The sequence below is a fragment of the Streptomyces sp. NPDC040410 genome, from assembly GCF_055595715.1.
Map to the genome: position 1 here is coordinate 172,449 of NZ_JBVIVK010000008.1, position 57,087 is coordinate 229,535.

50 protein-coding genes, 1 pseudogene and 1 riboswitch (2 of these 52 running past the window's edge) are annotated in these 57,087 nt (G+C 70.7%); of the genes and pseudogenes, 22 read left to right on the top strand and 29 right to left on the bottom strand.

Translation table 11 applies throughout. The features are described 5' to 3' along the window. Positions 1–217, bottom strand: the beginning of a protein-coding gene (locus ACZ562_RS18695; protein WP_471180002.1) for a metallophosphoesterase family protein. The gene continues 581 nt to the left of window position 1, outside the view; only the first 217 of its 798 coding nucleotides appear in the window; its start codon is at positions 215–217; its stop codon lies beyond the left edge, outside the window. A gap of 295 nt (positions 218–512) precedes the next feature. Here ACZ562_RS18695 and ACZ562_RS18700 point away from each other — a divergent pair, with 295 nt between their 5' ends. After that, on the top strand, positions 513–2,309 hold the full coding sequence (locus tag ACZ562_RS18700; protein WP_471180005.1) for an AMP-dependent synthetase/ligase: 1,797 nt from the start codon (positions 513–515) through the stop codon (positions 2,307–2,309). Between the two features lie 40 nt (positions 2,310–2,349). Here ACZ562_RS18700 and ACZ562_RS18705 read toward each other — a convergent pair. Then, positions 2,350–2,565, bottom strand: a pseudogene (locus ACZ562_RS18705) (GMC oxidoreductase); the annotation flags it as partial. A 162-nt stretch (positions 2,566–2,727) separates the two neighbouring features. Further along, positions 2,728–3,870, bottom strand: a complete 1,143-nt coding sequence (locus ACZ562_RS18710) for a glycosyltransferase family 4 protein (RefSeq protein WP_471180007.1) — start codon at positions 3,868–3,870, stop codon at positions 2,728–2,730. Between the two features lie 122 nt (positions 3,871–3,992). Here ACZ562_RS18710 and ACZ562_RS18715 point away from each other — a divergent pair, with 122 nt between their 5' ends. Continuing rightward, complete coding sequence (locus ACZ562_RS18715; protein WP_471180009.1) at positions 3,993–5,228, top strand: glycosyltransferase 87 family protein; 1,236 nt, start codon at positions 3,993–3,995, stop codon at positions 5,226–5,228. 241 nt (positions 5,229–5,469) lie between these two features. Next, complete coding sequence (locus ACZ562_RS18720) at positions 5,470–5,745, top strand: hypothetical protein (RefSeq protein ID WP_471180011.1); 276 nt, start codon at positions 5,470–5,472, stop codon at positions 5,743–5,745. Here the strand turns inward: ACZ562_RS18720 and ACZ562_RS18725 are convergent. The 5 genes from ACZ562_RS18725 to ACZ562_RS18745 form a co-directional block, all read right to left on the bottom strand. Next, complete coding sequence (locus ACZ562_RS18725) at positions 5,702–6,895, bottom strand: hypothetical protein (protein ID WP_471180014.1); 1,194 nt, start codon at positions 6,893–6,895, stop codon at positions 5,702–5,704. The genes ACZ562_RS18720 and ACZ562_RS18725 overlap by 44 nt on opposite strands. A gap of 31 nt (positions 6,896–6,926) precedes the next feature. Beyond that, on the bottom strand, positions 6,927–7,940 hold the full coding sequence (locus tag ACZ562_RS18730) for a C40 family peptidase (protein WP_471180016.1): 1,014 nt from the start codon (positions 7,938–7,940) through the stop codon (positions 6,927–6,929). 272 nt (positions 7,941–8,212) lie between these two features. Next, complete coding sequence (locus tag ACZ562_RS18735; RefSeq protein WP_471180019.1) at positions 8,213–9,247, bottom strand: C40 family peptidase; 1,035 nt, start codon at positions 9,245–9,247, stop codon at positions 8,213–8,215. Positions 9,248–9,551: 304 nt separating this feature from the next. Further along, positions 9,552–10,901, bottom strand: coding sequence for an NYN domain-containing protein (locus ACZ562_RS18740; RefSeq protein ID WP_471180021.1), 1,350 nt, complete (start codon positions 10,899–10,901; stop codon positions 9,552–9,554). Between the two features lie 35 nt (positions 10,902–10,936). Continuing rightward, the gene (locus tag ACZ562_RS18745; protein WP_055541554.1) at positions 10,937–11,176 is read right to left on the bottom strand and encodes a hypothetical protein; all 240 of its coding nucleotides are present in this window, start codon (positions 11,174–11,176) and stop codon (positions 10,937–10,939) included. A 181-nt stretch (positions 11,177–11,357) separates the two neighbouring features. Between ACZ562_RS18745 and ACZ562_RS18750 the strand changes: the two genes are divergently transcribed. After that, entirely contained in the window at positions 11,358–12,110 is a 753-nt protein-coding gene (locus ACZ562_RS18750) for a rhomboid family intramembrane serine protease (protein WP_471180023.1), read from the top strand. Continuing rightward, positions 12,107–12,388 carry an Lrp/AsnC family transcriptional regulator gene (locus ACZ562_RS18755; RefSeq protein ID WP_471180026.1) on the top strand — a complete coding sequence of 94 codons (282 nt, stop codon included), beginning with the start codon at positions 12,107–12,109 and terminating at the stop codon, positions 12,386–12,388. Before ACZ562_RS18750 ends, ACZ562_RS18755 begins: the two co-directional genes overlap by 4 nt. A 34-nt stretch (positions 12,389–12,422) precedes the next feature. Here the strand turns inward: ACZ562_RS18755 and ACZ562_RS18760 are convergent, their stop codons facing one another. From ACZ562_RS18760 to ctaE, 6 genes are all read right to left on the bottom strand, one after another. Continuing rightward, on the bottom strand, positions 12,423–13,784 hold the full coding sequence (locus tag ACZ562_RS18760) for an aminotransferase class V-fold PLP-dependent enzyme (RefSeq protein WP_471180028.1): 1,362 nt from the start codon (positions 13,782–13,784) through the stop codon (positions 12,423–12,425). A gap of 167 nt (positions 13,785–13,951) precedes the next feature. After that, a riboswitch (SAM riboswitch) is annotated at positions 13,952–14,068 on the bottom strand. Between the two features lie 84 nt (positions 14,069–14,152). Beyond that, positions 14,153–15,217, bottom strand: a complete 1,065-nt coding sequence (gene trpD, locus ACZ562_RS18765; RefSeq protein ID WP_471180031.1) for an anthranilate phosphoribosyltransferase — start codon at positions 15,215–15,217, stop codon at positions 14,153–14,155. A gap of 140 nt (positions 15,218–15,357) precedes the next feature. Continuing rightward, positions 15,358–16,992 carry a cytochrome bc1 complex cytochrome b subunit gene (qcrB, locus tag ACZ562_RS18770; RefSeq protein WP_471180033.1) on the bottom strand — a complete coding sequence of 545 codons (1,635 nt, stop codon included), beginning with the start codon at positions 16,990–16,992 and terminating at the stop codon, positions 15,358–15,360. Continuing rightward, entirely contained in the window at positions 16,989–18,044 is a 1,056-nt protein-coding gene (qcrA, locus tag ACZ562_RS18775) for a cytochrome bc1 complex Rieske iron-sulfur subunit (RefSeq protein ID WP_471180036.1), read from the bottom strand. The genes qcrB and qcrA overlap by 4 nt, the downstream gene beginning before the upstream one ends. Then, entirely contained in the window at positions 18,041–18,850 is an 810-nt protein-coding gene (gene qcrC, locus ACZ562_RS18780; protein WP_471180038.1) for a cytochrome bc1 complex diheme cytochrome c subunit, read from the bottom strand. Before qcrC ends, qcrA begins: the two co-directional genes overlap by 4 nt. 62 nt (positions 18,851–18,912) lie before the next feature. Beyond that, positions 18,913–19,533 (bottom strand): aa3-type cytochrome oxidase subunit III, encoded by a 621-nt coding sequence (gene ctaE, locus ACZ562_RS18785; protein WP_471180040.1) that lies wholly within the window; start codon positions 19,531–19,533, stop codon positions 18,913–18,915. A 178-nt stretch (positions 19,534–19,711) separates the two neighbouring features. Here ctaE and ACZ562_RS18790 point away from each other — a divergent pair, with 178 nt between their 5' ends. Further along, complete coding sequence (locus tag ACZ562_RS18790) at positions 19,712–20,113, top strand: response regulator (RefSeq protein WP_471180043.1); 402 nt, start codon at positions 19,712–19,714, stop codon at positions 20,111–20,113. A 30-nt stretch (positions 20,114–20,143) separates the two neighbouring features. Here the strand turns inward: ACZ562_RS18790 and ACZ562_RS18795 are convergent, their stop codons facing one another. The 4 genes from ACZ562_RS18795 to ctaC form a co-directional block, all read right to left on the bottom strand. Further along, positions 20,144–21,421 (bottom strand): L,D-transpeptidase, encoded by a 1,278-nt coding sequence (locus ACZ562_RS18795; RefSeq protein ID WP_471180046.1) that lies wholly within the window; start codon positions 21,419–21,421, stop codon positions 20,144–20,146. Between the two features lie 130 nt (positions 21,422–21,551). Then, positions 21,552–21,950: a cytochrome c oxidase subunit 4 gene (locus ACZ562_RS18800; RefSeq protein ID WP_471180048.1), complete on the bottom strand. Its 399-nt coding sequence runs from the start codon at positions 21,948–21,950 to the stop codon at positions 21,552–21,554. Then, positions 21,947–23,689 (bottom strand): aa3-type cytochrome oxidase subunit I, encoded by a 1,743-nt coding sequence (ctaD, locus tag ACZ562_RS18805; protein WP_471180051.1) that lies wholly within the window; start codon positions 23,687–23,689, stop codon positions 21,947–21,949. The genes ACZ562_RS18800 and ctaD overlap by 4 nt, the downstream gene beginning before the upstream one ends. Then, positions 23,686–24,651, bottom strand: coding sequence for an aa3-type cytochrome oxidase subunit II (gene ctaC / locus ACZ562_RS18810; protein ID WP_471180054.1), 966 nt, complete (start codon positions 24,649–24,651; stop codon positions 23,686–23,688). The genes ctaD and ctaC overlap by 4 nt, the downstream gene beginning before the upstream one ends. 320 nt (positions 24,652–24,971) lie before the next feature. On the opposite strand from ctaC, the gene ACZ562_RS18815 reads away from it, so the two are divergent. Beyond that, positions 24,972–26,348 (top strand): aminotransferase class V-fold PLP-dependent enzyme, encoded by a 1,377-nt coding sequence (locus ACZ562_RS18815; RefSeq protein ID WP_471180057.1) that lies wholly within the window; start codon positions 24,972–24,974, stop codon positions 26,346–26,348. A gap of 186 nt (positions 26,349–26,534) precedes the next feature. Here ACZ562_RS18815 and ACZ562_RS18820 read toward each other — a convergent pair whose 3' ends face one another. Further along, on the bottom strand, positions 26,535–27,509 hold the full coding sequence (locus ACZ562_RS18820) for a carbohydrate kinase family protein (protein ID WP_471180060.1): 975 nt from the start codon (positions 27,507–27,509) through the stop codon (positions 26,535–26,537). A gap of 138 nt (positions 27,510–27,647) precedes the next feature. On the opposite strand from ACZ562_RS18820, the gene ACZ562_RS18825 reads away from it, so the two are divergent. Both ACZ562_RS18825 and ACZ562_RS18830 read left to right on the top strand, forming a co-directional pair. Further along, positions 27,648–27,857, top strand: a complete 210-nt coding sequence (locus ACZ562_RS18825) for a hypothetical protein (RefSeq protein WP_471180063.1) — start codon at positions 27,648–27,650, stop codon at positions 27,855–27,857. 168 nt (positions 27,858–28,025) lie between these two features. Then, entirely contained in the window at positions 28,026–29,801 is a 1,776-nt protein-coding gene (locus ACZ562_RS18830; RefSeq protein WP_471180065.1) for a hypothetical protein, read from the top strand. 85 nt (positions 29,802–29,886) lie between these two features. Here ACZ562_RS18830 and ACZ562_RS18835 read toward each other — a convergent pair whose 3' ends face one another. After that, entirely contained in the window at positions 29,887–30,243 is a 357-nt protein-coding gene (locus ACZ562_RS18835) for a HesB/IscA family protein (RefSeq protein WP_030794551.1), read from the bottom strand. Between the two features lie 266 nt (positions 30,244–30,509). Between ACZ562_RS18835 and nadA the strand changes: the two genes are divergently transcribed. Further along, on the top strand, positions 30,510–31,706 hold the full coding sequence (gene nadA / locus ACZ562_RS18840; protein ID WP_471180068.1) for a quinolinate synthase NadA: 1,197 nt from the start codon (positions 30,510–30,512) through the stop codon (positions 31,704–31,706). A 187-nt stretch (positions 31,707–31,893) separates the two neighbouring features. On the opposite strand, the gene ACZ562_RS18845 is transcribed toward nadA, so the two are convergent. The 5 genes from ACZ562_RS18845 to ACZ562_RS18865 all read right to left on the bottom strand — a co-directional run bounded on the left by ACZ562_RS18845 (position 31,894) and on the right by ACZ562_RS18865 (position 38,274). Then, positions 31,894–35,025 (bottom strand): efflux RND transporter permease subunit, encoded by a 3,132-nt coding sequence (locus tag ACZ562_RS18845; RefSeq protein WP_471180069.1) that lies wholly within the window; start codon positions 35,023–35,025, stop codon positions 31,894–31,896. Positions 35,026–35,160: 135 nt separating this feature from the next. Next, on the bottom strand, positions 35,161–35,838 hold the full coding sequence (locus ACZ562_RS18850) for a response regulator (RefSeq protein WP_471180071.1): 678 nt from the start codon (positions 35,836–35,838) through the stop codon (positions 35,161–35,163). Further along, a complete protein-coding gene (locus tag ACZ562_RS18855; protein ID WP_471180073.1) occupies positions 35,835–37,061 on the bottom strand; it encodes a sensor histidine kinase in 1,227 nt (408 codons plus the stop codon). The genes ACZ562_RS18850 and ACZ562_RS18855 overlap by 4 nt, the downstream gene beginning before the upstream one ends. Positions 37,062–37,173: 112 nt before the next feature. Beyond that, entirely contained in the window at positions 37,174–37,452 is a 279-nt protein-coding gene (gene pspAA, locus ACZ562_RS18860) for a PspA-associated protein PspAA (RefSeq protein ID WP_471180075.1), read from the bottom strand. Between the two features lie 21 nt (positions 37,453–37,473). Next, positions 37,474–38,274, bottom strand: coding sequence for a PspA/IM30 family protein (locus ACZ562_RS18865; RefSeq protein ID WP_471180327.1), 801 nt, complete (start codon positions 38,272–38,274; stop codon positions 37,474–37,476). 231 nt (positions 38,275–38,505) lie between these two features. On the opposite strand from ACZ562_RS18865, the gene ACZ562_RS18870 reads away from it, so the two are divergent. Together ACZ562_RS18870 and ACZ562_RS18875 are read left to right on the top strand one after the other, a co-directional pair. Further along, entirely contained in the window at positions 38,506–39,177 is a 672-nt protein-coding gene (locus ACZ562_RS18870; protein ID WP_471180078.1) for a DUF3043 domain-containing protein, read from the top strand. A gap of 83 nt (positions 39,178–39,260) precedes the next feature. Further along, a complete protein-coding gene (locus ACZ562_RS18875; RefSeq protein ID WP_471180080.1) occupies positions 39,261–39,998 on the top strand; it encodes a class I SAM-dependent methyltransferase in 738 nt (245 codons plus the stop codon). Positions 39,999–40,089: 91 nt separating this feature from the next. On the opposite strand, the gene ACZ562_RS18880 is transcribed toward ACZ562_RS18875, so the two are convergent. Then, complete coding sequence (locus tag ACZ562_RS18880) at positions 40,090–40,305, bottom strand: hypothetical protein (RefSeq protein WP_471180082.1); 216 nt, start codon at positions 40,303–40,305, stop codon at positions 40,090–40,092. A gap of 182 nt (positions 40,306–40,487) precedes the next feature. On the opposite strand from ACZ562_RS18880, the gene ACZ562_RS18885 reads away from it, so the two are divergent. Beyond that, entirely contained in the window at positions 40,488–41,690 is a 1,203-nt protein-coding gene (locus tag ACZ562_RS18885; RefSeq protein WP_471180085.1) for a bifunctional adenosylcobinamide kinase/adenosylcobinamide-phosphate guanylyltransferase, read from the top strand. Here the strand turns inward: ACZ562_RS18885 and ACZ562_RS18890 are convergent. Continuing rightward, positions 41,679–42,494 carry a class I SAM-dependent methyltransferase gene (locus ACZ562_RS18890; RefSeq protein ID WP_471180087.1) on the bottom strand — a complete coding sequence of 272 codons (816 nt, stop codon included), beginning with the start codon at positions 42,492–42,494 and terminating at the stop codon, positions 41,679–41,681. The two genes, ACZ562_RS18885 and ACZ562_RS18890, sit on opposite strands and share 12 nt — an antisense overlap. 158 nt (positions 42,495–42,652) lie before the next feature. On the opposite strand from ACZ562_RS18890, the gene cobT reads away from it, so the two are divergent. The 3 genes from cobT (at position 42,653) to ACZ562_RS18905 (ending at position 46,285) form a co-directional block, all read left to right on the top strand. Then, entirely contained in the window at positions 42,653–43,744 is a 1,092-nt protein-coding gene (gene cobT / locus ACZ562_RS18895) for a nicotinate-nucleotide--dimethylbenzimidazole phosphoribosyltransferase (RefSeq protein WP_471180089.1), read from the top strand. A gap of 103 nt (positions 43,745–43,847) precedes the next feature. Next, positions 43,848–45,596 (top strand): phosphatidylglycerol lysyltransferase domain-containing protein, encoded by a 1,749-nt coding sequence (locus tag ACZ562_RS18900; RefSeq protein ID WP_471180091.1) that lies wholly within the window; start codon positions 43,848–43,850, stop codon positions 45,594–45,596. Next, positions 45,593–46,285, top strand: coding sequence for a hypothetical protein (locus ACZ562_RS18905; RefSeq protein ID WP_471180094.1), 693 nt, complete (start codon positions 45,593–45,595; stop codon positions 46,283–46,285). Before ACZ562_RS18900 ends, ACZ562_RS18905 begins: the two co-directional genes overlap by 4 nt. Positions 46,286–46,410: 125 nt before the next feature. Here the strand turns inward: ACZ562_RS18905 and ACZ562_RS18910 are convergent, their stop codons facing one another. Beyond that, entirely contained in the window at positions 46,411–47,172 is a 762-nt protein-coding gene (locus tag ACZ562_RS18910; RefSeq protein WP_471180096.1) for a hypothetical protein, read from the bottom strand. 82 nt (positions 47,173–47,254) lie between these two features. On the opposite strand from ACZ562_RS18910, the gene ACZ562_RS18915 reads away from it, so the two are divergent. Continuing rightward, positions 47,255–48,040 (top strand): adenosylcobinamide-GDP ribazoletransferase, encoded by a 786-nt coding sequence (locus tag ACZ562_RS18915; protein WP_471180098.1) that lies wholly within the window; start codon positions 47,255–47,257, stop codon positions 48,038–48,040. 2 nt (positions 48,041–48,042) lie between these two features. On the opposite strand, the gene ACZ562_RS18920 is transcribed toward ACZ562_RS18915, so the two are convergent. Then, a complete protein-coding gene (locus ACZ562_RS18920) occupies positions 48,043–48,882 on the bottom strand; it encodes an endo alpha-1,4 polygalactosaminidase (RefSeq protein WP_471180100.1) in 840 nt (279 codons plus the stop codon). Positions 48,883–49,230: 348 nt separating this feature from the next. On the opposite strand from ACZ562_RS18920, the gene ACZ562_RS18925 reads away from it, so the two are divergent. The 5 genes from ACZ562_RS18925 to aceE all read left to right on the top strand — a co-directional run. After that, complete coding sequence (locus ACZ562_RS18925) at positions 49,231–50,769, top strand: leucyl aminopeptidase (RefSeq protein ID WP_471180102.1); 1,539 nt, start codon at positions 49,231–49,233, stop codon at positions 50,767–50,769. A gap of 328 nt (positions 50,770–51,097) precedes the next feature. Continuing rightward, positions 51,098–52,486: a dihydrolipoyl dehydrogenase gene (gene lpdA / locus ACZ562_RS18930; protein ID WP_471180105.1), complete on the top strand. Its 1,389-nt coding sequence runs from the start codon at positions 51,098–51,100 to the stop codon at positions 52,484–52,486. 59 nt (positions 52,487–52,545) lie between these two features. After that, positions 52,546–54,315: a 2-oxoglutarate dehydrogenase, E2 component, dihydrolipoamide succinyltransferase gene (sucB, locus tag ACZ562_RS18935; RefSeq protein ID WP_471180108.1), complete on the top strand. Its 1,770-nt coding sequence runs from the start codon at positions 52,546–52,548 to the stop codon at positions 54,313–54,315. Positions 54,316–54,570: 255 nt separating this feature from the next. Beyond that, positions 54,571–55,194, top strand: coding sequence for a GntR family transcriptional regulator (locus tag ACZ562_RS18940; RefSeq protein WP_471180110.1), 624 nt, complete (start codon positions 54,571–54,573; stop codon positions 55,192–55,194). Positions 55,195–55,494: 300 nt separating this feature from the next. Continuing rightward, positions 55,495–57,087: the 5' portion of a pyruvate dehydrogenase (acetyl-transferring), homodimeric type gene (aceE, locus tag ACZ562_RS18945; RefSeq protein WP_471180113.1), read on the top strand. Its footprint extends 1,113 nt past the window's final position; 1,593 of the gene's 2,706 nt are visible here — the first part of the coding sequence; its start codon is at positions 55,495–55,497; its stop codon lies beyond the right edge, outside the window.

Genomic DNA, 57,087 nt, shown 5'->3' on the forward strand with positions numbered 1-57,087 from the left:
TGCGCAGCTCGACGATGCGGTCGGCGTTCTCGACGCCGAACAGGTCGGGGAAGATGCCGCGCGAGTGGTCGGCGTAGTCCAGGAAGAGAACGAGGTCACCCAGGCAGATCAGGCCGTCGGCGCCCTCGCCGGCGCGGGCCAGGTCGCGAACGTTGCCGTGCACGTCGCTGACCACGTGAAGACGCGTCCTGCGGTTACCGCCTGGTGTGGATGCCATGGCGATCAAGGGTAAGCGTGTGGGGCATGTGTGAACAGTGGCGGCAGGACCCGAGGTTACTGGTCAGTCAGTTAGCGCGTGGACTACTGTCGGCGAAGGAAGACCCGTCTGTGTGACGCAGCGAACATCTCGCCGAGCCCCCTGTCGAAAAAGCCATACCGGCGGGTAACGTCCGGGCAGTCCAGTCGTACTCAGGATTTCAACATGTGAATCCCTGAGTACCTGCCCGAGCCGTGGACCGCACCGTCGCAGCACACAACGTCGTGGCGCCGGCGCCCTATGAGGAGCAGCAGTCTTGCGCGAGTTCAGCCTTCCGGCTTTGTACGAGGTCCCTTCGGACGGCAATCTCACCGACATCGTCCGCAGAAACGCCGCGCAGCACCCCGATGTCGCCGTCATCGCCCGCAAGGTCGGCGGTGCCTGGCACGACGTGAGCGCCACCGCGTTCCTCGCGGAGGTGCACGCCGCCGCCAAGGGGCTCATCGCCTCGGGTGTCCAGCCGGGCGACCGGGTCGGCCTGATGTCCCGTACCCGCTACGAGTGGACCCTGCTCGACTTCGCGATCTGGTGCGCGGGCGCGATCACGGTTCCGGTGTACGAGACCAGCTCGCCGGAGCAGGTCCAGTGGATCCTCTCCGACTCGGGTGCCACCGCCTGCGTCGTGGAGCTGGACGGCCACGCGGCCGCCGTCGACGCGGTGCGCGACCGGCTGCCCGCCCTCAAGCACGTCTGGCAGATCGAGGCCGGCGGGGTCGAGGAGCTGGACCGGCTCGGCAAGGACATCAGCGACGCGACGGTCGAGGAACGCAGCTCGATCGCCAAGGCGGACGACCCGGCGACCATCGTCTACACCTCCGGCACCACCGGCCGGCCCAAGGGCTGTGTGCTGACCCATCGCAGCTTCTTCGCCGAGTGCGGCAACATCGTGGAGCGCCTGCGGCCGCTGTTCCGCACCGGCGAGTGCTCCGTCCTGCTCTTCCTGCCGCTCGCGCACGTCTTCGGCCGGCTCGTGCAGATCGCGCCGATGATGGCGCCGATCAAGCTGGGCAACGTCCCGGACATCAAGAACCTCACCGACGAGCTGGCCGCGTACCGGCCGACGCTGATCCTGGGTGTGCCGCGCGTCTTCGAGAAGGTCTACAACTCGGCGCGCGCCAAGGCGCAGGCGGACGGCAAGGGCAAGATCTTCGACAAGGCGGCCGACACGGCGATCGCCTACAGCAAGGCCCTGGACACGCCCTCGGGGCCGTCCCTCGGACTGAAGATCAAGCACAAGGCGTTCGACAAGCTCGTCTACAGCAAGCTGCGCGCGGTTCTCGGCGGCAAGGGCGAGTACGCCATCTCCGGCGGCGCCCCGCTCGGCGAGCGCCTCGGCCACTTCTTCCGCGGTATCGGCTTCACGGTGCTGGAGGGCTACGGCCTGACCGAGTCCTGTGCCGCCACCGCCTTCAACCCCTGGGACCGTCAGAAGATCGGCACGGTCGGCCAGCCGCTGCCCGGCTCGGTGGTGCGGATCGCGGACGACGGCGAGGTGCTGCTGCACGGGGAGCACCTGTTCAAGGGGTACTGGAACAACGAGGCGGCGACCGCGGAGGCGCTGGCCGACGGCTGGTTCCACACCGGTGACATCGGCACCCTCGACGAGGACGGCTACCTCAGGATCACCGGCCGCAAGAAGGAGATCATCGTCACCGCGGGCGGCAAGAACGTCGCCCCGGCCGTGATCGAGGACCGCATCCGCGCGCACGCGCTGGTCGGGGAGTGCATGGTGGTGGGCGACGGGCGGCCGTTCGTGGGCGCGCTGATCACCATCGACGAGGAGTTCCTGGGCCGCTGGGCCGCCGACCACGGCAAGCCGGCGGGCTCCACCGCGGCGTCGCTGCACGCGGACCCCGACCTGCTGGCCGCGGTCCAGTCGGCGGTCGACGACGGCAACGCCGCGGTGTCGAAGGCGGAGTCGGTGCGGAAGTTCCGCATTCTGTCCTCCCAGTTCACGGAGGAGTCGGGCCACCTGACGCCGTCCCTGAAGCTCAAGCGCAACGTGGTGGCGAAGGACTACGCGGACGAGATCGAGGCGCTCTACCGGAAGTAGTACAGAAGTAGTACGCCCCTTCTTCAGGCCGTACGACGGTTCATGGCGCGGTGTCCTCGACGAGGACCCGCGCCATCGTCCGTTCGGCGAGGGCCGTGATCGTCACGAACGGGTTCACCCCGATCGAGCCGGGCACGAGCGAGCCGTCGGTGACGTACAGCTTCGAGTACCCCTTGACCCGGCCGAAGTCGTCCGTCGCCTTCCCCAGCACGCAGCCGCCCAGCGGGTGGTACGTGAAGTCGTCGGCGAAGGCCCTGCAGCGTGTTCCACAGGCGGCCCATCTCCAGGACGAGGGTGCGGATGCCTGCCCGGCCGAGGCCGAGGGCGGCGACGGCACCGCCGTAGCCCGAGCCGACCACGATCGCGGGCGCGTTGTCGGCGGCGGCCGGTTCGACGGCGGAGGCGGACACTGTGAGCGCTACAGGAGTTCCTTCAGGCGTTCCGCGAGCAGGTCCCAGCGCCACTTCTCCTCGACCCAGGCCCGGCCCCGCTCCCCCATCCGCCGGCGCAGTTCGGCGTCCCCGAGGAGCGTGACGATCCGGTCGGCGGCCTCCTCGGCCGAGCCGCCCCGGACGACCCAGCCCGTCTCGCCGTCGAGCACCGCGTCGGGGGCCCCGCCCGAGTCACCGGCGAGCACGGGCAGCCCGGTCGCCGAGGCCTCCAGGTACACGATTCCCAGGCCCTCGACATCGAGCCCGCCCCGCCGGGTCCGGCACGGCATCGCGAACACGTCACCGGCGCCGTAGTGCGCGGGCAGTTCCGCCCAGGGCACCGCCCCGGTGAAGCGCACCGAGCCGGCGACACCGGTCTCCTGCGCGAGCCTGCGCAGTTCCTTCTCGTACGGCCCGCCGCCGACGATCAGCAGGACCGCATCCGGCTCGGCGGCCAGGATCCGGGGCATGGCCTGGATCAGCGTGTCCTGCCCCTTGCGCTGCACCAGCCGCGAGACGCAGACGACCACCGGCCGGTCGGTCAGCCCGAGCCGCGCCCGGATCTCGTCGCCCCCCGACCCGGGGTGGAAGGTCTTCTCGTCGACGCCGGGCGGCAGCTGCGCCATCCGGGCGGCCGCGTCGCGGGTCAGCGCGGCGGCGATCCGCGAGCGCGTGTACTCCCCGAGATAGGTGATCGTGTCCGTGGACTCGCCGATCCGGCGCAGCAGTTGACGCGCGGCGGGCAGCTGCGCCCAGCCGGCCTCGTGACCGTGGGTCGTGGCCACCAGCCGCTCGGCACCCGCCCTGCGCAGCGCAGGCGCCATCAGTCCGAGCGGCGCCGCCGCCCCGAACCACACCGACGTGCACCCGTGCTCGCGCAGCAGCCCGACGGCCCGCCGGGTGGCCCCGGGCGTCGGCAGCAGCATCGTCGTACGGTCGCGTACGACGGTGAAGGGCTGCTCGGCGTCGAAGGCGGCGGTCGCCTCGGTCCCCTCCCGGCCGCGCTTCCAGGTCGAGGCGTAGACGACGAGCCGCTCGGGGTCGAGCCGCAGCGCCATGTTGTGCAGGAACGCCTGGATCCCGCCCGGCCGGGGCGGGAAGTCGTTGGTGACGACGAGGGTCTTGTGCATCGCCGCCGACCCTACCGAACCGGCTGCTCACAGCGGCCCCCGGCCATGTTTATGGCACGCTCACAGCAGGGCGCGACATCATGTTCTCCTCAGCGGGGAATGCGGGACGGGCAGGGGATCACGTGAGGACGACGGGCGCGAGGCGGTCACTGGTGTGGCTGCTGGGGACCTGGGGCGTGACCAGGCTGTTGCTGCTGGTGTTCGTCTTCAGGGTGTACGTCTTCCCAGGACCGGACGTCACCAGCGACGTCTCCGTCATCTACCAGGGCTGGTACGAGGTGCTGCGCACCGGCACCTTCCCGCTCGACGACGTGACCTGGCAGTACCCGCCCGCCGCGGCGCTCGCGATCCTCTCCCCGGGGCTGCTGCCGTTCCTGGACTACGCGCAGGCGTTCTTCGTCCTCGCCTTCGTCGCCGATCTCGCCGTCCTCGCCCTGCTGCTGTACGCGGGCCTGCGCCCCGGCAAGACGCCGCGCGGCGCCTGGGTGTGGGTGGTGGGCGTACCGCTGCTCGGCCCGACCGTCTACGCCCGTTACGACGTGATGGTCACCGCGGTGGCGGTCGCCGCGCTCCTTGCGGCCGCCCGGCATCCGCGCGTGGCGGGCGCGCTGGCGGGGTTCGGGGCGATGCTGAAGGTGTGGCCGGTGCTGCTGCTCGTGGCCGCGCGCGGGCGGGGCACCTGGGCCTCGGCGGGAGCCACCGTCGTCGCGCTGGCGGCGCTGTTCTGGGTCGCCATGCCCGGAGCCTTCGCCTTCCTGACCTTCCAGCGCGACCGGGGCACCGAGGTGGAGTCGCTGGGCTCCCTGGCCCTCCACGTGGCCCGGCACTACGGCTGGGACGGCAGGGTGTCGCTCAACTACGGCTCGGTGGAGTTCCTCGGCCCGTATGTGACGGTCGTGAGCACGGCAGCCCTGTTCCTGACCGGCATCGCCTTCGGCTGGATGCTGCTGTGGCGGCTGACGGCCACCCGCTTCCAGACGCACACGCCCGCCGACGCCGCGTTCGTGGCGGTACTGATGTTCACGACCACCAGCCGGGTGATCAGCCCGCAGTACATGGTGTGGCTGGTCGGGCTGGCCGCCGTCTGCATGTGCTTCCGCGGGAGCCGGATGGGGCTGCCCGCCGTCCTGGTCCTGGCGGCGAGCCTCGTGACGGTGCTGGAATTCCCCATCTGGTTCGCGGACGTCGTGCAGAGCACCCCGCGCGGCATCGCCCTGCTGTTCGTGCGCAACGGCCTGCTCGTGCTCGCCACGGTCCTCGGGGCCCGCGCACTGTGGCGCTCGACCGTGCCCCGGCGGGAGCCGGCCCCCGTGCCGGCTCAGGCGGCCCGCACCGACGAGACCTCCGTCTCCTCCTGATCCCGGCCGGCCCGCCGGAACAGCATCGGCACCATCGCGCACTGCACCGCCATGACCCGCGGGCGCCGGGCACAGGCCCGGCAGCCCGAGGCCGGTGAGGTGACGCCGGCAAGCTCGACCAGCACACCGGGCCGGGCGCGAGCGCGGCCCCGCGCCGGATCCTCTCCCCGACCGAGCACCGGCCGCGAGGACCGGCGGAACGGCTGCGACACCCCATGCAGACGGGGATCACGGATACCAGGTGCGCTTCAACACCGTCCCGGCCTTCCTGCGCCGGCTGCCGGACCGGCACAGGCAGACGGCGGTGCTGCGCCGCCGTCTGACCTGCGGACGCCCGCGGGCCTTCCACAAGGACGGAGAGCCCGTGCAGGCGGGGTGGGCGGAGGACCTGTTCCGGCAGGGCTCGCTGCGGGTCGCCGGGGCGGCCGGAGAGGCCGAGCCCGCCTGGCTGACGGAGGCCGTGGAGTTGCCGGTCAGCCCATCCGGGCCCGCAGATAGTCCCGCCACCGAGCGGTGAACTCCTCCGGCGTCGTGCCGAGCACCTGCTTCATCGCGTCCTCGACCGCCCCGGCCCGCTTCTCGTGCGCGCCCACGGCCCGGTAGAACTCGACGAGGCGCACCTCGCCCCACTGTTCCGCGATGAGCCGGCAGGCCATCCAGCCGCCCTCGTAGGCCTGTGCCAGCTTGTTCGCGTCCCCCGTGAAGCCGAAGTCCTTGTCGGTCGGCAGCGCGGCCGGCACCTGTCCGTCGGTCACGGCCCGCCACAGCTCGGGCGCGGCCTGGGCCGGTGTGCGCCCGGTGCCGCGGTATCCGACCCAGTCGGCGAACCCCTCCGACAGCCACAGCGGGGTGGCGGCGCTCGTGTCGGCGCGGGTGGCGACATGGGTGGCCTCGTGGGTGAGCACGACCTGCTTGCCGACGTCGCCGAGGACGCCGTACGCGTCGGGGTTGACGATGATCCGGTCCGCGGGCGCCTGCGCCGGGGCGCCCGTCTCGCCGGTGGTGACGGCCGCGATCCCACGGTACGAGGAGGCGGGCGAACCCAGCAGCCCCGCCATCCCCTCCAGAGAGTTCGGTACGAGCACCACCACGTGGCGGCTCCAGTGCGCAGGCCACGCCCGGGCCACGGCCGGCACCGCACGGTCCGCCAGATCCGCGTACCGGTGCAGGGCCTCGCCGGAGTGCCCGACTCCCAGCACGAGGCTGTGCTCACCCCGTACGACGGTCACCTCGCCCTGGTCCCAGAGCTGTTGGGCGGTCTTCTCGGCGGGCCGCTCGGCGTCGACGTACCAGCGCCCGTCCCCGTCCCGGCTCAGGTCGAGGGTGCGGCCGACGGCGACGGGGGCCTGGTCGTACCCCTGGACGCGGTAGTTCAGTTCGGCGTCGGCAGTGGCCGTGGAGCCGGTGCGGTGCAGGGCGGTGACGCGGTAGGACCAGGACGCGAGCGGCACGGCGCTGAGATTCGCGAACCAGCTCAGCGCGCCCGTCCTGAGGAAGGCCGCCCGGTCGCGGTCGAGGACCGCGGTCGCCCGCCGGTCCAGGACCCGCTGTACGTCAGCCTTCGCGCTGTCGGCCGCGGGCCGCCCCCCGCAGGCCACCAGGGAGACGAACAGCAGACAGAGCGTCGCCACGACTCCGGATCTCGACGCCCGCCTTCGACCAGCCACTTCCAGATCGTACGGCGGCCGGGGCGCCAGGTCAGACCCTCGTGACCGACGCGACCGGCATCATGCCGACCGGGTCGTAGCGCACGGGCGCCCCGGGATAGGGCGCGTGGATCACCTGGCCGTTGCCCATGTACATCGCGACATGGCTGGCGTCCGACCGGTAGGTGACCAGGTCACCGGGCCGGGCCTGGGCGAGCGGGACCTGCCGGCCGGCGTACCGCTGGGCCTGCGAGGTGCGCGGCAGGGAGACGCCGGCCTGGGCGTAGGACCACTGCATCAGGCCCGAACAGTCGAAGCCGGAGGGCCCGGTCGCACCCCACACGTAGGGCTTGCCGAGCGCGGAGCGGGCGGCGGCGACGGCGGCGGCCGCGCGGGCGGAGGACGGGGCGCCGCCGCCGGGGTCGGGCAGGTCCACGCGGCCGGACCGGGAGACCCGGTCGAAGGCGGCGCGCTCCGCGGACGGCAGGGAATTGAGCAGCGCGCGGGCCTTGGCGAGCTTCTTCTCCACGGTGCGCTTGTGGGAGGAGACGGCCTCGCGGCTCTTCTCCAGCTCGGCGAGCTTGCCGGCCGCCTCCGCGCGCTCCTGGGTGAGTTGGCGCATGGCTTCCTGGAGGTCCTTGAGCTCGCCGGCCTGGTGGGCGGTGATCCGGTCGAGCGCGGCGGCCTTGTCGAGGTAGTCGCCCGGATCGTCGGAGAACAGCAGCGCGAGGGTGGGGTCGAGGCCGCCGGATCGGTACTGGGCGCCGGCGAGCGAACCGAGCGCCGCCCGCATGGAGTTGACGCGCTCCTGCTGCCGGGCGATGTGGTCCTGCGCGTCGCTCACCTGCCTGCGCAGTGAATCGGCGCGCTCGCCGGCCTCGTTGTACGCCTCGGTTGCCCGCTCGGCCTGCTCGTAGAGGCGGTCCACCTCGGCACGGGTGTCGTCGTGCGGCGCGGCCGCCGCCGGCACGGCACCGAGAGCCACGGCTGCGGCGGACAGAGCGCACAGGGCGGCGCCGGCGCCCCGGTCGAACCCGGACGGTACAACGCGGCGATGGAACCCCACGGGAAGCCGCACTCCTTCCGCTGGCGGACACGGACTGCTCCCTCGCGCCGCCGGGCAGGCGGGAATGCGACGCCAGGACCCGGGTCCCGGTGTTGAGGGAAGCGCGGCAGACAGTAGCCCCGTGAACGGGCGGTGACCAACGACCCCGGCGGGTACGTCAACGCGGCGCCCCGCCTCTGACGCAGGTCATCGGCGGGGCGTGGGGTCAGCGCGGGTTGCGGCAATTCGCCCGTTCGGGCGGTACGCGCCGGTGAGCGAAGAAGGATGCGGGGTCAGATCCGGACGCCGAACTGGAACGGCATGTTGTCGATCGACTCGTAGCGGACGACCGTGCCGGTGCGCGGAGCGTGCAGGACCTGGCCGTTGCCCGCGTAGAAGCCGACGTGGTGCTGGTCGCCGTAGAAGATGACGAGGTCGCCGACCTTCAGGTCGCTCTGGGAGTAGATGCGCGTACCGGCGTTGGCCTGCTCCTGCGAAGTGCGCGGGATGGTGACGCCGGCCTGCGCGTAGGCCCACGACGTGAGGCCGGAGCAGTCGAAGGAGGACGGGCCGGAGGCGCCGTAGACGTAGGGCGAGCCGATCTTGCTCTGGGCGGCCTGGAAGGCGGCCATGGCACGGCCGGAGGCCGAACCGTCGTCGCCGAGGTCGACCCGCTCGCTCGCGGAACGGCTGGCGCGGGCTTCCTCGGCGGCGAGCGCCGCCTTCTCGGCGGCCGTCAGGCTGTTGAGCAGCTTCTGCGCCTCGGCGAGCTTGCCCTGGACTTCCTTCTTCTTCCTGCCCAGCTCGGCGCGGGTGGAGGCGAGGTCCTTGAGTTTCGCGGAGGCCTCGGAGCGCTGCTGGGCGAGCTCGCGCTGCTTGTCCTGGATCTTCTTCAGGGCCTCGACCTGCTGGCTGCTCAACTGGTCGAGGGTGGAGGCCTTGTCGAGGTAGTCGTCCGGGTCGGCGGAGAGGAAGAGCTGGAGGGATGAGTCGATGGAGCCGGTGCGGTACTGCGCGGCGGCCGCCAGGCCTATGCCGTCGCGCAGCTCGTTGAGCTCTTCCTGGCCGCGGGCGACGTTGTCCTGGATGGTGGAGATCTCCTTCTGGAGCTTCTCCTGCTTCTCCTTGGCCCCGTTGAACTTCTCGGTGGCCTGCTCCGCCTCTTCGTAGAGCTTGTCGACCTTGGCCTTGACCTCGTCCTTGCTCGGCTTCTCGCTCGGCGCGGCGCTGGCGGCGTTGGCGCTGAGGGCCACGGCAGCGGCGGCGGCGGTGGTGAGCACGGTCACGCGGGTGCGGCTCGGCTGCTTGGGTCGACGGTGGGACGCCACGAAGGCGAGCTCCTTCTTCCTCCAGCCGCCTACCGACACGCCGGCGGGCGGGGCCCCTCCACCGTCACTCCCAATGAGCGATCACCCGAGCGGAGGTTCGAGGCCAGACCCTAGTGACCATCCTGTGATCAGGTCAAAACCTCGCGTGAAAAATGTTTGTGACGCACTGCATTCTTTGCAATCAACTCACGTGCAGTGATGTGCGGCTGACACTACGTTGCGTGAAGGTTTCGCCAATTCGGGCATTCAGTCTGTACGTTGCGCTTGGGACGTACGGGACTCAAGGGATCAACGGCACAGTTGGCTAGGCGCGCGAAAAACGCTTGAGAAGCACCGCCGAGGCGACCGGGCGCGCCCCGGCGCGGGCGACGCCGTCGGCGACCTCCCGGTCGGTCGAGGCGACGATGACCGGACGGCCGGGCGGCTCCGCGCGCACGAGCTGGCGGATCAACTCGTCAGCCGTGACGCCGGGCTTGGAGAACAGCACCCGGACCCCGCGCGGCGGCGCCAGCAGCACCGGCGCCGCCAGCTCCGCTCCGTCGAAGACACACGTCACCTCGGCCCCGGTCTGCGCGGCGAGCTGCGAGAGCTGCCCGAGCAGCCGCAGCCGCTGCTTCTCCAACGGCATCTGCGGATAACCGGTCTTGGTGACGTTGTAGCCGTCGACGACCAGATGCGCCTGCGGAAGGGCGAGCAACTGGTCCAGGATCGCCGGGTCATTCTCGGACAAAGCGCGCGCCGCGATGTCCTTCGGTGTCATTCGTCCCGGTTCGACCGCGTCGACGGTCTCCGCCGGCCGTACGGACACGGGAGGCAAGGCCAGCTCCCGCCGCAGCCCCTGGGCCGCGTCGAGCACGGTGTCGAGCAGCAGCCGTACCCGCATGTCCTCGACGCTGCGACCCTCGCGCGCCGCCTTGCGAGTGGCCTCCAGGGCGGCCTCCGCCTCGCCGAGCCGCGCCTTCAGCCGCCGCGTCTCGCTCTCGGCGGCGGACACCTGGGCCTGCCCTTCGGCGCGTGCGGCCTCGATCTCGCCCTGGACCTTGCGCAGGGCGGCCTCACCGCGCTTGACGTCACTGAGGGCCGCCCGCAGCTTGCGGTGGAGCGAGTCGGCCTCCTTCTTCGCCGTCTCCAGCTCGGCGCGCAGCCGCTCGGTGTCGACCCTCGTCTGCTCACGGGCCTCGGCGAGTTCCTCGCGCAGCCGCTCCAGTTCGGCCCGGCTCTCCTCGTCGGCCCGTTCGGCGTCCGCCCGCTGGGCCTCCTCACCCGCCGCGGTCACGAGCTTCACCCAGCCCGTGGGCCGCAGTACGTAGGCCGCGGCCGCCACATCGAGCGGATCCGCGGCCGGCGGCGGGGAACCGGAGTCGAGCACACCGGCCAGCTCCGGCTGTGCCTCTCTGAACTTCTCCCCGATGCGCTGCCGGAACAGCGGATCGGTCTCCAGGGCGGCCGCCATCGCGTTGCCCGCGAACTTGGCCCGGCGGTTCGGCGCGAAGCGGGCGTACTGCCGCAGCTGTGCGGGCAGTTCGCCGACGGTCAGCCCGCCGAAACCGTCCGAGACGATCTGTACGACCCGGCGGCGCACGCCGTCGGGCAGCGGACGGTCGAGCACCTCAGCGGCGCCGTCGCCCGGCCCCCCGCCTGCGGTCTCCACCATCCGTCACCCCAATGCCTGTGCGGGGCCCGCTCCCGTCAGGAGCCGGCGCCCGGCCTGTCCACGAGTTCCACCTGGTCCACCGCGTTGCACCAGCGGCAGCGCACCGACTCGATGGTCTCACTGACCACCTCGCGCTCTTCGACCTTCGGCTCACCGGCCAGGTCGAGGTGGACGTACTCGACGACCTTCGACGAGCGCGTCACGTCGAAGCGGGTGAGGTTGCCGCAGAGCGTGCAGCGCCACCGCGTGGTAGCGGTCGGCAGGGGAACCGTCATCGTGACTGTGCTCTTTCCTTCTAGGCCTTCTATTGTCCGCGACGCGCCGGGCACCCCGGTGCGTGTGGCTCGTAACCCTACGGCCTGGCGGGGACTCGCCGCCCGCCCGTCCACGGCGGCGAGGCGGTCTGAGCGGTTCGGTCCGCTTACGTCACGCTCCGGTACGTCATGCTCTGTGTTCATGATCAGCAACTGGAACGCACCCCTTTGCGAGGCTCGCAGGGTGCTGGGGATGGTCCGGCGGCCGGCCGCGCCGGTGACGTACGGACTGATCGCCGCGTGCTGCCTGATCTTCGTAGCCGGTCCGGCGGCGGGCCTGAATCCGGCCTACGGCTCCGGTGACGAGCTGCTCGCCGCGCAGCGGGCCCATTTCCACCGCTGGGGCGTGGTCCCGGCCGAGCTGTTCGAGGGCTCGGCCCGGGCCGCCCTCACCCCCGCGACGGCCCTGTTCGTCCACGGCAGCTGGGTGCACCTGCTCGGCAACATGCTCTTCCTCTACGTCTTCGGCGGGCTGACCGAGGAACGCATGGGCCGCGTCCAGTTCACCCTGTTCTACGTCGGCTGCGGCTATCTCGCCCTGCTGGGCTACGCGGCCGCCAACTCGGACTCGGCACAGTCCCTCGTCGGCGCCTCCGGGGCGATCTCAGCGGTCCTCGGCGCGTGTCTGTACCTGTTCCCCGGGGCACGGGTGACCAGTCTTCTGCCGTTCCTGTTCTTCCTGCCGCTGCGCTTTCCCGCGTGGGTCGTGCTGCCCTTCTGGGCGGCCCTGCAGTGGCTGGCGGCGGGGCGGGCGGCACAGGGGCCGGGGGTGGCGTATCTGGCCCACCTGGTGGGGTTCTCGGCAGGGTTCCTCTTCGCCTGGGGCCGCTTCGGCCGTACCACTAGAGTGAAGTCCGCCCCAGCTCCGGCTCCCGAGGGAGAGAATCAGCCGTGATCACCGCGATCGTCCTCATCAAGACCAGCGTGGACCGGATTCCCGAGATCGCGGAGCGGATCGCTTCGCTGGACAGCGTGAGCGAGGTCTTCTCCGTCACGGGAACGTACGACCTGATCGCCATGGTGCGGGTGAAGCAGCACGAGGATCTGGCGGAGGTCATTCCCGGACGCATCAGCAAGATCCCGGGCGTGGAGGCGACGGATACGCACGTCGCCTTTCGGACGTATTCGCAGCACGACCTCGAGGCGGCGTTCGCGATCGGGTTGGACTCCTGAGGTCTGCGCCCACGCGTCCGCGGGCGCCGGTCGATCAGACGGCCGGGACGCAGCGGCCGTCCTCCGTCCTGTACTGCCACTTCGCGCCCTCGCCGACCAGTTCCTTAACCGCGTTCACGAAGCGCTCCACGTGCTCGTCCGGCGTGCCCGCGCCGAAGCTCACACGGATCGCGTTGAGGGACTTCTCGCCGGGGGCCGCGTCGGGGGCGCCGCACTCGCCCTGGCTCTGGGCGTCGCCGCCGAGCAGGGTGCGGACCAGGGGGTGGGCGCAGAACAGGCCGTCCCTCACTCCGATGCCGTACTCGGCGGAGAGGGCGGCGGCGAAGTGCGAGCTGTTCCAGCCCTCGACGACGAAGGAGATCACGCCGACGCGGGCGGCGTCGTCGCCGAAGAGGGAGAGGATCCTGACCTCGGGGACCTCGGCGAGGCCCTCGCGGACCTCGGCGATCAGGTGCTGCTCACGGGCGACCAGGGTGTCGAAGCCCGCCTCGGTGAGGGCCTTGCAGGCGGAGGCGATGGCGTAGGCGCCGATCACGTTGGGCGAGCCGGCCTCGTGGCGGGCGGCGGTGTCGTGCCACTCGACGTCCACTCCCCCGTCCTCGCGCCGGGTGACCCTGCGGCTGGCGCCGCCGCCCGCGAGGTACGGCTCGGCCGCCCGCAGCCAGTCGGCGCGCCCGGCCAGGACGCCGGAGCCGAAGGGGGCGTACAGCTTGTGGCCGGAGAAGGCGACCCAGTCGACGTCGAGGTCCCGGACGGACACCGGGTGATGCGGGGCCAGCTGGGCGGCGTCCAGGACGATACGGGCACCGTGGGCGTGCGCGGCGGCCGCGAGTTCCCGTACGGGCCACAGCTCGCCGGTGACGTTCGAGGCGCCCGTGACGCAGACCAGGGCCGGGCCGTGGGGGTCGCGGTCGGCGAGGGCGCGCTCCAGGGTCTCGACGGCCCGGGCCGGGGTGCGCGGGGCGTCGAGGTAGGTGACCCGGGCGTCCTTCCAGGGCAGCAGCGAGGCGTGGTGCTCGGTCTCGAAGACGAAGACCTGGCAGCCCGCGGGGAGCGCGGCGGCGAGCAGGTTGAGGGAGTCGGTGGTGGACCGGGTGAAGACCAGCTGGTCGTCGGCGCGGCAGTCGAGGAACTCGGCGACCGTGGTGCGGGCGTTCTCGAAGAGGTCGGTGGACAGCTGTGAGAGATAGCCGGCGCCGCGGTGGACGCTGCCGTAGTACGGGGCGTACGCGGCCACGTCGTCCCAGACCCGCTGGAGGGCGGGCGCGCTGGCCGCGTAGTCGAGCGCGGCGTAGGTGACTTCGCCGCCCGTGACGAGCGGGACGGTGACATCCCGGCCCAGAACGGGCAGCGGGGCGCAAAGGGTCTGGGCGGCGGCAGCGGTGGCGAGGGACATGGCTGAACTCCCGTGGAAGGCAGGCGGAATCACCACGCGAGCACGCACGGCTCAAGCGTGGGAGAAGGTGAAAGGGGTGTTGCGGAGGCGGGGCTCTGCGGCCCTAGCGCATTCGCTTGCTCACGGAAGGCTCCCTCGACGACCAGGACCCCTGGTTCTTCGCGAGGGGTCCGCGCTTGCCGTAGACCTCGCTGCCTACGGCCTGGTCTTCACCCGGGGCACCCCGCCACGGACGGAGGGTTGCCGGACAGTCGGCCGGGGCCTCATGACTGTCACTCATGACCTGGTACAGCATCTTGCCACAAGATCTTCGGCGCGCAAGGCGCAGTCCGGATCCTGGACTGCGCCTCGCGTCACACCGTGGGGGGTCAGGCGTTGCTCACGGCCACCCAGCGCTCCAGTGTCCTCTTGGCCGCTCCGGAGTCGACCGACTCGGCGGCCTTCTCCATGCCGGCCCGGATCTGGTCCGCGAGCGTCCCGTCCCCCGGCTCCAGCGCCACCAGCGCCGCCGCGGAGTTGAGCAGTACCGCGTCCCGTACCGGCCCGGTCTCGCCGTTCAGCAGGCGCCGGGCGACATCCGCGTTGAACGACGCGTCGGCGCCCCGCAGCGCCTCCAGCGGCACCAGTTCGAGGCCGACGTCCCGCGGGTCGAAGGTCTCCTCGGTGACCTTGCCGTCCCGGACGATCCACACCCGGGAGGTGGACGTGGTCGTCAGCTCGTCGAGGCCGTCGTCGCCCCGGAACACCAGGGACGAGTTGCCGCGCTCGGCGAAGACGCCCGCCATGATCGGCGCCATACGGAGGTCCGCGACACCGACCGCCTGTGCCTTCACCTTGGCCGGGTTGGCCAGCGGGCCGAGGAAGTTGAACACGGTCTGGATGCCCAACTGCCTGCGCGCCGCCGCGACATGACGCAGCGCCGGATGGAACTTCACCGCGAAGCAGAAGGTGATGCCGGCCTCGTCGGCGACCTCGGCGACCCGCTTCGGCGTCAGCTCCAGGTTGACCCCGAGCCTCTCCAGCACATCGGAGGCGCCGGACGCCGAGGACGCGGCCCGGTTGCCGTGCTTGACGACCTTCGCTCCCGTGCCGGCGATGACGATCGACGACATCGTGGAGATGTTCACGGTCTTCGCGCCGTCGCCGCCCGTGCCGGCGATGTCGACGGTGGCGCCCGGCACCTCGATCACGTTCGCGTGCTGGTACAGGGCGTCCACGAGTCCGGTGATCTCCTGCACCGTCTCGCCCTTGGCGCGCAGCGCCACCGTGAACCCGGCGATCTGGGCGTCCGTCGCCTCGCCGCGCATGATCTGGTCCATCGCCCAGAACGCGGCGCCGGCGCTCTGGTCACGGCCGTACAGCAGGGCGTTCAGCACCTCGGGCCAGGAACGGCCCGCCGCGGTGTCGCCTCCAGCGGGGGTCACAGCGCTCATAAGCCGCTCCTGAATCATGTGTCCCGGACTACGGGACGCGAGTCTCAACAGGTCCACCCTATCCACCGTCGGGGCACGGTGAAGGGCCCCGTCCGAACACCGGACGGGGCCCTTCGACCGTGACGTGGCGTGCGCAGCGATCAGTGGTGGCCGTGGCCGCTCGTGATCTCCTTGTACTCCTCGACGGTGGGCTTCGGGATCTGGGACTCCTCACCGAAGTACGCCTCGCTGAGCTTGGCGCGCAGCTTCTCGGAGCCCTTCACCTTGCGCTCGACGCCGTTCTCGTCGACCGTCGGGCCGATCTCGACCGGCTTGTACTGCTCGTGGGCCGTGAGCGTGTGCAGCGCGTCCTGGCTGAGCGGCTCGTGCACCTCGATGAACTCACCGTGCGGCAGGCGCTTGATGATGCCCGACTCGCGGCCGTGCAGCACCTTGTCCTTGTCGCGGCGCTGGAGGCCGAGGCAGATGCGCTTGGTGACGAGGAACGCGATGACCGGGCCGACGAAGAACGCGATCCGGACGAACCAGGTGATGGCGTTGATGGAGAGGTGGAAGTGGGTGGCCCAGAGGTCGTTTCCACCACCGATCAGCAGCACCATGTACCAGGTGATCCACGCGACGCCGAAGGCCGTACGCGTCGGCGCGTTGCGCGGGCGGTCCAGGATGTGGTGCTCGCGCCTGTCGCCGGTGACCCAGGCCTCGATGAACGGGTAGACCGCGATCGTGACCAGGACCAGCGGGAAGATGATCAGTGGGATGAACACGCCCAGGACGAGCGTGTGGCCCCAGAAGTTGATCTCCCAGCCGGGCATCACACGGATCAGGCCCTCGGAGAAGCCCATGTACCAGTCGGGCTGGGCGCCGGTGGACACCTGGTCCGGACGGTAGGGGCCCATGGCCCAGATCGGGTTGATCTGGGCGATGGCCGCGACGGCCGCGATGACACCGAAGACCAGGAAGAAGAAGCCTCCGGCCTTGGCCATGTAGACCGGCAGCAGCGGCATGCCGACGACGTTGTTGTTGGTCTTTCCGGGCCCCGCGTACTGCGTGTGCTTGTGGTAGAAGACCAGGATCAGGTGCGCCACCACGAGGCCGAGCATGATGCCCGGCAGCAGCAGGATGTGGACCGAGTAGAAGCGGGCCACGAAGTCGCCGCCCGGGAACTCTCCGCCGAAGAGGAAGAACGCGAGGTACGTGCCGACGATCGGCACGGACAGGATCGCGCCCTCCATGAAGCGGACACCCGTGCCGGAGAGCAGGTCGTCCGGGAGCGAGTAGCCGGTGAAGCCGGTGAACATGCCCAGGACGAACAGCAGGAAGCCGAACAGCCAGTTGACCTCACGCGGCTTGCGGAACGCGCCGGTGAAGAACACGCGCATCATGTGCACGAACATGCCGGCGAGGAAGACCAGCGCCGCCCAGTGGTGGATCTGCCGGATCAGCAGACCACCGCGCACGTCGAAGGAGATGTGCATGGTCGAGTTGAACGCCTCGGACATCAGCTGCCCCTGCAGCGGGACGTAGCTGCCGTGGTACTCCACCTCGTTCATCGACGGGTGGAAGAACAGCGTCAGGTACACACCCGTGAGGATGATGATGATGAAGCTGTAGAGGCAGACCTCACCCAACATGAACGACCAGTGGTCGGGGAAGATCTTGCGCATGTTGGCCTTGGCCAGGGAGTAGATCCCGAGCCGGCCGTCCGCCCAGTCGGCGACGCGCTCGCCGGCCGGTGCTTTGCCGCGCCGGGCCTCGTTGTTCTCGTTGCTGCTCATCCGCGCTCCCAGAAGGCAGGACCGACGGGCTCTTCGAAGTCGCCGAGCGCCTCGAGGTAGCCCTCGTCGTTCACGCCGATGCGCAGCTGCGGCAGGGCGTGACCGGCGGGACCGAAGATCACCCGGGCACCGTCGGAGAGGTCGAAGGTGGACTGGTGGCAGGGGCACAGCACGTGGTGCGTCTGCTGCTCGTACAGGGAGATCGGGCAACCCACGTGGGTGCAGATCTTCGAGTACGCCACGATGCCCTCGTGCGACCACTCGAGCTCGCGCTTGTCCTTGATGTCGTCCGGCTGGATCCGGACGATCATCAGGGCCGCCTTGGCGATCTCGGTCTGGAACTCCTCGCTGTGCTCCTCCAGGCCCTCGGGCTTGGCGAAGGTGAGCGAGCCCACCGCGACGTCCGAGGGACGCAGCGGCTCGTTCGTGTTCATGTTGACGAGCAGCTTGCCCTTGGACCACAAGGTGTGGCGGAGCTTGGTGCCGGGCAGCGGGCCCAGGTCGCGCAGCAGGATGACGCCGGAGAGCGGGAACAGGGCCAGCGCGCCGAGCATCGTGTTGCGGATCAGCTTGCGGCGGCCGAGCGCGGACTCCTTGGCACCTTCCTTGAAGTCGGCCATGACCTTGGCCTTGACCTCGGGGGGCGCCTCGATCGGGTGACGCTCGTCGGCGACCTCCACGTCGGACATCAGGGTGCGGGCCCAGTGGACCGCGCCCGCGCCGATCGTGAAGAGCGCCACGCCGAGGGTCATGCCCAGCGCGAAGTTCATCGCGCTGATGTGCCCGATCGGGAAGACGTAGATCGACTCGTCGGCCGGGATCGCCACGTACGAGGCGATGAAGCCGACGGTCGCCAGCATCGACACCGTGAACAGGAGGGCGACCGTACGCTCGGACCGCTTGGCGGCCCGCTCGTCGACGTCCTGGATCCGGTGCTCGTGGGGCGGCAGGCCCGGGTCGGCGAACGGGTTCTTCTCGTCCGCGACGCTCACCGCGCCGTGCGTGTCCTGCTCAGCGGGCAGGTTCTCTTCTGGAATGTCTTGGCTACTCATGACTTCTTGGCCTTTGCGGTCCGAGCGGCGACCCAGACGGCGACCGCGATCAGCGCGCCGAGTCCGAAGACCCAACCGAACAGGCCCTCGCTGACCGGACCGAGTCCGCCCAGGTCGAGGCCGCCGGGGCTCTCGGTGTCGTCGCCGTTGACCGCGTTCAGGTACGCGATGATGTCCTTCTTGTTCTGCTCCGACAGTGTGGTGTCGGGGAAGGAAGGCATGTTCTGCGGGCCGGTCTGCATGGCCTCGTAGATGTGCTTCGGGTCGACGCCTTCGAGGCTCGGTGCGAACTTGCCGTGCGTCAGCGCGCCGCCCTCGCCTGTGAAGTTGTGGCACTCCGCGCAGTTGGTGCGGAACAGCTCGCCGCCCTTGGCGATGTCGGCACCCTCGGGGCCGTACTCCGCCTCGGTCGGAACGGACGGACCGGCACCCAGCGAGGCGATGTAAGCCGCCAGCTGGTCGATCTCGGCCTGCGAGTAGATGTTCTTCTTCTTCGGCACCTGCGCGCCGGGCTGCTGGGCCGGCATACGGCCGGTGCCGACCTGGAAGTCTACGGCCGCGGCGCCCACGCCCACCAGGCTGGGACCGTCGGTGCTGCCCTGACCGTCGGTGCCGTGGCAGGTGGCGCAGCCGACCGAGTAGAGCTTCTTGCCCTCCTCGATGGTCAGGGACTGGGCGGCTTCATCGGCCTGCGCCTTGCTCGCGGGTGCGAACGCGGCGTACAGCCCCCCGGTGCATGCCAGCGCGAGGAGTAGGACGACGAGCGCCGCCAACGGGTGGCGTCGTCGTGCGGAGAGCTTTTTCACGGATTACCCCGGTGTCAGGATCTTCTGCGTCGATGCTTCTGGATGTGCGGGAGCGGGCCCGGCTACTTGATCATGTAGATCGTGGCGAAGAGGCCGATCCAGACGACATCGACGAAGTGCCAGTAGTAGGACACGACGATCGCGGCGGTCGCCTGCTCGTGGGTGAACCTCTTGGCCGCGTACGTGCGACCGAGGACCAGCAGGAAGGCGATGAGGCCGCCCGTCACGTGCAGGCCGTGGAAGCCGGTGGTCAGGTAGAACACCGAGCCGTACGGGTCGGAGGACAGGGAGAGGCCGTCCTTCTTGACCAGCTCGGTGTACTCGAAGACCTGACCGCCGATGAAGATCGCGCCCATGACGAAGGTGACGATGAACCAGCCCCGGAGCTTCTTCACGTCACCGCGCTCGGCGGCGAAGACGCCGAGCTGGCAGGTCAGGGAGGAGAGCACCAGGATCGTGGTGTTCGTCGCCGAGAACGGGAAGTTCAGGCTCTCGGCCATTTCCTTCCAGTGCTCCGGCCCGGTCACCGATCGCAGGGTGAAGTACATCGCGAAGAGGGCCGCGAAGAACATCAGCTCGGAACTCAGCCAGATGATGGTTCCGACGCTGGTGAGGTTCGGCCGGTTGACCGACGGGTGCGCGTGCCCGGTATCTACTGTCGTTGCTGTCGCCACGACCGACATTATGTCGGTCGCTTATCCCGCCCTCACCCCGGGGGGTGCCGTTCGGCGGGTTCATACCGTGTGTAGTGCCCGGATGGCCCAGGGAAGCGGTGTTCCCACAGGTGTTGACCAGGTGCTGGAAGGAGTAGCATCCGCCGCATCGGTTCTGTCCGTACGACGCTGACGTCCCGGAGGAAGCATGCAGCCGACCGCCACGGTGCTGGTCTACAGCGACGACTCCAACACCCGCGAGCAGGTGCGGCTGGCGACCGGGCGCAGGCCCGCTCCCGACGCCCCCGTGGTGGAGTTCGTGGAGTGTGCGACCCCGGGAGCGGTGCTGCGCGAGCTGGACAAGGGGGGCATCGATGTCGCCGTCCTGGACGGCGAGGCGGTGCCTATGGGTGGCATGGGCATGTGCCGGCAGATCAAGGACGAGGTGTTCGACTGCCCCCCGGTCCTGCTGCTCATCGGGCGGCCGCAGGATGCGTGGCTGGCCACGTGGAGCCGGGCGGATGCGGCGGTGACGTTGCCGGTGGATCCGGTGGAGTTCGCGTCGGCGCTGGCCTCTTTGCTGCGGAGGAAGAGGCTGCAGAGCGCCTAGGGCCGGGCCGTTCCCCCGCTCCTTGGCCGGCTATACGGCCGTCGGGCGGAGTCTTGCGGTGTCCTCCGGGCGAGGGCCGTCCGGGGTGACGGACACCAGGGCGCTGCCGTCGCGCCACTTCGTCCACTCGAGGTTCCAGTCGCCGAATCCGTTGCCGAACGGCTCCATGGTGTTGCCGGCCGAGTTGACGACCTGGACGACGTCGCCCTCACGGACGGTGTCGAAGAACCACTGGGCGTTGCCGGTGCTCATGCCGGTGCAGCCGTGGCTGACGTTGGCGTAGCCCTGGGAGCCCACCGACCAGGGCGCCGCGTGGACGTACTCGCCGCTCCAGGTGACGCGGGTGGCGTAGTAGACCGGCAGGTCGTAGGAGTCCGAGGAGCCCTCGGCGATACCGACCGTGCTGCTGCGCATACGTACGAAGGACTCCTTGCCCAGCACGACCTTGACGCCGTTGCGGGTGTCGAAGCCGGGCTTGCCCGTGGTGACGGGGATCTGCTTGATCTCCTCGTCGTTCTTGTAGACCGTCATGGAGTGCGAGGAGGCGTCCGTGACGGCGATGACGCGGTCGCCCGTGGTGAGCCTGAGGGACTTGGCCTTGCCACCCCAGAGGCGGTCGTTGATCCGTACGCCGTCCAGGTCGCTGCGCACCTCTATGGTGGCGTGGGCGGGCCAGTACTCCCTGGGGCGGTAGTGGAGCGTCTTGTCGTCCACCCAGTGCCAGGCACCCTGCACGGCGGGCGTGGAGTCGACCCTGAGGGCTCTTTCGACTATCGCGCGCTGTTCCTTGTCCTTGACGGGCCGGTTCAGTTCGGCCGTGACGGGCTGGCCGACGCCGTACTCGCCGGCCTTCGGCCCGAACTTCACGGTCAGGCGCTTCTTGGTCGTGGGCTTGCTGGTGTCGAAGGAGAGGACCTTGCGGCCGGGCGCGCCGTCCTCGTCCTCCGTGCTCACGCGGATCGTGTAGTGGGCGTTTGCGGCGAGCGGCGAGGTGCTGTGCCAGCGGCCGCCGTCGGCGGAGAGCTCTCCCGTGACGTACCGGCCGGTCGCGTCCACGGCCGTGACGTCCGTGATGCGCCCGTCCGAGTCTTCGGCGGTGATCTCCAGGGGCTTGTCCGGGTCGGCCTTCTTCCCGTCGTCTGAGGGACCGTTGAAGGCGATCTGGTCGGCGGCGTCGTAGGGCCGGGCGGAGAGGGGGTTGCCGTCCGAGCTGCAGGCGTTGACGCCCGCGCTGAGGGCGGTCACCAGCAGCGTGCAGCCGACGACGGTACGGGGACGGGGACGGCGGAGGCGGGGTGTCTGGCTCATGGCTTCACGCTAGGAAGCCACGTCAAGGGCGGCGCGCTGGGCGACACGAACGGGGGACGCTCATTGCGGCAAAAGCAGGAGCCCGGACACTCCTGACGGAGTGTCCGGGCTCCAGAGCGCTCAGGGCCTGCTACTGGGTGCGGTTCTCACCGCGGTAGTACTCGAAGACCCAGCCCCACAGGCCGACCATGATCAGCGGTGCCGAGAAGTACAGCAGCCACCAGCCGATCGCGATCGCCAGGAAGGCGAGCGCGCCACCGACGGCCAGCGAGAGCGGCTGCCAGCTGTGCGGGCTGAAGAACCCGACCTCGCCGGCGTCGTCCGCGACGTCCGCCTCCTTGTTGTCCTGGGCGCCAGCGTCGACCCGCCGGGCGGTGAAGCCCAGGTAGAAGCCGATCATGATGCACAGGCCGAAGGCCAGGAAGAGGGCCGTGGTACCGGCCGGCTCCTTCGACCACACGCCATAGACGACAGCCATGGCGAGGACGAAGACGCTCAGCCACATGAACATCTTGCCCTGGATCTTCACTTGCCGGCCTCCTTGCCGCCGTTGCCGACCAGAGCCTTGTCACCGTGAGGCGCGTTCTCGAGCTGGTCGATGGCCGCGATCTCGGGGTGGTGCAGGTCGAACGCCGGGGATTCGCTGCGGATCCGCGGCAGGGTGAGGAAGTTGTGCCGCGGCGGCGGGCAGGAGGTCGCCCACTCGAGCGAGCGGCCGTAGCCCCACGGGTCGTCGACGCCGACCGGCTTGCCGTACTTCGCCGTCTTCCACACGTTGTAGAGGAACGGCAGGATCGACAGGCCGAGCAGGAACGAGCTGATCGTCGAGATCGTGTTCAGGGCGGTGAAGCCGTCGGCCGCGAGGTAGTCCGCGTAACGACGCGGCATGCCCTCGGCACCCAGCCAGTGCTGGACCAGGAAGGTGCCGTGGAAGCCGATGAACAGCGTCCAGAAGGTGATCTTGCCGAGGCGCTCGTCGAGCATCTTGCCGGTGAACTTCGGCCACCAGAAGTGGAAGCCGGAGAACATCGCGAAGACGACGGTGCCGAAGACGACGTAGTGGAAGTGCGCCACCACGAAGTACGAGTCCGAGATGTGGAAGTCCATCGGCGGCGAGGCCAGGATGACACCGGTCAGACCACCGAACGTGAAGGTGATCAGGAAGCCGGTGGCCCAGAGCATCGGGGTCTCGAAACTCAGGGACCCCTTCCACATCGTTCCGATCCAGTTGAAGAACTTCACGCCCGTCGGCACGGCGATGAGGAACGTCATGAAGGAGAAGAACGGCAGCAGCACACCGCCGGTGACGTACATGTGGTGCGCCCACACCGTCACGGACAGACCCGCGATCGCGATGGTCGCCGCGACCAGACCCATGTAGCCGAACATCGGCTTGCGGGAGAACACCGGGATGACTTCGGAGATGATGCCGAAGAACGGCAGGGCGATGATGTACACCTCTGGATGGCCGAAGAACCAGAAGAGGTGTTGCCAGAGCAGGGCTCCGCCGTTGGCCGAGTCGAAGATGTGGGCGCCGAACTTGCGGTCCGCCTCCAGGGCGAACAGCGCGGCGGCCAGCACCGGGAAGGCCAGCAGGACCAGGACCGCGGTCAGCAGCACGTTCCACACGAAGATCGGCATGCGGAACATGGTCATGCCCGGGGCGCGCATGCAGATGATGGTGGTGATGAAGTTGACCGCGCCGAGGATGGTGCCGAAGCCGGAGAAGGCCAGACCCATGATCCACAGGTCCGCGCCGATGCCCGGCGAGCGGACCGCGTCCGAGAGCGGGCTGTAGGCGAACCAGCCGAAGTCGGCGGCGCCCTGCGGGGTCAGGAAGCCACCCACCGCGATCGTCGAGCCGAACAGGTACAGCCAGTAGGCGAACATGTTCAGCCGGGGGAAGGCCACGTCCGGCGCGCCGATCTGCAGCGGCATGATCCAGTTCGTGAAGCCGGCGAACAGCGGCGTCGCGAACATCAGCAGCATGATCGTGCCGTGCATCGTGAACGCCTGGTTGAACTGCTCGTTCGACATCAGCTGCAGGCCCGGCCGGGCCAGCTCGGCGCGCATGAACAGCGCCATCACGCCGCCGATCATGAAGAACACGAACGACGTGACGAGATACAGCGTTCCGATCGTCTTGTGGTCAGTGGTGGTGAGCCACTTGATCACAACGTTGCCGGGCTGCTTGCGCCTGACCGGCAGCTCGTCCGTGTAGTGGGACCCTGCTGCCGCGGCACCCTGGGGTTCGTTGAGGATGCTCACAGGTTGTTCGTCTCCCGGTTCTTCTCGTGGCTCGTCTGCGCGATGCCAGCGGGAATGTAACCGGTCTGCCCCTTCTTGGCGAGGTCCTTGAGGTGCTGCTCGTAGCGCTCCGGGGAGACGACCTTCACGTTGAACAGCATCCGGGAATGGTCGACGCCGCAGAGTTCGGCGCACTTGCCCAGGAAGGTGCCCTCCTGGTTGGGGGTCACCTGGAAGGCGTTGGTGTGGCCCGGGATGACGTCCTGCTTCATCAGGAACGGCACCACCCAGAAGGAGTGGATGACGTCACGCGAGGTGAGGACGAAGCGGACCGTCTTGCCCTTGGGGAGCCAGAGGGTCGGTCCGGGGTTGCCCGTCTGCGGGTTCCGCGTGGCGGGCGTGCCGACGTCGTAGACACCACCGGCGTTCGCCGGGAAGGCGTCCTTGAACCGGTCCGGAATGGCGTCCAGGTTCTCGTCGGTCTTGGCGTCACCGGTGGACCCGTCGACGTTCTCGATGTAGTTGAAGCCCCAGCTCCACTGGAAGCCGACGACGTTGATGGTGACGTCGGGCTTCTTGTCCAGGCTGAGCAGCTTCGACTCGTCGCGGGCGGTGAAGTAGAAGAGCACCGAGACGATGATGAGCGGGACCACCGTGTACAACGCCTCGATCGGCATGTTGTACCGGGTCTGCGGGGGAACTTCGACCTTGGTGCGGCTGCGCCGGTGGAACATGGCGCTCCACAGAATCAGGCCCCACACCAGCACGCCGACGGCGAGCGCCGCCGCCCAGGACCCCTGCCACAGGGAGAGGATCCGCGGAGCCTCTTCCGTGGTCGGGGTGGGCATACCAAGGCGGGGGAAGTCTTCCCAGTTGTACGAGCAACCGGTGGCTGTAGCCAGGACCAGGCCCGCAGTCATTGCCTGCAGCAGCTTCCGCCGCATCGGGCGCCGCGGCGAGCGGTCGGAGCCGTTGGGACTCACGTAGCGCCTTCCCGAGAGTCTCGCCCGCGCGGATTGGCTGCGGCCTGCCTTCTCGCTGGTCGGTCGCCGCCCTGCGTCGGGCAGGGGTTTGATGTTTATGCGGACCAAACCCTACTGGACGCTATTTGGGGTCGCGCGGGAGGGGTACTCAACGCGCCGTGGGTAGTTTCCGACCGGAGGTCGGGGCGCCTACCAGCTCCGGAGGCCCTGTTGTGCGGCGGCCGGGGGTTCGTCGGGGCTGATCGCGTCCACGCGGCGGAGCCGCAGATCAGGACGGGCCCGCGCCCCTGTGGAGCCACCGGAAGTTCTAACGTTGCCCTGTGTCCTACTTCGATGCCGCCTCCTCCGCTCCCCTCCATCCCGTTGCCCGTCAGGCCCTGCAGGCGTCCCTCGACGAGGGGTGGGCCGATCCCGCACGTCTTTACAGAGAAGGCCGCCGGGCACGGCTGTTGCTGGACGCGGCTCGGGAGTCGGCCGCCGAGGCGGTGGGGTGCCGGCCGGACGAGCTGGTGTTCACGTCCTCCGGGACGCGGGCGGTGCACTCCGGGATCGCGGGGGCACTGGCGGGGCGGCGCCGGGTCGGACGCCACCTGATCGTGTCAGCGGTCGAACACTCCTCGGTCCTCCATTCGGCCGAGGTGTTCGAGGCGGACGGCGGGACGGTCACCCAGGTCGCCGTGGACCGTGCGGGCGCGGTGACCGCGGAGTCGTACGGGGATGCCCTGCGCCCAGACACCGCCCTGGCCTGTCTCCAGTCGGCCAACCACGAGGTGGGCACGGAGCAGCCGGTGGCGGCCGTGGCGGAGGTGTGCCGGGCGGCCGGCGTGCCCCTGCTGGTGGACGCGGCGCAGTCGCTGGGCTGGGGGCGGGCCGAGGACGGCTGGTCACTGCTGACGGCGAGTGCGCACAAATGGGGCGGGCCGTCGGGTGTCGGGCTGCTCGTGGTGCGCAAAGGGGTGCGGTTCGCGGCTCAAGGGCCGGTGGACGAGCGGGAGTCGGGGCGGGCGGCCGGGTTCGAGAACATTCCGGCCGTCGTGGCCGCGGCGGCCTCCCTGCGCGCGGTGCGGGCGGAGGCGGCCCGGGAGGCGGTGCGGCTGCGGGAGCTGACGGAGCGGATCCGGGCGCGGGTGCCGCTGCTCGTGCCGGACGTGGAGGTGGTCGGCGATCCGGAGCGCAGGCTGCCGGGGATCGTCACGTTCTCCTGTCTTTATGTCGACGGAGAGACCCTGCTGCACGAGCTGGACCGCGCCGGTTTCTCCGTCTCGTCCGGATCGTCCTGCACGAGCAGCACGCTGACGCCCAGCCATGTACTGAGGGCGATGGGGGTGCTGAGCGAGGGGAACGTACGGGTGTCCCTGCCGCCCGGGACGCCGGAGGAAGAGGTCGAACGGTTCCTGGGCGTGCTGCCGGGGGCGGTCGCGGCGGTGCGCGAGAAGCTGGGGGCGCCGGCTCCCGAGACGGTCGTGCGGGACGACGCCCTCGTCGTCGACGCCCTCGGCAAGCGCTGCCCGATCCCCGTGATCGAGCTGGCGAAGGTCATCGGCGACGTGCCGGTAGGCGGCACGGTCCGCGTCCTGTCGGACGACGAGGCGGCGCGGCTGGACATTCCCGCATGGTGTGACATGCGGGACCAGGAGTACGTGGGCGAGGAGCCGGCGGGCCAGGGCTCGGCCTATGTGGTCCGCCGGCTCTCCTAGTGCCGCGTCAGCCAGGGTTTGCCCGTCAAGGAGCGGCGTCTGGTGCGTGCTCTCGGCGTGCCGGCCGGAAGTCCTCGTACTGGACGTACGTGGGCTTTCGGCCGGTGCGGCGAGAGGGCGTGCCGGGCGTCGCGACGGGGCGAACCTTGGCTGACGCGGCACTAGGCCCTGCCGGAAGGACGCCGGTCAGGCGAGGTGGGCCCGGACCTCGTCGGCGGCGTCATGGCCGTACGCCTTGGTGAAGCGGTCCATGAAGTGGGCGCGGCGCAGCTGGTACTCCTGGGTGCCGACCGTCTCGATGACCAGCGTGGCGAGCATGCAGCCGACCTGGGCGGCGCGCTCCGGCGAGATGCCCCAGGCGAGACCGGAGAGGAAGCCGGCGCGGAAGGCGTCGCCGACGCCGGTGGGGTCGGCCTTGCGCTCCTCCTCGGGGCAGCCGACCTCGATCGGGTCCTCGCCGAGGCACTCGATGCGCACGCCGCGGGAGCCGAGGGTGGTAACCCGCCGGCCGACCTTGGCGAGGATCTCCTCGTCCGTCCAGCCGGTCTTCGACTCGATGAGGCCCTTCTCGTACTCGTTGGAGAAGAGGTACGTCGCGCCCTCCAGCAGTATCCGGATCTCGTCGCCGTTCATCCGGGCGATCTGCTGGGAGAAGTCGGCGGCGAACGGGATGGACCGGATGCGGCACTCCTCGGTGTGCCGGAGCATCGCCTCCGGGTCGTCGGCGCCGATCAGCACCAGGTCGAGGCCGTCGACGCGGTCGGCGACGGTCTTCAGCTCGATCTGGCGGGCCTCGCTCATGGCACCGGTGTAGAAGGAGCCGATCTGGTTGTGGTCGGCGTCGGTGGTGCAGACGAAGCGGGCGGTGTGCAGCGTCTCCGAGATGCGGACGGACTCGGTGTCGACGCCGTGCCGGTCCAGCCAGGCGCGGTACTCGTCGAAGTCGAAGCCCGCGGCTCCGACGAGGATCGGCTTCGTGCCGAGCTGACCCATGCCGAAGGCGATGTTCGCGCCGACGCCTCCGCGGCGTACGTCGAGGTTGTCGACCAGGAAGGAGAGCGAGACCGTGTGCAGTTGGTCCGCGACCAGCTGGTCGGCGAAACGGCCGGGGAACGTCATGAGATGGTCGGTGGCGATGGAGCCGGTGACTGCGATGCGCACGCGTGGACTCTCCTGTGGGGAGACGGGTTGACAGTTCACGCTACCGGGTCGGAGTGGGGTCTGCGAGGAGCGGATACTGCCAAAACTACCCGATAGTAGTTCTGTATCAGCGGGCTTCGGCGTGCATACGGTTCCGGTATGACGAACCTCAAGGTCCATGCCCCCGCCCAGGCCGACCTGGAAGACGACCTGGCGTCGCTGCGCGGCGACTGCGCCCGGATGGTCCCGCACTGGGCGGTTCCCGACCGGATCGCCGCCCTTCCGGTCTCCCCGTCACTCATCCACGGCGTGACCGTGCCGCCGAAGTCGGCCCGGCTTCTCGACGCGATGTCGGACTACGGCGACTGAGGCAGCGCACTTTCAGGGAAAGGCGCTCTTCAGGGAACCGTGCGCTCCCCCGCTGCGTCCCATCGCTGTCCCCCGTAAAGGGGATGCGGGATACGACCCGCCAGCAGGCCGTTCTGGCAGGGCCGGGTCAGAATCACCGGGACAGTGCGCAGCCGAAGGAGCGATGCGGTGAATACCGAGCGACCCGACAACGACGACGCGGCCGAGGCCGGCGCCGCCGAAACCGCCGGTAACGCGCGGAACACCGAGAAGACCGGCGGTACGGCCCAGGAGGGCGCCGAGGACCGGAGCACCCCGGCACCGGCCCCGGAGAGCTCCGCGGAGGCCGCCGCGCCGGCCGAGGGCGCCGAGGAGGAGGCCCCGGAGCCGGAGGCTGCTCCGGAGCCGGAGGCCGAGGGCGCCGGCGAAGAGCCTCGGGAGCCGGAGGTTGCTGCCGAGGCGAACGCCGCCTCGCGGGAGCGGGACTCGCGGGACAAGGGTGGCCGCCGCTCTCCCCTCGTCGTCGCCTCCGTCGCGGCCGCGGTGCTTCTCGTCGGGGGCGGTGGGGCGTACTTCGCCACGCAGGCCACAGGCGGCTCCGGCGTCTCGGACGGCCGTACGGACTCCGCCGCCCCGGGCGGCGACGGCACACCGCCGACACTCGCCCTCGACGGCTCCGCCGAGGGCGGCGACGGCATCGCCCCCGGCGAGCCCGACCCGTACGGCGTCACGTACCGCTCCGACGGCACCCTCCCGGACGGCCCCGACTCGGCGCCCGTGTACCGGTCGAAGGGCGAGGTCACCAAGGACGAGGTGGCGCGCCTGGCGAAGGCCCTCGGCATCGACGGAACTCCGGTCGTCCGCGGGCAGGCCTGGCAGGCCGGGCCGGCGAAGGACGGTTCGGGCCCGAGCCTGCGGGTGAACAAGCAGGCGCCCGGGGCCTGGACCTTCCACCGCTTTGTGCCGGGCACCGACGACTGCAAGAGCACCATCGTGTGTGCGAACGACCCCGCGAACCCGGCCGACGACACGGTGAGCGAGGAGGCCGCGAAGAAGGCGGCCGTGCCGGTCCTGAAGGCGGTGGGCCAGGACGACGCGAAGGTGGACGCGAGCCAGATCATGGGCGCCCAGCGGGTGGTGAACGCCGACCCCGTGATCGGCGGACTGCCCACGTACGGCTGGACGACCGGGCTGACCATCGGCGCCAAGGGCGAAGTGGTCGGCGGCAGCGGCCAGTTGAAGGCACCGGTGAAGGGCGACACATATCCGGTGGTGAGCGCGCAGAAGACGCTGGACCTGATGAACGCGGCGCCGGGGACCGACCACCGCGTGGGCATCGGCGGCTGTGCCAGCCCCGTACCGCTGAAGGACGGGCTGGAGGCGCCCTGCGGGGAATCGACGTCGTCACCCACGCCGGCGAAGGAGACGATCACGGTCGACGACGCGGTGTTCGGGCTGGCGATGCATGTCGTGGACGGTCGTCCGGCGCTGGTGCCGTCCTGGCTGTTCGAGGTGCGGGCCTCGGGCGCGCAGGACGGCTTCACGGTGACGCATCCGGCGGTCGACCCGAAGTACGTGACCGCGACGGCGCCTGCCGGGGAGCCGACCGAGGCACCCAGCCCGCGGCCGACCGGGCCGGGCGACGAGCCGACCTCGGCGGCGACCACGCGTGATGTGCACGTGGACGGCTACACGGCCGAGGGCAGGGAGCTGACCGTGGCCTTCACGGGCGGGGTGTGCTCCGACTACAAGGCGTCGGCGAGCGAGAGCGCGGACGAGGTGAGGGTCACGGTGACCGAGACGCCCCATCCGGAGAAGATCTGCATCATGATCGCCAAGGTGTACCACCGGACCGTGCCGCTGGACGAGCCGCTCGGTGACCGGAAGGTCGTGGGTTCGGACGGCAGGGAGATCCCGCTGGAGAAGGCGGGTGCGCGGCTGCCTCAGACGTCCGGGGCCCGGTGAGACGAGGATCCTGAGACGCGCGAAGGCGGCGGCCCGGTCGGAGGGGGCCGCCGCCTTCGCGGTGTTCGAGCTGTGGCTGAAAGCTTCAGCTGAAGGAGTCGCCGCAGGCGCAGGAGCCGGTCGCGTTCGGGTTGTCGATCGTGAAGCCCTGCTTCTCGATCGTGTCCACGAAGTCGATCGACGCGCCGCCCAGGTACGGGGCGCTCATACGGTCGGTGACGACCTTGACGCCGTCGAAGTCCTTGACCACGTCGCCGTCGAGGGAACGCTCGTCGAAGAAGAGCTGGTAGCGCAGGCCGGAGCAGCCGCCGGGCTGAACGGCGACGCGCAGGGCCAGGTCGTCACGGCCTTCCTGGTCGAGCAGGGCCTTGACCTTCGCCGCGGCGGCGTCGGACAGGATGATGCCGTCGGTGACGGTGCTGGTCTCGTCCGATACGGACATCTACATCTCTCCCGGGTTGTACGGAGACTGCTTGCCGACGGTTGCAACCGGCGGGACCGCGGATTCATTCCGGGCCGGGCACTTCTGTTTTCGCCTCTGCCTTCATGCTCGCACACGCCCGGCGAAGCCAACAGCAGCCCGCTACGGCACCCGGCCGTACGGCATGGGGATTCATGTCACATCGACGCTATGGCCATCGTCAAACTGACGTGAAGCAGTTATGATAGATAGCGTCAGTTCGACGAAAAGTAGAAAGGGTGCGTGTCGTGACCACCGCCCAGACCCAGGAGCTCGACGTACAGCCGACGCCCCTCGCCCTGCTGCTCCTCGGCCGTGAGGCCGACCCGAAGAGCGAGCGGGGCGTGGAATGTCCCGGTGATCTGCCCTCGCCGTCCGACCCGGACCTGGTCGAGCGCGCCCGTGCGGCCAAGGAGAAGCTCGGCAGCAAGGTGTTCGTGCTCGGCCACCACTACCAGCGCGACGAGGTCATCCAGTTCGCCGACGTCACGGGGGACTCCTTCAAGCTGGCCCGGGACGCGGCGGCGCGGCCGGAAGCCGAGTACATCGTGTTCTGCGGTGTCCACTTCATGGCGGAGTCCGCGGACATCCTGACCTCCGACGACCAGAAGGTGGTCCTGCCCGACCTCGCCGCCGGGTGCTCCATGGCCGACATGGCCACCGCCGAGCAGGTCGCCGAGTGCTGGGACGTGCTGACCGAGGCCGGCATAGCCGAGCAGGTCGTGCCCGTCTCGTACATGAACTCGTCCGCGGACATCAAGGCGTTCACGGGCAAGCACGGCGGCACCATCTGCACCTCGTCGAACGCCAAGCGGGCCCTTGAGTGGGCCTTCGGGCAGGGGGAGCCCTCGACGACGAAGGTCCTGTTCCTCCCGGACCAGCACCTGGGCCGCAACACCGCGGTGCGGGACATGGGGATGTCGCTGGAGGACTGCGTCGTCTACAACCCGCACAAGCCGAACGGCGGACTGACCGCGGATCAGCTGCGCGCCGCGAAGATGATCCTGTGGCGGGGCCACTGCTCGGTGCACGGCCGCTTCAACCTCGACTCGGTCAACGACGTGCGCGAGCGGATCCCGGGCGTGAACGTCCTCGTCCACCCCGAGTGCAGGCACGAGGTCGTGGCGGCGGCCGACTACGTCGGTTCGACCGAGTACATCATCAAGGCCCTGGAGGCCGCTCCCGCCGGCTCCAAGTGGGCCATCGGCACGGAGCTGAACCTCGTGCGCCGGCTGGCCGACCGTTTCGCACCCGAGGGCAAGGAGATCGTGTTCCTCGACCGCACGGTGTGCTTCTGCTCCACGATGAACCGCATCGACCTCCCCCACCTGGTGTGGACGCTGGAGTCCCTGGCCGAGGGGAACCTGGTCAACCGCATCGAGGTCGACAGGGAGACGGAGGCGTTCGCGAAGCTGGCGCTGGAGCGGATGCTGGCGCTGCCGTAACCCGGTTCCGACCGCCATCACCCCGAGGCGGGTTTCCGCTCGGGGTGGGCGGGGTCGAGGCTGAAGAGCGTGCCGGCCTTTCCCCCGCAAGCCGTTCGAGGCCACAGGATACGTAGCGGCGACACGGCGGCGGCCGGGTCCCGGACCGTCGTGGTCCGCAACCCGGCCGCCTGGATCCCGCGGGCCGTCAGACGGCCGCGGGCTCCGGCTCGTCCGCGGCGGACGCCGGCCCGGTCGGGGCCCGGTTCTTCTTCGCCCGCTTCGCCGCCCGCTTCTTCGCCCGGCGCTCCTTGCGGAGCTCCAGCATCGCGTAGAGCGTCGGAACCAGGAGCAGGGTCAGCAGGGTCGACGTGATCAGGCCGCCGATCACCACCACGGCCAGCGGCTGGGCGATGAAACCGCCCTCGCCGGTGACGCCCAGCGCCATCGGCAGAAGCGCGAAGATCGTCGCCAGCGCCGTCATCAGAATCGGGCGGAGCCGGTGCCGGCCGCCCTCCACCACGGCCTCGACGACGCCGTAGCCCTGCTTGCGGTACTGGTTGATCAGGTCGATCAGCACGATCGCGTTCGTCACCACGATGCCGATCAGCATCAGCATGCCGATCATCGCGGGGACGCCCATCGGCGTGCCCGTCGCCACGAGCAGGCCGATCGCGCCCGTCGCGGCGAACGGGATCGACACCAGCAGGATCAGCGGCTGGGCCAGCGACCGGAAGGCCGCCACCAGCAGCATGAAGACGATCGCGATCGCCGCCAGCATCGCCAGGCCCAGGTTCTTGAACGCGTCGTCCTGGTCCTGGGAGACCCCGCCGATCTCGGCCGTGGCGCCCGCCGGAAGCTTCAGGGAGCCCAGCTTCGAGGTCAGGTCCGCGCTGACCGCGCCGGTGTTGTCGCCGGTCGGCTTGGCGGTGATGGTGGCTGCGCGCTGACCGTCGATACGGGTCATCGACACAGGGCCGTCCACCAGCTTGACCGTGGCGATGTCGCCCAGCTTCACCGCGCCCAGCCGCAGTTGCTTCAGCTGCGCCAGTGTCGCCGCCGGCTGCGCCGACCTGATGACGACGTCCCGCTCGCTGTCGTCCAGGATCGCCTTGGCGGCCGTGGTGCCCCGTACCGCCTGGGTGACGGCCGCGCCGAGCGTCTGGTCGTCGAAACCGGCCGCGGCGGCCCGGGAGTTGGCCCTGACCGAGATGCGGGGCACACTCTGCGACAGGTCGCTGGTCACGTCCGTGACGTGGTCGAGGCCGGCCACCGCGGCGCGCACCTGCTCCGACGCCGTGCGCAGGACGTCCCCGTCGGCCGCCTTCACGACCACGCTGAGGTCCTGGTTGCCGAAGCCGTCACCGGCGGCGACGGTGGTCGTCCCGATGCCCTTGAGCTTCGCCAGGCCCTCCTCGACGCGGTCCTGGACGTCCGCGGACGACGCGGCGTCGTCCAGCATCACCTGGTACGACGCCTGGTTGGTGTCGGTACCGCCGCCGAACGCGGCCATGAAGCCGGACGAGCCGACCGTGACCTGGTAGTCCTTGACGCCCTGCACTCCGGAGAGCAGCCGCTCGACCTTCCGGGCCTGCACGTCGGTCGCCGCCAGACTGGTGCCGGGCTTCAACTCCTGATTGACGGTGAGGACTTCCTGCTCGCCCGGGTCGAAGAAGTTCGTCTTCAGCAGCGGCGCCATGCCGAACGTGCCGACGAGAATCACGATCGCGAGCAGCACACTGGTGAGACGGCGGCGGGTCGCGAAGCGCAGGACGGGGACGTAGACGCGCTGGAGCCTGCTCCTCGCCTCCTTCTCCTCCGCGAGCCGGCGGGCCTCCTCCGCGTCGTCCGGGGTGCCCTTCGGGGCGCGCAGGAACCAGTACGACAGGACCGGTACGACCGTCAGCGAGACCAGGAGGGACGCCAGCAGGGCGGCCGTGACGGTCAGGCTGAACGAGCCGAACAGGGCGCCGACCATGCCGCCGACCAGGCCGATCGGCAGAAAGACGGCGACCGTGGTGAGCGTCGAGGACGTCACCGCGCCGGCCACTTCGCGGACCGCGTTGAGGATGGCCTCCCGGCGCTCCTCGCCGTAGCCGAGGTGGCGCTTGATGTTCTCCAGGACCACGATCGAGTCGTCGACGACCCGGCCGATGGCGATGGTCAGGGCGCCCAGCGTCAGCATGTTCAGCGACAGGTCCCGCGTCCACAGGACGATCAGGGCCAGGACGACGGAGAGCGGGATGCTCACCGCCGTGACGAGGGTCGAGCGGACCGACGCCAGGAAGACGAGGATGACGAGGACCGCGAAGAGCAGGCCCAGCGCGCCCTCGGTGGTCAGGCCGTCGATGGCCTTCGCCACCGCCGGCCCCTGGTCGCTGACGACTGTGACGTTCGCGCCGGAACCGAGGTCCGCCCGCATGCCGGGGAGCTTGTCCTCGACCGCGTCGGAGATGGCGACGGCACTGCCGTCGTGGTCCATGGTGACCATGACGGCGAGGCTCGGTTTGCCGTCGGTGCGCGTGATGGAGTCGGCCGTGGCCTGCTGCTCCTCGACCTCGGCCACGTCAGCGAGGCGCACCGGCTTCCCCTTGCCGGTCTGCCCCGTGACCATCAGGTCCTTGATCTGCCCGAGCGAGGTGAAGCCGCCGCCGACCTGGACGGTGCGGTTGCCGCCGCCCTCGTCGAAGGAGCCGGCCGCGACGGTCGCGCCGCCCGCCTGGAGGGCCTGGGCGAGGGACTGGGTGGTCAGGCCCGCCGCCGCCAGCTTCCTGTCGTCGGGCGTGACGGCGACCTGCAGGTCACGTACGCCGTCGACGGTGACCTGGCCGACGCCGTCGATCTCCTTCAGATCCGGTACGACGGTCCGGTCGAGCCGGTCGGCCAGGGCCTGCTGGTCCTGGCCTGAGGTGACGGCGAGGACGACGGTCGGCATGTCGTCCGTCGAACCGGCGACGACCTGCGGGTCCACGTCGTCCGGGAGCCGGACACGGGCCCGGTTGACGGCCTGCTGGACATCGGAGACGAGTTGCTTGGTGTCGTTGCCGTAGTCGAAGGACGCCATGATCACGGCGTTGCCCTCGCTCGCCGTTGAGGTGACACCCGAGATGCCGTCGACCGCTTCGAGGCTGTCCTCGATGGGCTCGACGACCTGCTTCTCGACGACGTCAGGGGATGCGCCCTGGTAGGGCGCCAGCACCGACACCATCGGCAGTTCTATGGTGGGCAGGAGTTGCTGTTTCAGCTGCGGGATCGCGATCGCGCCGAAGGCGATCGCGATGATGGACATGAGGCCGATGAGGGCCCGTTGAGCGAGGCTGAATCGGGACAGCCAGGACATGGGTCAGGGTTCTCTCTTCTGTGAGCGGCAGAAGTGGCCCCTACACCCTGTGCCATCCGTCGGGGCTGATCCGTAGGCCCCAGGTCCCGTTCCTTATACGGCGCGTACTCCGGGCGCAGTAGGGCCGGACCCGGGTCACTCCACCCTTGGACGTACGAGCCCCGACTCGTACGCGATCACCACGAGCTGGGCCCGGTCCCGGGCGCCCAGTTTGGCCATGGCCCGGTTGACGTGCGTCTTCACCGTGAGCGGGCTGACCTCCAGGCGTTCGGCGATCTCGTCGTTGGAGTGGCCGCCGGCGACCTGGACCAGCACCTCGCGTTCCCGCACGGTGAGCGCGGCGAGCCGTTCGGCGGCGTCGTGGTCGTCGTCCGCGGCGTCGCCCTGGGCGAGGAAACGGGCGATCAGACCCTTGGTGGCCGCGGGGGACAGCAGGGCCTCTCCGCCGGCCGCGAGGCGGATCGCGTTGAGCAGCTCCTCGGGTTCGCTGCCCTTGCCGAGGAATCCGGAGGCGCCCGCGCGCAGCGACTGCACCACGTAGTCGTCGACCTCGAAGGTCGTCAGGATGACCACGCGGACGTGGGCGAGCGCGGGGTCGGCGCTGATCATGCGGGTGGCGGCCAGGCCGTCCGTGCCCGGCATCCGGATGTCCATGAGGACGACGTCGGCCCGCTGCTCCTTGGCCAGCCGGACCGCCTCCGTCCCGTCGGACGCCTCGCCCACGACCTCCATGTCGGACTCGGAGTCGACGAGCACACGAAAGGCGCTGCGGAGCAGCGCCTGGTCGTCGGCGAGCAGGACACGGATCGTCATACGGGCTCCCCCGGCTTTCCCGTGGCGGCTGTGCGGGTCTTGACGGGCAGGATCGCATGGACGCGGAAACCGCCTCCGTACCGGGGACCGGTGGTGAGCGTGCCGCGCAGGGCGGTCACGCGCTCCCGCATGCCGAGCAGTCCGTGCCCGCCGCCGCCGGCCGGGTCGTCCTCGCCCGAACCGTTGTCGAGGACCGTGATCTCGATGTTCGGTCCCACGCGGACCACGCTGACCTCCGCCTTCGCCTCGCACCCGGCGTGCTTCTGGACATTGGTGAGGGCCTCCTGGATGACGCGGTACGCGGCCAGGCCGACGGCGGCGGGCAGGCCGGCGCCCTGGTCGGCGCAGGCGACCTCGACCCGCAGACCGGCGCTGCGGAAGGTGCCGACGAGTTCGTCGAGGCGGTCGAGGCCGGGGGCGGGTTCGGTCGGCGCCTCGGGATCGCCGGACTGGCGGAGCAGGCCGACGGTGGCGCGCAGCTCGTTGAGCGCGGAGCGGCTGGCCTCCCGTACGTGGGCGAGGGCCTCCTTGGCCTGGTCGGGCCGCTTGTCCATCACATGGGCGGCCACTCCGGCCTGGACGTTGACCAGGGCGATGTGGTGGGCGACCACGTCGTGCAGGTCGCGGGCGATCCGCAGGCGTTCCTCGGCGACCCGGCGGCGGGCCTCCTCCTCGCGGGTGCGTTCGGCGCGCTCCGCGCGTTCCCGGATGGCGTGGACGAATTCGCGGCGGCTGCGGACCGCGTCTCCGGCGGCGGCCGCCATGCCGGTCCAGGCGAAGATGCCGAGGTTCTCCTGGGCGTACCACGGGAGGGGGCCGGCGAGCATCGCGGCGCCGGTCAGGACCGTCATGGTGAGCATGGCGACGCGCCAGGTGGTGGGGCGGTCGGTGGAGGCGGCGACGGTGTAGAGGGCGACGACCGCGGACATGGCGACGGGTGCGCGCGGGTCGCCGGTGACGCACTCCACGAGGGAGACCGTGCCGGTGAGGGCGAGGACCGTCATCGGGGCGCGGCGGCGGAAGACGAGGGCCACGGAGCCGAGGGTGATGAGCAGGAGGCTGAGGGGGTCGGGGGTGCGGGCGCCCCAGGTGACGCCGTTCTCTCCGTGCGGGTCCACGAACGAGCCGGCCACCATGGCCGCGAGGACGCCGGCCGCGAGGAGGGCGTCCAGGGCGAGGGGGTGCGCTTTCAGCCGGCGGCGTGCGCGGTCGAGGGGTGTCACGTCCAGTAAAGGTACGGAAGCCCTTGGCGGGGGCGGAACGGGGGCCGGCTGTCGGGCCTGTCCCTGTCGACCGGCCGACGCCGGTGTGGCGTCGCCGGGGGCGCCCTGGAGCTCAGCCCGGGATCAGCCCGTCGTCGCTGAGCAGTTCCCGGACCTCCTCCAGGGTCGCGTCCGGGGACGGCAGGATCAGGTCCGATGGTTCCAGGGAGTCGTCAGGCAGGGGCTCGCCCAGGTCGCGGACCTTGGTGAGGAGGGCTTGGAGGGTGCGGCGGAAGCCGGGCCCGTCGCCGTTCTCCATTTCTGCCAGGAGCTCGTCGTCCAGCTTGTTCAGCTCGGTGAGGTGGCCGTCGGCCAGCCTCACCTGCCCCTCCCCCATGATCCGTACGATCATGTCGCCCTCCTAGGCGTGGGCCTACTGCTTGTCGAAGCGCGGAGTGTCCTGCGGCTGCTGCTGGGACTGCGGCTGGCCCGAGCCACCCTCGATGGCCTGCTGCCCACCGGTGGAGCCTCCCCCAGTGCCAATAGCCTGGGAGCTGCCCCCAGCCAGCTCGGCCTTCATGCGCTGCAGTTCCAGCTCTACATCCGTACCACCGGAGAGCCGGTCCAGCTCGGCCTGGATGTCGTCCTTGTGCATGCCGGACTGGTCGTCCAGGGCACCTGAGGCGAGCAGTTCGTCGATCGCGCCGGCGCGGGCCTGGAGCTGGGCGGTCTTGTCCTCGGCGCGCTGGATGGCCAGGCCGACGTCGCCCATCTCCTCCGAGATGCCGGAGAACGCCTCGCCGATCCGGGTCTGCGCCTGGGCCGCGGTGTAGGTGGCCTTGATCGTCTCCTTCTTGGTGCGGAAGGCGTCGACCTTGGCCTGGAGCCGCTGGGCCGCCAGGGTGAGCTTCTCCTCCTCGCCCTGGAGCGTCGCGTGCTGCGTCTCGAGGTCCGTCACCTGCTGCTGGAGGGCGGCGCGGCGGGAGAGTGCCTCGCGGGCCAGGTCCTCGCGGCCGAGCGCGAGCGCCTTGCGGCCCTGGTCCTCCAGCTTGGACGACTGCGACTGCAGCTGGTTGAGCTGGAGTTCCAGGCGCTTGCGCGAGGTCGCCACGTCGGCGACGCCGCGGCGCACCTTCTGAAGGAGCTCCAGCTGCTTCTGGTACGAGTAATCGAGGGTCTCGCGCGGGTCCTCGGCCCGGTCAAGGGCCTTGTTCGCCTTCGCGCGGAAGATCATCCCCATACGCTTCATGACACCGCTCATGGGCTTCGCGCGCCCCCTTCTGACGGACTCCAGCTCCAGCTCTGCGACAGAACCCACAGTACGGGCCCTGCATCCATTGACGCACTGTTCGGGGACGGATGGCTCATCCCCGAGGACGACTGGACAAGAACCTTGCTCCAGCGTGAGGAGTAGGTGACCTTCAGGGTGAGCAGTAGGTCACCGGACGCCCCCTCTGTCCCCTACATGACGACTGGTGTTGCCGGATCGTTCCCCACGGGGCTGGGGTCCATGCCCCCGCACCCCGTACCCTTGGGTTTTGTGTTCCGTAGCCGTGCCAAGGAAGAGAAGGCCCCCGCCGACAAGGCGCCGGTGACCGACTCCACTCAGCCCCGTCACCCGCAGGCCCCGAAGGGCCGCCCCACGCCCAAGCGCAGTGAGGCCCAGTCCCAGCGTCGCAGCGTCGCCAGCACGCCGACGACGCGCAAGGACGCCGCCAAGCGCCAGCGCGACGAGCGTCGCGCGCAGCTGGAGAAGCAGCGCCAGGCGCTGGCCGGCGGCGACGAGCGTTATCTGCCCGCTCGCGACAAGGGCCCGGTCCGCAAGTTCGCGCGCGACTTCATCGACTCTCGCTTCAACATCGCGGAGTTCTTCCTGCCGATGGCCGTTGTCATCCTCGTGCTGAGCATGATGCGGGTGGCCTCGCTGCAGAACATCGCGCTGCTGCTGTGGCTGGTCGTGATCGTGCTGATCGTGCTCGACTCGATCAGCACGGGCTTCCGGGTGAGGAAGCGGCTCGCCGAGCGCTTCCCGGACCAGAACAGGAAGGGCGCCGTCGCCTACGCCCTGATGCGCTCCCTCCAGATGCGTCGCCTGCGGCTGCCGAAGCCGCAGGTCAAGCGCGGAGAGCGGCCCTGAGCGCGACATCTTTCTCCGGGGGCGCGGCGAAAGCCTGGCTGACCGAGCTCGGCGGACTGCGTGATGTCGTACGACAGGAGCTGGTGGCCCGGCAGCTCGACGAGCAGATAGCCGCGCGGTTCGCGGTCGGGCAGCGGCTGCGGGTGCTCGACGTGGGGATGGGCCAGGGCACGCAGGCGCTGCGCCTGGCCCGGATCGGGCATCAGGTGACCGGGCTCGAGCAGGACGCCACGCTGGTCGCCGTGGCCCGCGAGGCGCTGCGCACGGAGCCCGAGGGCATCCGGAAGCGGGTGCGGATCATCGAGGGCGACGGCCGGGACACCGGCGTGCACTTCCTGCCGGGCAGCTTCGACGTGGTGCTGTGCCACGGCGTGCTCATGTACGTGGAGGAGCCCGACCCGCTGCTGGCGGGGCTGGCGCGGATGCTCGCCCCGGGAGGCCTGCTCTCGCTGCTCGTGCGCAACGGGGACGCGCTGGCGATGCGGCCGGGCCTGTCCGGGGACTGGGCCGGGGCGCTGAGCGCCTTCGACACGACCGCGTACCTCCCCCATTCTCGAACCGACTCGGACGGGGGGACCCCCGTCCGGCTGGGGCTCGATGTGCGGGCGGACCGCCTGGAGGCAGTGACGGGGACGCTCGCGGGGATCGGGGCGCCGTTGCAGGTGTGGTACGGGGTGCGGGTGTTCACCGACACGGCGGCCGACGGGGCGGAGGCTCCGGCCGGCATGGAGGCGTTGCTGGCGGTCGAGGAACGCGCCGGGCGGACGGATCCGTATCGCGGGGTGGCGGCGTTGCTGCATCTGTGCGGAGTGCGTGGCTGAGCCCGTTCGGGCGCACTCCGCGAGCTCGGCCGTTCACCCCAAAGAGACACTCGTGGAGCCGGGCGAGGGCCACAGCCCTCGCCCGTACGTCCTATGCCTCCTCGGCCGCGCGCAGGCTCATCGGCCCGTAGATCTGCGTCGAGTCCTCGAACAGCCGCACCTGGTCCGCGCCGCCTTCGAGCAGGGCCTTCCAGTGCTCCCCGATCCAGGACTCGGCGTCCCCCTGCGTGGTGAACTCGTCGGGCTCCACCGCGGGCTGGACCTCCGCCCCGTCGGCCTTCTCGAATCGCCACGTCCATGCCGCCATGTACGCCTCCAAGGTCTGAGCACCGCTCCGCTGGGTGCGCCGTGGAAGATCAAGGTAGTCGGTTATCCGCGGAGCGTCTTGGGCCCGTCGCGGCCGCGCGGCGGAGCCGCGTGTGGGCACGGTCCCGCGCTCCTTCGGGGCGCTTTCGCGCAAGACGCGTGGCGACCGGCGAAAATCATCCCGTGGAAATGACTCTGCTCGGCACCGGTGCCCCCGCGGGACTCCCCCGCCCCGACTGTCCCTGCGCGGTCTGTGCTGCCGCGCTCGGGGCGGATGCGCGGGCGGCCACCGCGCTGCTCGTGGACGGGGCTCTGCTGCTCGACCTGACGCCCGGTGCGGCGTTCGCGGCCGCGCGGGCCGGGCATACGCTCGGCGGCGTACGGCAGGTGCTGCTGTCGCACCCCCACGACGGGCCGGCGGTCGAGGTGCCGGCGGGGCTGCCGCAGCCCGGGCGGGTGCCGGACGGGCGGGAGTTGGCGCTGCTGACGGGTCACCGGGTGCGCGCGGTGGCGCTGGACGCGCCGGGCACCGGGTACGCGGTGACCGGTCCCGACGGGCAGCGGCTGCTGTACCTGCCGCCGGGAGGTTCGCCGGCCGGGCTGGGGGAGGGGTCCGCCGAGGCGTACGACATGGTCGTCGCGGATGTCGTCGGGCGGCCGGACGCGCTGGCGAGGCTGCGGGCGGCGGGAGCGGTGGGGCCGACGTCGGACGTCATCGCCGTACACCTCGATCACGACGTGCCGGCGGGGGCCGAGTTGCGGCGGCGGCTGGCCGCGGCGGGTGCGCGGGCCGTGCCGGACGGGACGACGCTGGCGGTCGGCGCGTACGAGGACGTACCGGATCTGCCGCGGCGGACGCTGGTGCTCGGCGGGGCACGGTCGGGCAAGTCGGTGGAGGCCGAGCGGCGGCTGGAGGCCTTCCCGGACGTGCTGTACGTCGCGACCGGCGGCTCCCGCCGCGGAGACACCGAGTGGGCGGCGCGGGTCGCCGCGCACAAGGAGCGGCGGCCGGGGTCGTGGCGGACCGCCGAGACCTGCGATCTGGTGCCGCTGCTGGCCGAAGAGGGGCCGCCGTTGCTCATCGACTGTCTGTCGCTGTGGCTCACGGACGCGATGGACTCGGTGGGGGCGTGGGACGACGCGGAGTGGGCGGGTGGCGGGGAGCGTGCCCTGCGCGAGCGGGTGCGGGAGCTGACCGGGGCGGTGCGGGCGACACGGCGGACCGTCGTGGCCGTGTCCAACGAGGTGGGGTCGGGGATCGTGCCGGCCACGGCGTCCGGCCGGCGGTACCGGGACGAGCTGGGGCGGCTGAACGCCGCGTTCGCGGACGAGTGCGAGCACGTGCTGCTGGTGGTGGCGGGGCAGGCTGTGGTCCTACGCGGCTGACGTGCGCGTCCCCTTGCGGGCGATGATCCGGTAGGTGTTCGAGAGGCGGGCGCGGCGGAGCAGCGGGGCCAGGAGGTGGTCCGTCGTCCGTGCCGTGATGATCGTGCAGCCCTGGGACTCCAGCTCGGCGCGGAGGTTGTCCGGCGGCATCAGGTGCAGGTGGCGGGGCTGGGTGCGCGAGAGCCACCATGCGCCGGGCAGGGTGGCGAACGCGCAGCGCGGATCGAGGAGTTCGAGCAGGAGGTGGCCGCCGGGGCGGAGGGCGACGAGGGCGGCGCGGAGCTCCTCGCGCGGGTCGGGGGCGCGTTGCAGGTGGTGGAAGATGCTGACCACGTCGTAGCGGGCGCTCAGGTGCGCCGTGAGGTGCGGGTTCGTCAGGCTGCCCACGTACGCCCGCTCGACGCGGCCGGCCGCGCGTGCCCGTTCGACGCGGGAGGTGGGGTCGAGGCCGTCGAAGGACGTGTACGGGAAGAACTCCCTCGCCGTCTCCGGGAAGTGGGCGTCGCCCGTGCCCACGTCCAGCCAGCTCTCCGGCTCGGGGAAGGGCAGCATCGCGCGGGCGGCACGTCGGTGGCGGCGGGAGGGGCCCCGCCGTTCGCCTGGGTCCAGGAGGCGGAAGGCCGGGCTTTCCGCAGTGAGCCGGGGGTTCTGGAACAGGTGGGCGCAGTCCCGGCACTCGTCGACGACGCAGGGGCCCGCCTTGTGCGGGCGCAGGTGCCGGGAGCCGCACCAGGGGCAGTCGTCGCGGCGCGGCTCGTGAACGGGGGGCGCGGAGGGGGCGGTTGGTTCGGGGGGTGCGGACATGAGCGGCTCCCGGACGCGTGGGGCGCACGAAGGGGTCGTACGACAATCAAGTACAAAAGGGAACGTATGGGATCGCGATCTTGGGCGCAACGACGTGGCGGAGACGGGGTGACCCTGTGGCGGCTTCCTGTTCGACCGGGGCCGGTACTGTTCGGCGAATGAGCTCGCTTAATCTCGACGACTTCACCGATCTGATCGAGCGCCCCGACGGCGGGGTCCGCCGCGACGCCGAGGCGCGCCGGGAGCGTCAGGTCGTGCCGCCCGGGGCGCTGGGCCGCCTCGACGACCTGGGCGAGTGGCTGGCCGCGGCGCAGTCGGCCGTGCCGGTGCGGCCGATCGAACGGCCGCGGGTGGTGCTGTTCGCCGGTGACCACGGGATCGCCGAACTGGGCGTCTCGGCGCGGCCCGCGGGCAGTGCCGCCCAGTTGGTGCGCCAGGTGCTGGAGGGCGGCCGTCCCGTGTCGGTGCTCGCCCGGCGCCTCGGCGTTCCGGTGCGGGTCGTCGACATGGCGCTGGACTGCGACCCGCAGACGGTGCCCGCGGAGGTCGTACGGCACCGGGTGCGTCGCGGCAGCGGGCGGATCGACCTCGAGGACGCCCTGACGGCCGAGGAGGCGGAGGCCGCCTTCCGGGCCGGGGTCGCGGTGGCCGACGAGGAGGCCGACTCCGGTACGGATCTGGTGGTGGTCGGCGATGTGAGCGTGGGCGGGACCACCGCGGCGGGCGTGCTGATCGCCGCGCTGTGCGGGACCGACGCGTCCGTCGTGACCGGCCGGGGCGGGCTCGCCATCGACGACCTGGCGTGGATGCGCAAGTGCGCGGCGATCCGGGACTCGCTGCGCCGGGCCCGGCCCGTGCTCGGGGACCAGCTCCGGTTGCTGGCGGCGGTGGGCGGAGCCGACCTCACCGCCATCACGGGCTTCCTGCTGCAGAGCGCCGTACGCAAGCTGCCGGTGATCCTGGACGGGGTCGTGGTGGCCGCGTGCGCGCTGGTGGCGCAGCGGGTCGCCTTCCGGGCGCCGGACTGGTGGCTCGCCGGCCAGAACAGCGGGGAGCCGGGGCAGGCGAAGGCGCTGGACCGGATGGCGCTGGAGCCGCTGCTCGACCAAGGGGTGACCGTCGGGGAGGGCGCGGGGGCCCTGCTGGCGCTGCCGCTGGTGCAGGCCGCTGCCGCGCTGGCGGCCGAGCTGCCCGAGAAGCCGGAACACTCCGGGGAACCGGAGATCGCGGAGAAGCCGGACGAGGAGTAGTCGTCCGGTACGGCCGGTCCGGCACCTCCCGACTACGCCGTCGGGGCTGAGCGCCGTTGCGGCGGAAAGAGATCACGCAAAGGCGCCCATATGATCCCGACTCATGGGATATGCCCGCATTGCCGAGGAACGGGTTCACACCTCGCGGCGGGCCGCCGCCTTCGCCGTCTGGTACGTCCGGGCCGTCGCGTTCGTCAACTTCCTCAGTGCGGTGTGGGTCTCCCTGGGGCAGGACGTGCGCCGGCACAACCAGGAGAACCTCTTCACGCCGTACCTGCTGACCGCCGGCTTCGCCTCCGGTGTGTTCGCGGCGTTCCTGGCCGTCACCCTGCGGCGGCGCAAGCGCGCCGCGTGGATCCTCAACCTCGTGCTCGCCGGGCCGTTCCTCGCCCTGTTCGCCTTCGCCATGGTCTTCCCGGAGATCCGGCGGTACGCGCAGAACTGGGTCTCACTCCTGCTGACCGCCGTCTTCGTAGCCGCCCTCCTGCTCGGGCGGCGTGAGTTCTACGCCAAGGGCGACCGGTCCAACCCGAGGCTCGCCGCCGTCGTCGCGGTGGCGGGACTGCTGGTGTCCTCGCTGCTCGCCGCGCTGCTGGTGACGGTCACCAACCGGGCGCCCGGCCGATCGGCCTTCACGGAACGCTGGTGGTACGGCACCCTGCGACTCGTCTCCGTCGCCGCCGACGACTCCGGCACACCCGGCATCAGCACGCCGCACTGGGTCGGCGTCGCCGTCAACGTCCTCAGCACGGCCCTCGTCCTCGCGGTCTGCTACGCCGCCTTCCGCTCCCGGCGCGCCGTCGACCCGCTCACCGAGGACGACGAGAAGCGGCTGCGGAGCCTGCTGGAGCGGAACGGCGACCGGGACTCGCTCGGGTACTTCGCGCTGCGGCGGGAGAAGAGCGTCATCTGGTCGCCGACCGGCAAGGCGGCCGTCGCGTACCGGGTCGTGGGCGGCGTCTCGCTGGCATCCGGGGATCCGATCGGCGATCCGGAGGCGTGGCCCGGCGCCATCGGACCCTGGCTCGCCGAGGCGCGGGCTCACGGGTGGATCCCGGCCGTGATGGGGGCGAGCGAGGAGGCGGGGACGGTGTACACCCGGCACGGCCTCGACGCACTCGAACTCGGGGACGAGGCCCTCGTCGAGGTGGCCGAGTTCACGCTGGAGGGGCGCGCGATGCGGACCGTGCGGCAGGCCTGCAACCGGGTGAAGCGGGCCGGCTACTCCGTCCGCGTCCGGCGGCACGAGGACATCCCGGCCGACGAGATGGCGAATCTGCTGCGGCACGCGGACGACTGGCGCGACGGAGCCACCGAGCGCGGGTTCAGCATGGCGCTGGGGCGGCTCGGGGACCCGGCGGACGGGCGCTGCGTGATGCTCGAATGCACGGACGCGCAGGGCGAGTTGAGGGCGCTGCTCTCGTTCGTGCCCTGGGGGCGGCACGGGCTCTCCCTCGACCTCATGCGGCGCGACCGGGCCTGTGACAACGGGCTGGTGGAGTTCATGGTCATCGAACTCCTGCGCCGCGCCCGGGAGATCCAGATCACCCAGGTTTCACTCAACTTCGCCGTGTTCCGGTCGGTCTTCGAACGTGGCGCGCGTCTCGGCGCGGGACCGGTGCTGAGGCTGTGGCGGTCACTGCTCGGCTTCTTCTCCCGCTGGTGGCAGATCGAGTCGCTGTACCGCGCCAACGCGAAGTACCGGCCCATCTGGGAGCCGCGGTTCCTGCTCTTCGAGAAGAGCGCGGACCTGCCGCGCATCGCCATCGCCTCCGCGCGCGCGGAAGGGTTCCTCGAGGCCCCGGGACTGCCGAAGTGGCTGCACCGCAAGCACTTGGAGACCCGCAGATGAACGCCCTCGTCCGCTGGGCCCGCGCCGAATGGGGGCTGCTGTACGCCACGGTGCGCGAGCCGCTGCTGAAGCGGAGGTGGCGGGCGATCCCGATGACCGTCGGGGCGGTGTGCCTGACGGCGGTCGTCCAGGTGGTGCAGAACCAGTCGTGGGGATACCAATTCGTGCAGAACATCGGGGCCGTACGGGCCGGGGACCCGCTGTGGCCGGCCCTGCTGCGCACCCCCCTGTCGCTGTTCGTGCCCGCCCTGGACCTGCCGGTGTGGGGTGCGCTCGCGCAGATCCTGCTCGTGTTCGGGATCGCGGAGATCTGCCTCGGCCGGTGGCGGACGCTCGCCGTCGCGTACGCCGCGACACTCGCCGGAACGCTGTACGCGCGCGTGGGCATCTGGCTTGGCCCCGACAGCCCGCTGGGGCTGCCCGTCGCGGACGCACGGGTCGTGGACACCGGCCCGTCGGCCGCCGTGGTGGGCCTCGCGGTGTTCCTCGGCTGGCGCTACGGGGCGTATGTCACAGCGGGTGCGGTGTTCGCGGCGATGGTGGCCGAGGTGCTCCTGAAGGAGAACCTGGCCGGCAAGGAGCACCTGGCGGCGATCGCGGCGGCGGCGCTGCTGTGCGCGGTCTCGGCGCTGCGTCACCGGCGGACGCCGGGGTCCACGGGGTCGGGTTTGCCGCCGGTCGGGTCCTGAAGCACGGGGCCGAGCCGCACCGGCCGCGATCGCGATGCCCATCAAGACCCGAAGCACACCGCCCGGGACGCACCCGGCGGCCGTCCCTACGGCGAGGGCGCCGTACGCCGCTCCGGCGGCCCGCCTCAACGGCGGACGGCGGGGACCACCGGCTCGTCGGGTTTGCCGCCGATCAGGTCCTGAAGTTTGCGGCTGGGGCCGGCCCAGCGACGATCGTGATGGTAGGTGCGCAGAGTCGATCTGGCGCGGGCGCGCGGACGGCGGCGGTAGAAGCGCCTGGCCCAGGGGGAGCCGGGGCGGGCCAGGCGGATCGCGCCGACCAGAGCGATGACGGGGATGATCGCGCCGAAGATCGCGGTGCGGGCCTTGCCCTTGCTCAGGGCGAGGAGGGAGAAGAGGAAGTTCACCCCGATGCTGGAGATGACGGTGCCCCGGTCCTGCAGCTCGTCCTGGGAGAGGTCGTTGACGCCGAAGGGCGAGAAGCCCGCGAGGAGCAGGCCGACCAGGGCGGCGGTGACCACCACGACCTCGACGCTCTGGCGGCCGGCCTCCGTCCAGTAGACGTCGTCGAGGTGGAGGATCAGCGCGAACTCGTCCAGGACGAGACCCGCGCCGATGCCGAAGACGACCGCCGAGAAGGCCGAGCCGAAGCCGTGCCGGCCGCTGCCGACCGCGCCGAATCCGCCGACGACGACGAGGATGACGCCGGGGACCACGTGATGGATGTGCAGTCCGCCGGCGCTGACGTTGCCGAAGGGGCCCTTGCCCGCCCGGATGAGGCGGGTGATGACCCGGGTGATCACGAAGGTCAGGACGAAGGCGGTGAGCGCGAGCAGCAGGGGCAGCTTGCCCGGCTCGATGATGTTCCGCTGCAACCAATGTCCCATATGGATCACTTTATCCACGCACCTCGCGGGCGCATCCACAGTCGCCCCGGACCCCCTTCCGACCGCCGGGTAATCTGCGCCGGTGTCCAAGACCCCCTCCTGGCCGGACGGCCTCCGCTTCGCCTTCGGCACTCTCACCGTGCTCCCCGTGCGGGTGACCCGCTGGGACCGGGAGGCTGCCCGCGGGGGAATGCTGTGCGCCCCGCTGCCCGGGCTGGTGGTCGGCGGGTGTGCCGCGACGCTCGGAGTGCTGCTGCTCTTCCTGGGCGCGGGCCCGCTGCTCGCCGCCGTCGCCACGGCCGCCGTACCGGCCGTCCTCACGCGCGGCCTCCACCTCGACGGTCTCGCGGACACCGCGGACGGGCTCGGCAGCGGAAAGCCCGCGGAGGACGCGCTGCGGATCATGAAGCAGTCGGACATCGGGCCGTTCGGGGTGATCACCCTTGTCTTCGTGCTGTTCGCCCAAGTGGCCGCGCTGACACAGGCGTACGGCGACTCGTGGGCCCGCGGTGCCCTCGCCGCGGTCGTCTCGGCGACGGCCGCCCGGCTCGCCCTCACGCTGGCCGCCCGCACCGGGGTGCCGGCCGCCCGGCCCGAGGGGCTGGGGGCGGCCGTGGCGGGCGTGGTGCCGGTGGGCGGTGCGGTGACCGTGGGCGTCGCCGTCACGGCTGCCGCGGCAGCTGCGGGTGCCTTGTTCGGGGCGCACGACATCGTGCGCACCGCGCTCTCGGTCGTCACGGCCGCCGCCGCCGCCGAACTCCTCCTGCGGCACTGCACACGGCGGTTCGGCGGGGTGACCGGGGACGTCTTCGGCGGGCTCGCGGAGACGGCGGCGACCACGGCGCTGGCCGTTCTTTCACTGGGGTGAGCTCAGCACGCCCGGCGCCACACCCCCAGCTCGTACTTCTTGAGCATGGAACTCAGCTGCAGGCGGCGGGAGTCGTCACAGAAGCGGCGGGCCGGAAGCTCGTACTCGACGTGGAAGACGGCCTTGTCCGCCTTGATGAACGGCTTCAGGGCCGCGCACTCGCCGTACTGGGCGCACTGTTCGTTGACCGCGAAGTCGAAGTCGTCGACCAGGCGGGGGATCTGGTCGAGGTCGTTCTTCAGACCGACCGCCATGCCGCGCTCATGGGCGAGGCGGGCGATCAGGCGGTTGTAGCGGAGCTGGTCGGCGGCCGTGAGGCGGAAACCCGTGCGGTTCCGGTAGCCGTCCATGTTGTCCGGCTCCACCGCGTCGAAGCCCTTCGCCCGGCACATGTCGAGGCGGGCCGCCATCAGGGGTTCCAGGACGTCCGTACGGCGGATGTCGAGCCAGCGCTCGCCCCGCCAGCCGTTGCCGCGGCCCAGCACCGGCCCGGGGAACTTCTTCGCGTCCGGGCGGAAGTCCTCCCAGGCGCCGGTCGAGAGATAGCAGATGACCTTGCGGCCGCGGCGGTGGAGGCCGGCGACCGTGGCCTTGGAGTGGCCGAAGCCGTCGATGTCGTAGACGGGCACGTCGACGGACCGGTCGAGGCGCCCGCTGAGCTGCCACTGCCAGGCGAGGCCGGGGTGCGGCCGCCAGCGCGGGCCGACCGGCTTGTCGCCGGGCCCGGTGCCGCAGGCCGCCAGCAGCAGGACCAGGACGGCCAGAAAGGGCGTGCGTCTCAACGGGCGGGCTCCAGAGTGTGCTGCGTCGTACTTCGAGGATGACCGGCGGCGGCTCTCCATCAGTACGCGTGCAGCCCATGAGTTGTTCCTCCCCCGAAGGATCTCCGCGTGATTGATACGAGGAGGATCTGTGGACATCATGCAAAGGAGGGGACGGAGTGCTTGGCGGAACCCGATGAGTGTGACTCACCTCACCGGGCGTGAGGATCGAGAAGCGGCCATGGCGCCACCGAGAGGTGAACGGGCCGCGGCAATGATCGGAAGGCCCGCCGAGCGTAGGCTCGTGCCGGGTGCTCGCCTGCCCGGGCGAACCCTGGTTCATGGCCGGAAATAGAGTCGGACGTCGGGCCTGGCCGACCCCACCCCTCTCGGCCGCCATTACTTCAAGGGAAGCGAGATTCCACCACCGTGACTGCTCTCACTCTCAGCACCGCCGCGGCGCCCGGCCTGCGGGCCGACGCGATCGTGATCGGTGTCGCCAAGGGCGCTGCATCCAGGTCTGGGAACCTGGTCGTCGCACCGGGCGCCGAGGCCGTGGACAAGGCGTACGACGGCAAACTCGCCGGCGTCCTGGAGACCCTCGGTGCCTCCGGTACCGAGGGCGAGGTGACGAAGCTCCCCGCACCGTCCGGCTTCAAGACGCCGCTCGTGGTGGCGGTGGGCCTGGGCGCCGAGCCCGAGAAGGACTCCGCCTTCGACGCGGAGGCGCTGCGCAGGGCCGCCGGCGCCGCCGCCCGCGCCCTCGCCGGCTCCAAGAAGGCCGCCTTCGCCCTGCCGCTCACCGACGCCGCCGACGCCGGCGCGGTAGCCGAGGGCGCGCTGCTCGGCGCGTACTCCTTCGACACCTACAAGGACAACGGCAAATCCGCCAAGGCCAAGAACGGCAAGGCCCCGCTCGCCGAGGCCGCCCTGCTCGGCGGCAAGCCCCGCGACCGGGCGTACAAGGCGGCGATCGAGCGTGCCACCGCCGTGGCCGAGGAGCTCAACCGCGCCCGCGACCTGATCAACACCCCGCCGAACGACCTCAACCCCCAGTCGTTCGCCGCCCTCGCGCAGAGCGCGGCCAAGCAGCACGGCATCAAGGTGCAGGTGCTCGACGAGAAGGCCCTGGAGAAGGGCGGCTACGGCGGCATCCTCGGCGTGGGCGCGGGCTCCCAGGCCGCTCCCCGGCTGGTGAAGCTGTCGTACTCGCACTCCAAGGCGGACAAGCACCTCGCCTTCGTGGGCAAGGGCATCACCTACGACTCGGGCGGCATCTCGCTCAAGCCCGCCGGGCACAACGAGACGATGAAGTGCGACATGAGCGGTGCGGCGGCGGTCTTCGCCGCCGTGGTCGCCGCCGCGCGCCTGGGTCTCGAGGTCAACGTGACCGGCTGGCTGGCGCTGGCCGAGAACATGCCGTCGGGCTCCGCGACCCGGCCGGGCGACGTGCTGCGCATGTACAGCGGCAAGACCGTCGAGGTGCTCAACACGGATGCCGAGGGCCGCCTCGTCCTCGCGGACGCGCTGTGGGCCGCCTCGCAGGAGAAGCCGGACGCGATCGTGGACGTCGCGACCCTGACCGGCGCGATGATGCTGGCGCTCGGCAGCCGCACCTTCGGGATCATGGCGAACGACGACGCGTTCCGCTCCGCGGTGTTCGAGGCGGCGGAGGAGGTCGGCGAGCCGGCGTGGCCGATGCCGCTGCCGGAGCACCTGCGCAAGGGGATGGACTCGCCGACCGCCGACATCGCGAACATGGGCGAGCGGATGGGCGGCGGCCTGGTCGCGGGGCTCTTCCTGCGCGAGTTCGTGGGCGAGGGGATCACCTGGGCGCACCTGGACATCGCGGGGCCGGCGTTCAACGAGGGCGGTCCGTTCGGTTACACGCCGAAGGGCGGCACGGGGTCCGCGGTGCGGACGCTGGTGCGGGTTGCCGAGCTGGCGGCTGCGGGGGATCTGGGCTGAGGCCGATCTTGCGGCGGGGCCTCGTATGCGGGTAGCACGAGGCCCCGCCGCCTGCCGGCTCTGTCACTTCTGTCGCACGGCGGGTGCGGATCATGCGGGTCGATCGCGCGGTTCCTCGCGTCCCTCGGGTGGGTCGGCTTGCCCGTGGCCGTGAACAGTGCGACGTCTCACACACCATCCCGGCGTCTCGTTCGCCCCCGACAAGTGCGAAGATGGGGCTCGGCAGGACAGGGCCCCCACCACAGGGCCGAAGAAAGAGCGGCCGGACACCAGCCGCCGCCCGGTCATTGACGACCGGCGTACGGCGCACATGCATGGAGGACGTGACGTGGCGAACGACGCCAGCACCGTTTTCGACCTAGTGATCCTCGGCGGTGGTAGCGGTGGTTACGCCGCGGCGCTGCGCGGGGCGCAGCTGGGCCTGGACGTCGCCCTGATCGAGAAGGACAAGGTCGGCGGCACCTGCCTGCACCGGGGATGCATCCCCACCAAGGCCCTGCTGCACGCGGGCGAGATCGCCGACCAGGCCCGCGAGAGCGAGCAGTTCGGCGTCAAGGCCACCTTCGAGGGCATCGACGTACCGGCCGTCCACAAGTACAAGGACGGGGTCATCTCCGGCCTGTACAAGGGTCTGCAGGGGCTCGTCGCCTCCCGCAAGGTCACCTACATCGAGGGCGAGGGCCGGCTGTCCTCCCCCACCTCCGTCGACGTGAACGGACAGCGCGTCCAGGGCCGCCACGTCCTGCTGGCGACCGGCTCCGTGCCGAAGTCGCTGCCGGGCCTGGAGATCGACGGCAACCGGATCATCTCCTCGGACCACGCCCTCGTCCTGGACCGCGTGCCGAAGTCGGCGATCGTCCTCGGCGGCGGTGTCATCGGCGTCGAGTTCGCCTCCGCCTGGAAGTCCTTCGGTACGGACGTCACGGTCATCGAGGGCCTCAAGCACCTCGTCCCGGTCGAGGACGAGAACTCCTCCAAGCTTCTTGAGCGCGCCTTCCGCAAGCGCGGCATCAAGTTCAACCTGGGCACCTTCTTCCAGAAGGCCGAGTACACCCAGGACGGTGTCAAGGTCACCCTCGCCGACGGCAAGGAGTTCGAGGCGGAGCTCCTCCTCGTCGCCGTCGGCCGCGGCCCGGTTTCGCAGGGCCTCGGCTACGAGGAGCAGGGCGTCGCGATGGACCGCGGCTACGTCCTGGTCGACGAGTACATGCGGACGAACGTCCCGACCATCTCTGCCGTCGGTGACCTGGTCCCGACGCTCCAGCTCGCGCACGTCGGCTTCGCCGAGGGCATCCTGGTGGCGGAGCGCCTGGCCGGTCTGAAGACCGTTCCGATCGACTACGACGGCGTGCCGCGGGTGACGTACTGCCACCCGGAGGTCGCCTCCGTGGGTATCACCGAGGCCAAGGCCAAGGAGATCTACGGCGCGGACAAGGTCGTCGCTCTCAAGTACAACCTGGCGGGCAACGGCAAGAGCAAGATCCTGCAGACCGCGGGCGAGATCAAGCTCGTCCAGGTCAAGGACGGTGCCGTGGTCGGCGTCCACATGGTCGGCGACCGCATGGGCGAGCAGGTCGGCGAGGCCCAGCTGATCTACAACTGGGAGGCGCTGCCGGCCGAGGTGGCCCAGCTCATCCACGCCCACCCGACGCAGAACGAGGCGCTCGGCGAGGCCCACCTGGCCCTGGCCGGCAAGCCCCTCCACTCGCACGACTGACCCTCGGTCGACGAACGCGACGACACAGACTTCCGCACTTGTAAGGAGCAACCGAAACCATGGCGGTTTCCGTAACCCTTCCGGCGCTCGGCGAGAGCGTCACCGAGGGCACTGTCACCCGCTGGCTGAAGGCCGAGGGCGAGCGCGTCGAGGCCGACGAGCCGCTGCTCGAAGTGTCGACCGACAAGGTCGACACCGAGATCCCCTCGCCCGCCGCCGGTGTCCTGGCCTCCATCAAGGTCGCCGAGGACGAGACCATCGAGGTCGGCGCCGAGCTGGCCGTCATCGACGACGGCACGGGCGCGCCCGCTGCCGCCCCGGCCCCGGCCGCCGAGCCGGTCTCCGAACCGGCGCCCGAGCCGGCCCCGCAGGCCCAGCCGTCCACCGAGCAGGCGGCTCCGGCCCCGGCTCCGACCGCCGAGGCCGCTGCCGGCGGCGGCTCCGCCGAGGGCACGGACGTCGTCCTGCCCGCGCTCGGCGAATCCGTCACCGAAGGCACCGTCACCCGCTGGCTGAAGTCGGTCGGCGACTCCGTCGAGGCCGACGAGCCGCTGCTCGAGGTCTCCACGGACAAGGTCGACACCGAGATCCCGGCGCCCACCTCCGGTGTGCTGCTCGAGATCACGGTCGGCGAGGACGAGACGGCCGAGGTCGGCGCCAAGCTGGCCGTGATCGGCGCCCCGGGTGCCGCTCCGGTGGCCGCCCCGGCTCCTGCCGCTCCGGCTCCCGCGCCCGCCGCCGCTGCCCCGGCGCCCGCGCCCGCGGCTCCGGCCGCGCCGGCTCCTGCCCCGGCTCCGGCCCCCGCCGCCGAGGCGCCCGCTCCGGCTCCGGCGCCCGCGCCCGCCGCTCCGGCTCCGGCTCCGGTCACCCCGGCCCCGGCTGCCGCGCCGGCCGGTGACGACGGCGCCTACGTGACCCCGCTGGTGCGCAAGCTCGCCGCCGAGAACGGCGTCGACCTGGCCTCCGTCAAGGGCACCGGCGTCGGCGGCCGTATCCGCAAGCAGGACGTCATCGCCGCCGCCGAGGCCGCCAAGGCCGCCGCTGCCGCTCCGGCTCCGGCCGCCGCTGCTCCGGCTGCCAAGAAGGCGCCCGCCCTGGAGGCCTCCCCCCTCCGCGGCCAGACCGTCAAGATGCCGCGCATCCGCAAGGTCATCGGCGACAACATGGTCAAGGCCCTGCACGAGCAGGCCCAGCTGTCCTCGGTCGTCGAGGTCGACGTCACCCGCCTGATGCGCCTGCGCGCCCAGGCAAAGGACTCCTTCGCCGCGCGCGAGGGCGTCAAGCTCTCCCCGATGCCGTTCTTCGTCAAGGCGGCGGCCCAGGCGCTGAAGGCCCACCCGGTCATCAACGCCAAGATCAACGAGGCCGAGGGCACCATCACCTACTTCGACACCGAGAACGTCGGTATCGCGGTGGACTCCGAAAAGGGCCTGATGACCCCGGTCATCAAGCGCGCGGGCGACCTGAACATCGCCGGTATCGCCAAGGCCACGGCGGACCTCGCGGGCAAGGTCCGGGCCAACAAGATCACCCCGGACGAGCTGTCCGGCGCGACCTTCACCATCAGCAACACCGGTTCGCGCGGCGCGCTGTTCGACACGATCATCGTGCCTCCGGGCCAGGTCGCGATCCTCGGCATCGGCGCCACGGTGAAGCGCCCGGCCGTCATCGAGACGGAGGAGGGTACGGTCATCGGCGTCCGCGACATGACCTACCTGACGCTGTCCTACGACCACCGTCTGGTGGACGGCGCCGACGCGGCCCGGTACCTGACCGCGGTCAAGGCGATCCTGGAGGCGGGCGAGTTCGAGGTCGAGCTCGGCCTGTAACCCGGGTAACCCGTATTGCGGGTACGGCAGCTTGAACGGTGCCCCCGTCCGGAGACCTCCGGGCGGGGGCACCGCGTTTCATGGCCGTGTCCGGAACGGGTCTTTACAGGCATGACCGCGGTGCGCTGCGTGTAAGTCTCGTCTCACCTGCGGGAAAGCGCCCCCGTGCGCCCCTCTCCGACGGTCCCGCGGCCGTATTGTCTAAACGTCAAACGCCCCAGGGGCCCAGGGGCGGCCCCGTCTTAAGGAGCCCTCATGACCGCGCCCGTCATCCACTCGCTGCGCGAACAGATCCGCGAGCACATCGTGGAAGGGATCGTCAGCGGGCGCTGGAAGCCGGGTGAGCGGATCGTCGAGCGGCGCATCGCCACCGAACTGGAGGTCAGTCAGACCCCGGTGCGGGAAGCGCTGCGCGAGCTGGAGTCGCTGCGGCTGATCGAGTCGGCGCCGAACAAGGGCGTACGGGTGCGGAACCTGACCGCTGCCGACCTGGAGGAGAGCTACCCGGTCCGGGCCGGTCTGGAGGCGATCGCGGCGGAGCTGGCGGCGGCGCGGCTGGCGGAGGACTGCTCGGCCCTGGAACCGCATGTCGCCGCGCTGTACGAGGCCGACCGCAATGCGGACGGCACGGCTCAGGTGCGCCACACGGTCGGGTTTCACCGGGAGCTGGTACGGGCGGCCGGCAACTCGGTGCTGCTGCACACCTGGGAGGGGCTCGGCATCGAGGTGTTCACCGCGCTGTCGATCCGCTGGCTGGGGACGGTCCAGCAGTCGTACGCGGAGGAGCACGAGGAGCTGGTCCAGGCGTTCAGGAGGCGCGACCCCCGGATCGCCGACCTGGTGAAGGCTCATGTGCTGGGGTGCGCGCCGCGCGCCTAGTGCCGCGTCAGCGGCACCAGGCTTCCCTTCGGCGGAGCGTACACCTGCTCGATCGTGGGCTCCGACCTGCAGAAAACGCCTGACCCGCGGCACTGGGTGTCCACCCGAACGACACCCCGTGCCTATTTTCTCGTAATCGAGAAGTTTTGCCCCTCAACCCTTTGATCGATCATCGATCAGCGAGTTAGAGTCGCCGACGGGCTTGCACTCAAAGCCCTCAGCCCTGTCCTGCCAAAGACATAGGGCACCCCGAACCCTTACCGATGAGGGAACCCCCCTTCGACTGAGGAAGGCGGCGACATGACCGACCCCAACGCCATCCAGCCGAGCGAGCTCGACCAGCTCCCGGACCGCGACCCCGAGGAGACCGCCGAATGGCAGGCCTCCCTGGACGCGGTCGCCAAGGCGGCCGGCCCGCACCGTGCCGCGTACCTGATGCGCCGCACGCTGGAGCGCGCGGAGGGCAACGGCATCGCGCTGCCCAAGCTCCTCGAGACCGACTACGTCAACACCATCCCCACCGCTGCCGAGCCCTCCGCGCCCGGTGACGAGGAGATGGAGCGCCGGATCACCGCGTGGAACCGCTGGAACGCGGCCGCGATGGTCACCCGGGGCGCGAAACACGGCGTCGGCGGCCACATCGCCACCTTCGCCTCCGCCGCCTGGCTCTACGAGACCGGCTTCAACCACTTCTTCAAGGGCAAGGAGGCCGACGGCTCGGGCGACCAGCTCTACATCCAGGGCCACGCCTCCCCCGGCATCTACGCCCGCGCCTTCCTCGACGGCCGGCTGACCGAGCAGCACCTCGACAACTTCCGCCAGGAGGCGGGCGGCAACGGCCTTCCGTCGTACCCGCACCCGCGGCGCCTGCCCTGGCTGTGGGAGTTCCCGACCGTCTCCATGGGTCTCGGTCCGCTGTCCGCGATCTACCAGGCGCGCTTCAACCGCTATCTCACCAACCGCGGCATCAAGGACGTCTCCGCGTCCCACGTCTGGGCCTTCCTCGGCGACGGCGAGATGGACGAGCCCGAGTCGACGGCGGCGCTCGCGCTGGCCTCCCGCGAGGGCCTGGACAACCTGACCTTCGTCATCAACTGCAACCTGCAGCGCCTCGACGGCCCGGTCCGCGCGAACTTCAAGATCGTGCAGGAGCTGGAGGCCCAGTTCCGCGGTGCGGGCTGGAACGTCGTCAAGACCCTCTGGGGCACGGCCTGGGACGAGCTGTTCCAGCTCGACACGACCGGCGCGCTCGTACGCCGGCTGCGCGAGGTGCCCGACGCCCAGGTGCAGACGTACCAGACGCGCGGCGCCGCCTACATCCGCGAGGACTTCTTCGGCAAGGACCCGGCGCTCGCCGAGATGGCGAAGCTGCTGAGCGACGACAAGATCCTCGAGTGCTTCCACCTCTCCCGCGGCGGCCACGAGGCGCGCAAGGTGTACGCGGCCTACAAGGCGGCCGTCGAGTTCAAGGGCGCCCCCACGGTCATCCTGGCCCAGACGGTCAAGGGCCACACGCTCGGTGAGGGCTTCGCGTCGAAGAACGCCAACCACCAGATGAAGAAGCTGACGGTGGACGAGTTCAAGACGATGCGTGACCTGCTGGAGCTGCCGGTCTCCGACGCGCAGTTCGTCGACGGGGTCGTCCCCTACGGCCACCCCGGCGCCGACTCCCCCGAGGTCCGCTACCTCCAGGAGCGCCGCGCCGCCCTCGGCGGCCCGGCCCCGGCCCGCCGCGTGCACCCGGTCGCCCCGCTGCCCGCCCCCGCGGAGAAGGCCTTCGCCTCCTTCGACAAGGGCTCCGGCTCCCAGAACGTGGCCACCACCATGGCCTTCGTCCGCCTGATCAAGGACCTGGTCCGCGACAAGGAGACCGGCAAGCGCTGGGTGCCGATC

What these genes read in the sequence shown, in the direction of transcription:
- qcrB (WP_471180033.1), bottom strand. Translation starts at nt 16,992, where the DNA reads ATGAGCAGCAACGAGAACAACGAGGCCCGGCGCGGCAAAGCACCGGCC.
- ACZ562_RS18940 (WP_471180110.1), top strand. Translation starts at nt 54,571, where the DNA reads ATGACCGCGCCCGTCATCCACTCGCTGCGCGAACAGATCCGCGAGCAC.
- ACZ562_RS18850 (WP_471180071.1), bottom strand. Translation starts at nt 35,838, where the DNA reads ATGACGATCCGTGTCCTGCTCGCCGACGACCAGGCGCTGCTCCGCAGC.
- ACZ562_RS18910 (WP_471180096.1), bottom strand. Translation starts at nt 47,172, where the DNA reads ATGGGACATTGGTTGCAGCGGAACATCATCGAGCCGGGCAAGCTGCCC.
- ACZ562_RS18920 (WP_471180100.1), bottom strand. Translation starts at nt 48,882, where the DNA reads ATGGAGAGCCGCCGCCGGTCATCCTCGAAGTACGACGCAGCACACTCT.
- ACZ562_RS18845 (WP_471180069.1), bottom strand. Translation starts at nt 35,025, where the DNA reads ATGTCCTGGCTGTCCCGATTCAGCCTCGCTCAACGGGCCCTCATCGGC.
- ACZ562_RS18750 (WP_471180023.1), top strand. Translation starts at nt 11,358, where the DNA reads ATGATCAGCAACTGGAACGCACCCCTTTGCGAGGCTCGCAGGGTGCTG.
- ACZ562_RS18740 (WP_471180021.1), bottom strand. Translation starts at nt 10,901, where the DNA reads ATGGTGGAGACCGCAGGCGGGGGGCCGGGCGACGGCGCCGCTGAGGTG.
- ACZ562_RS18890 (WP_471180087.1), bottom strand. Translation starts at nt 42,494, where the DNA reads ATGTCCGCACCCCCCGAACCAACCGCCCCCTCCGCGCCCCCCGTTCAC.
- ACZ562_RS18905 (WP_471180094.1), top strand. Translation starts at nt 45,593, where the DNA reads ATGAACGCCCTCGTCCGCTGGGCCCGCGCCGAATGGGGGCTGCTGTAC.
- ACZ562_RS18870 (WP_471180078.1), top strand. Translation starts at nt 38,506, where the DNA reads ATGACGACTGGTGTTGCCGGATCGTTCCCCACGGGGCTGGGGTCCATG.
- ACZ562_RS18880 (WP_471180082.1), bottom strand. Translation starts at nt 40,305, where the DNA reads ATGGCGGCATGGACGTGGCGATTCGAGAAGGCCGACGGGGCGGAGGTC.
- ACZ562_RS18825 (WP_471180063.1), top strand. Translation starts at nt 27,648, where the DNA reads ATGACGAACCTCAAGGTCCATGCCCCCGCCCAGGCCGACCTGGAAGAC.
- ACZ562_RS18795 (WP_471180046.1), bottom strand. Translation starts at nt 21,421, where the DNA reads ATGAGCCAGACACCCCGCCTCCGCCGTCCCCGTCCCCGTACCGTCGTC.
- ACZ562_RS18865 (WP_471180327.1), bottom strand. Translation starts at nt 38,274, where the DNA reads ATGATCTTCCGCGCGAAGGCGAACAAGGCCCTTGACCGGGCCGAGGAC.
- trpD (WP_471180031.1), bottom strand. Translation starts at nt 15,217, where the DNA reads ATGAGCGCTGTGACCCCCGCTGGAGGCGACACCGCGGCGGGCCGTTCC.
- sucB (WP_471180108.1), top strand. Translation starts at nt 52,546, where the DNA reads ATGGCGGTTTCCGTAACCCTTCCGGCGCTCGGCGAGAGCGTCACCGAG.
- qcrA (WP_471180036.1), bottom strand. Translation starts at nt 18,044, where the DNA reads ATGAGTAGCCAAGACATTCCAGAAGAGAACCTGCCCGCTGAGCAGGAC.
- ACZ562_RS18900 (WP_471180091.1), top strand. Translation starts at nt 43,848, where the DNA reads ATGGGATATGCCCGCATTGCCGAGGAACGGGTTCACACCTCGCGGCGG.
- ACZ562_RS18760 (WP_471180028.1), bottom strand. Translation starts at nt 13,784, where the DNA reads ATGTCCCTCGCCACCGCTGCCGCCGCCCAGACCCTTTGCGCCCCGCTG.
- ACZ562_RS18835 (WP_030794551.1), bottom strand. Translation starts at nt 30,243, where the DNA reads ATGTCCGTATCGGACGAGACCAGCACCGTCACCGACGGCATCATCCTG.
- ACZ562_RS18745 (WP_055541554.1), bottom strand. Translation starts at nt 11,176, where the DNA reads ATGACGGTTCCCCTGCCGACCGCTACCACGCGGTGGCGCTGCACGCTC.
- pspAA (WP_471180075.1), bottom strand. Translation starts at nt 37,452, where the DNA reads ATGATCGTACGGATCATGGGGGAGGGGCAGGTGAGGCTGGCCGACGGC.
- ctaE (WP_471180040.1), bottom strand. Translation starts at nt 19,533, where the DNA reads ATGTCGGTCGTGGCGACAGCAACGACAGTAGATACCGGGCACGCGCAC.
- ACZ562_RS18790 (WP_471180043.1), top strand. Translation starts at nt 19,712, where the DNA reads ATGCAGCCGACCGCCACGGTGCTGGTCTACAGCGACGACTCCAACACC.
- ACZ562_RS18710 (WP_471180007.1), bottom strand. Translation starts at nt 3,870, where the DNA reads ATGCACAAGACCCTCGTCGTCACCAACGACTTCCCGCCCCGGCCGGGC.
- cobT (WP_471180089.1), top strand. Translation starts at nt 42,653, where the DNA reads ATGAGCTCGCTTAATCTCGACGACTTCACCGATCTGATCGAGCGCCCC.